This is a genomic window from Vibrio ruber DSM 16370, assembly GCF_900163965.1.
Taxonomy (GTDB): Bacteria; Pseudomonadota; Gammaproteobacteria; order Enterobacterales; family Vibrionaceae; genus Vibrio; species Vibrio ruber.
Genome location: NZ_FULE01000049.1, coordinates 1 through 52,857, shown reverse-complemented (window position 1 = coordinate 52,857; position 52,857 = coordinate 1). Strand labels below are relative to the sequence as shown.

The window sequence follows — 52,857 nt, the reverse complement described above, 5'->3', positions numbered from 1 at the left end:
GCCGACGGGCTTCGGAGACATCCATTCCCGCATATTTTTTGCGCCAGGTGTAAAAAGTCGCATCCGAGATCCCGTGTTTACGGCACAACTCCCTGACGGGAATACCTGCTTCGGCTTCTTTAAGAATGGTAATGATCTGTTGTTCGTTGAATCGCTTCTTCATGTTCATCATCTCCTTGGTTGGATGAACATCACTAAGTATAGACTGGACTAGATTTAGGGGAGCAGGTCACTCCAATATACTTGATGTTCCCATGAAAGCTTACCTAGATCACGTAATAAAACAGCCACAACTCGGCTTGACTCTGAGTCAAAGCCTAGTCCGAATGACTTCACAAAGATCTGATCTTCATCTCTAAGAATAGGATTACCACCCTCATCATATTTACATGAAATTGAGCCGCTGAAATCCCGAAATTCAAAATCAAATCTTGGGTCATTTGAATAGCGCTCTAGCACATCAGTTTCAAAGAACCTAAAAGCTAATTGGGGTTCAGCTGATGCTAGTTGAATAGTATATTTGGCATTACCAAATACTGTTAGATCTCGACTTTCTTTCGCGAGTCTTCTAGTTGGATAAACACAGATAGGATAATCGGTTTGCTCAATTTGCACCTCAAGCATTCCAAATGCTTGAGACTCAACCTTAACACTCTTTGCATGTTCAAGAACTTGAAGTTGGGAATTTGCATTATGATGAGAGAAACCAATGATATGAGGATTGGAACTAGATTGGATTGAAGCAACTTCAGACTTCACCAATTCTTTGACTAGATCAATAGAATGCTCATATTCCAATTCTAAGTCCCGTGAAATTTGCCTAAGTGGAATTCCATTAAAATCATGTGATTCACAGAAGAATGACAGGATCAATTCTTCAACCTTTTTTAGTTCTTCCATTCAACCTCCATACTCCGAACTTCATAGAAATTTAACAGTGTCTTTTCAGCAGACAATGTCTTTATAAAATTTTCATAAAATACAGACGCAATAGAAGTAACATATTGTTCTATAGGTGTATTTATTCCTTCCGCTCATAAATTGCAGAACATGTCTGTATAATCATTATTACTCAACTAGACTCATGGTCTGCCATTAAGAATGGTAGGTCAAGAACTGACTTAAGGACATGGTCAAGAATCACTTGCTAAACGATAAAGGGGCAAAAAAGAGTTATACAGTCCTATTAAATATCAACCGAAAACTCATACCAACCAATCAAACATCTGGGAAATTGAATTCCAAACAGAGCCCTTATCCCCCATAAATCCCAGAAGAATCTTTACATAAACTTTCTGATTTGGCATACACCCGCCAGCTACTTTTAGCAGAGGTACGGGACTCATTCACACACTTCACATATCCGGCCTGATCGACTTTGTAGCCGAGGTAGAAACGAGAGGGAATAGCAACGATGACAGCGGCTAGCGTAATCCACATTATCTTCATCCAAGCACCACGATATGCAGTCGCATACTCCCCTTTATCTTTTCTTGGGTGAAATAGTTGGTGAATACCGACTAATATACCGCCACCGACTAATGGAATAACAGCAGCGATAGCGACAAAATTCGTATATGCTAGAAGACGGATCCTTGCTTCAAGAGGCTGAAATGGAATTAATAGATTTGGTGCCAGTAAAAGGTCTCCGCCTAAAATCAGCACAAAAAATACAAGCCCAGCGATTCTCACTATCATTCATTGACCTCTTTTAATTTTTCTACAATCACATCGGAAACGCCCCACTCATTATCAGCCCAGTCAAGCCCGACACTAACAATAAAGCCGACTCCAGCAAAAATACATCCCACAGCTATTAATGGAGCACTATAAACACTCGCAATAACAGCTGCGACAGTTCCGGCTCCCGTCGCTATCATCCCTTTGGCAATATCCACACCGGACCGGCCGACTAAATCTTCCATGGTTTTCTCATCATGAACAAAAAAGTCAACGGCATTAATTGCAACAGCGAAGATAATATCTACGACCAGCCCCACCCGCAGCATGTTTCTCGCCATATTCTTCGTACCCAGACCGAGTTGAACCACCTGCGGATTATTGGCGCGCCAGCGATTGCCTTTCATCAGGGTTTTTAGATGCTTTTTGTACCCTTTGATAATCACGTAATCCCGTCCGTTGAAGGGTTTTGTGTACACAACCACACCCATGCCTCCCAACCCTTTTGCCAGTCGATAGGCATCATGGGCATTGGCAGCACCATCCCAAACTTTCTTGCCATTGTCCAGCGTATCTTTGCCGTTGTATTCCCGCCACAAATTATTGGCAAACTCTTCCGCCTCTTCGAGCGACAGCACCGCTAGGTCTACCGACTTCTGGGTATATTCCACCTTAATTTCCCGATGGTGAATAAAGTCATAGTTAGGCCAGTACATATTCTCCGGGTCAACCTTTACGGGTTTTCCCGAATCGGCTGAAGCAGTCGCCGGTACATTAGTGCTGTCTCCGGTGATATTCATGCCGCTGTTTTCTTTCACCCTATCCGGCATCTGAGTTTTCACCACCGCATCAGCCGTAGTCAATGTGGCTTGTTTTGAAGAATAAGCAGCCTTATCACCGGCAGCCGCCTTGGCTGACAGGTGCGGCAGAATTACGTTCTCGCTGCTAAATCCACTACCACTCCCGGCACTACCGCCGGAGTTCAGATTCACCCCGGCACCGCTGAGGGAGACGCCTGACGGGTCAACTTTAACGAAGCTGCCACCGGCTTTGAGGGTGATTTCATTCCCGGCTTCGATGATGACCTGCTCACCGGCTTTAATGTGGATTTCTGTACCCGCTTCATTGACCCACACTTTGCCTGCTTTGACATGCAACTCGCCTTCAATCATCAGCGTCTGGCTTTTGGCGATTTTGGTGCGCGCTTCACCGCTGACCGTGTGATGGTCATTGACCTTGATATGGCTGTAACGGTCATTATCGATGGTGGTACTTTGGTTATGTTTGATATGCGTGGTTGCATCGTTTTCAACCAGTGTGTCGGTATCTTTTTGCGCGTGCAGATAGATTTTCTCACTGCCCGACTGGTCTTCAAAACTCAGCTCGTTGTAACCGTTCCCTTGGTGAGTCTCGGTGCGGATCACCGTCTTGGTTTTGTGCTCCGGCAGCGGATACGGGGTGACATTATTGGCATTGTATGTTCGCCCGGTGATAATCGGTTGATCCGGGTCACCATTGAGAAAATGCACCACCACTTCATGCCCGACGCGCGGAATAGCCATCATGCCGTACTGCGCACCGGCCCAACCTTGTGTCACACGCAACCAGCAAGAGCTTTGCTCATTTGAGCTGCCGTAACGATCCCAAGGGAACTGCACTTTCACCCGGCCATGCTCATCACAGTAGATCTCTTCCCCTTCGGGGCCGACCACTGTTCCCATCGTCGGGAACTTGAGGATCGGTTTACTGCGCGGTGTCATCTGCCACACCTGATCACCGAGAATGGCAGCAAACTGGTTGGCATATGTGGTCGCACCGCTGCCTCCGGACTCTTCCAGTGCCTGCGGCTGGCTGCCCTGATGGGCGACCTGAATCAGCAGATAATTGCGATTCATCTCACTGTCGAAGTGCGCCATCAAATCAAACCGCTGACCGGCCTGAAGCTGTGCGTCGTTACTTTTACCGCTGAAGGTATGCGCTTGTCGGCGCAGCGCTTCAAGACGGATCTGCGTAAATGCCTGACCCGTGGTGTCATCTTTAAACCGCCCCGGATGGTCAAAATGTTCATAGTCACCGCGCTGGTAACTCATATCCGAAGCGGTGGCCGAGTGCGTGATATTGTAAGACGGCTTTTTAAAACTGTAATCACTCAGCTGCACATCACTGACTTGTGTCTGTTTGTGCTCGGTCAAAGTTGAGACGTAGGGTTGCTCAAACACCCCACCGGACAAGGCGTTATACGGCACCGGCATGGCAAGACGGCCGAACCCTTCGGGGTTATCAGTGATGACTAAAACATGCTTGTCTTGCTGATGCTCAAAGCGGTACATCAGCCCTTCTTCAGCCGCCAGACGGTGGAAGAATTCTAAATCGGTCTCACGATACTGAACGCAATATTCCCGTTTGGCGCACTCACGCCGCACCGAAAATGCATAATCATTGATATTCATTTCCTGAAACAGCACCGAAAGAATTTCCGGCACGTCCAGTTGCTGGAAGATCCGGCTGTTATGGCGCAGCGACAGTCTTTCCAGTGACGGCACCAAGGTGAGTGAATAAAAGGTATGATGGTGACCGGTATCGCCCCGGCTGAAATTGCGGATAATGCCGTGAACTTTTTGCACGACCTCATGATCGCGCAGCACTTCAAGCAGTGCGGTGCTATCGACCATCTGCTCGAAACTCAGGTCGCTGTTGCGACTGGCAATATCGATGGTATAGCGATAGCCATAAACCGGCTGGCCTTGATCATCGACTGAATCTGAGATGGACTCGATCCCCTGATAGTCACGAACCACCAATGTCTCATCATTGACACCATTGATGGTGAATTTCAATTTAAGTCGAGTCATAAAAGCCTGAATGTGTTGTTTACCGATTCTTGGTTATCAATACATACTTATTGATAATATTATTTTCAAATGAGTCGGCAATTATACTCAAAAGAACTCATAAAGTATGCGCAAATTTGGGTTTCTGTCGGTGAGTGATGATTTTTGGAATGGGGGTAACATGAAGACTCGGTTTTTAAAAATGTTTCACTCAACCAAGAAAACCATTCACGGATGAATGGTTAGGCTTTTCCGGACAGGACGCCCGTAAAAGCTGGTTCTGGCAAGCGATCACCCAAGCCAAATAAAAAAGATCTTCTGGTTACGCTTGCATCTCTGCAAGAGTGACTGGCGCACTGAGTACCGATGTTTCTGAAATCGGGGAAACCAGTTGTGCGTCAAATTTCGGTGCCGGAGGCTGGGCTAATCAAAGTTAAGAATGCACTCAAACCTCTTCTATTCTCTCCCGACAAACCTGCTCTACCACCCCCAGTAACCGCTGCACCTCTGCCACCAAATAATTCAACTCTTCTTCGGTGATTTCGTAGTGGGCTGAATAACGCGCATCAATATACGCCCGTTGCAAACGGCGGAAACTACGACGGTGAAATTTATTGTCCATCGGGAAAATCTCAGCAAAGACCGGATCAATCTGCACGCACAGATTACCAAGTTTCTCGATATTGTGGGATTTCGGTAAGTAGTTAGTACAAGTCAGCAGTGTACAGGCGAAAAGACGCTCCGTTGCCTGATGCAGGTTGAAGGCTGCTTCATTAAGCATCAAGTCATTAAAGGCATGGTGAAACATTCTAATGCTTTCTGTAGCACTTTTTATCCACTGCTCATAATGCTTACGGGCAATCTCCCGTTTTTCTTCCTCAGTCAGATCACCCGGCTCCGCCAGTGGCTTTGGCGTCGCGGCAAATAGCTCAATCCCTTCTTCGCGAATATCTTTAAAGAAATAATGACCCTGTTGTAGTCGATTATTCACTTCGTTTAAATCATGCACAATCAAACCCAATGGTGCCGATTTCACTTTGCGATCAATCTGCTCTTCGGCACGCTGCCAGACCACATAATCTTCAACCAACGCTGCTTTATTGACGATCACCAGAATATCATAATCACTGATATAGCCATTGACCGGATCACTGACCCAATTCCCCTTGGCATGACTGCCAAACAGGATGATTTTCAGAATACGGAATTCACTTTTACTGCCCGCTTTGCCTTGCAGATAATCGTCTAACGTGTCACGCAGAACCATTGAGATTATCGCCAGTTCACGCTGTTTATATTCGGGAAGATGGTCGAGGGTTGTTTTCATAATCGTGGCATGAGACTGATTGTGGATAATGAGGTTAGCATAAAAGAAGGGGCTGACAAAGAACACCACCAACCCTCACTTTGCGCACATTACTGAGAAAAATGCGATTCAATTCAAAGCAATAGTTCTGATTACCCATGTATACAGCAGTGAACGGAGAGCTGGCACCGGACGTTATTATCCGGACTTTCTAAGCTGCCTACGCGGCAGTGAACGTGATGATTCAGCCGAGATGATCGGTTTTATATTTCTAAGCTGCCTACGCGGCAGTGAACGTAGGGTATTACGCACACCGTAGTGACGCTGATTTCTAAGCTGCCTACGCGGCAGTGAACAATAAACTTATCACAAAAAACCTTGTCACAGCAAAAGGTTAGTCGAAAAATCCCTTTTTTACCTTGTTAAAAATGCTTGTTTCTAATTTATTGATTTTAAGTGTGTTTTTTAAGAGTAAAAAATAAAGGGTCTGATGGCATCAAATTTAGGTGCCGGAGGCTGGGAAGGTAAAAATGATAGGCTGCTGGTTTGGGACGCAATCAAGTTCCTCGATTTCAATCACATCTCCGAAGCGCCCCAGGTACTTTTTCAAGGCCGAAAAAGTACCCCAAAAGGCCTCGGGGGTGAGTTCAGCGCACCGAATCAGGGTCGGATTGATTCGCATCCTGCTAAGGCAATCCTGAAAAATCCTCCATGATTTTTCACCCTGAGAGCATCGATCAATTGAGCTTTGTTGATTCAATGTTTCACTTTATTCAAATCAACCACCTACCGAAGAAAACCATTCAAGGATGAATGGTTAGGCTTTTCCGGGCAGGACGCCCGTAAAAGCTGGTTCTGGAACGCGTGTGACTCCGTCAAACAAAAAAAGATTTTCTGGTTCGTCTTTCATCTCTGAAAGATGAACTGGCGCACTGAGTACCGATGTCTCTGAAATCGGAAAAGCGGATTGTGCGTCAAATTTCGGTGCCAAAGGCTGGGAAGGTAAAAATGATAGGCTGCTGGTTTGGTGCGCAATCACGTTCCCCGATTTCAATCACATCTCCGACTGCGCCCCAGGTACTTTTTCATGGCCGAAAAAGTACCCCAAAAGGCCTAGGGGTTGAGTTCAGAGCACCGAATCAGGGTCGGATTGATTCGCATCCTGCTCAGGCAATCCTGAAAAATCGTCCTGATTTTTCACCCTGAGAACATCGATCAATTAAGCTTTATTGATTCGGTGTTTCACGCCATTCAAATCAACCACCAAACGAAGAAAACCATTCACGGATGAATGGTTAGGCTTTTCCGGGCAGGACGCCCGTAAAAGCCGGTTCTGGACAACGTGCGATTCAGCCAAACAAAAAAGATCTTCTGGTCACTCTTGCATCTCTGCAAGAGTGACTGGCGCACTGAGTACCAATGCATCTGAAATCGGAAATCTAATTGTGCGTCATAATTCAGAGCCAAAAACTCAGTGCCAAAATATAGCAAACCAAAAAAACACCCCCGATTACTCAACATTCAACGCACTAATCAAAGACCGACGCGAATGCGTTAGTTGATAAATTAAACGCCCGACTACAAGCATCACCATCACCACAGCAAATACAGGCTGAATCACCCACAACAGCAGATGAACGCGCGGTGTCAGTTCAAAAGCATATTGGATAATCGCGGCAACCATCGCATCAGCGCCAAAGCCTGATACGCTGCCTGCTACAACCGCAATCAGACCAAACTCAGCCAGCACCGTCCACATCAACCGCCGGCGGCTCATTCCTAAAGTTCGGTATAATTTCATTTCTTCCTGTCGCTGCATCAGGCTCAACCGCAGCAGGGTATAAATCAGCAGCAAACCGGCTATCACCCCCACCACAGCCAGAATTGAAATGGCATTGATAATCTGGGAGAGCAACCCCTGAATCTTTTGGGTCATCTCTCGTAAATCAAGCAAGCTCACAGTCGGGTACGCATGAGCCAATTGTGATAACTGATGCGATGCATCGGCTCCGAGGCGAAAACTCACCATCCAAGTCGCAGACAGCGGAGACAGGCGATCCGGCGTAAATATAAAATAAAAATTAGGCTTCATTTCACGCCATTCGACTTGCCGGATCGAGTTCACCTGAGCGGTGACCGATTGGCTGTTGATCATGAAAGTTAATTGATCACCGACTTTTACCCCCAGTTCACGCGCGACACTTTCTTCTATCGAAACCCCATTGCTTGGCTGCCAGTGCCCCGCAACGACCTGATTATAGGTTGGCAACTGCTCGGCCCATGTGAAGTTAACTTCCCGACGTAACACATTACTGGCTTCCCGGCCACCGGCGTACTCAATCGCATCAGAGCCATTAATCTGCGACAGGCGACCGCGAATAATCGGAAAAATCGGTGAGTGAGCAATATCCATCTGCTGTAACTGATGCAGATAATTGTCTTTCTCATGCGTTGCAATATTTAACGCAAAGACATCCGGTGCATTTTCAGGAAAGACACTTGACCAGTCCGACAGTAAGTCCGTTCTGACCAGCCATAAAGCAGCAAACAGCATCAGTGACAAAGACAACGCCCCCAGTTGAATACCTGTTGCCAATGGCGTGCGGTTGACGCGTTTCAGTGCCAGTTTGAATGCCGCATTTAACGGTAGTGCTTGTACACCGCGAAACAGGAGTAACCCTATCCCGGCGAGCAGTGCAGACGAAAAGACAATACCTCCCAGAACCAGCCAGACCATAAACTGATTGCCCCAGTACAATGCAGTACCGACACAGGGAAACAGCCATAATCCCCACAAATAAATATGTTTGTGTTTCGTCTGGGTGTGATTCTGTAGGCTGGCAACCGCCTCGATATCAATCAACCGATACAGCGGAATACCGAGCCCCGGTATCGCAACCAGCAGACAACTGAGCAATGCCATCACAAATGGGGTCATCCCCAATTCAGGTAAGGGGGTTAGCAACAGCCCAATTAACGGTAGCCTTAGTAATCGTTCCAACCCGTAACCCAAGGGTAACCCCAGCAATAAGGCGATGCCTATGAGCATCGACACCTGAACCATCAGCCAATGCCAAACCCACCGTTTCGATGCACCGAGACTTTTCAACATCGCTACCGTCTGGCGACGGGAAGCCACATAATGCTGGCATGTCAGCAACAACGTCATTGTCGCCATCAACACGATAATAATGACAACCAGAGAGAGATACTGCTCTGATTTATTAAAGATATCCTGCGTTCTGGAACGCTGCCCGACATCACGCCATTCCTCACTGGGAGTCAGTTTAACCTGTTGTTTTAACTGTTTAAGAACGTCATCCGGAGCATTGATAAACAGTTGGTATTCAACACGGCTGCCGACTTGCAGTGCACCGGTTTCCGGCACCTGAGACTGATGAATAAAAACGGTCGACATCTGACGAAAAGGGTTGAAACTAAAGCCCGGCTCTTCGGTAATCGTGCCTGAAACCACATGTTCCATATCACCGAGACTAACCCGGTCACCAATCTTGATCCCGAGATCCGACAATAACTGTGGATCCAGCCAAACTTCGTCTGGCGCAACATGATGCCGAGTCGTATGACCGTCAGATAATTGCAGCGTCCCACGTAGCGGAAACGCATCGTCCACTGCTTTGACAAACACCAGCTTCATTCCCTCTCCGCCGAACAACATCGTTGAGAACCGTGTCATCAGAGAGGTAGTCGCCCCCAGCGCCTGTGCTTTTTTGATCAATGATTCGGGAACCGGGTTGGCACTGACAAAAACGGTATCGGCCATTAAGGCATCTTTCCCTTGCTTGACAATCACCTGATCCATGCGTTGCGCAATCGCAGATAACGCAAAGACACTGGCGATAATCAGCACAAACGCCATCACCACCAGCCACAACTGCCCCTGCCGAAGCTCCTGCCAGCACCAGCGTACCAGTGAGCGATTGACCAAAGCTGATGCATTCATGATCCAACCTCCTCGATCTGCCCTTCACTCATATGCAACCGTCGCTGACAGCGTTGTGCCAGCTCTGGGTCATGAGTGACCAATACCAGCGTGGTTCCGAACTCTTCATTGAGCCGGAACAGAAGTTCAATCACCACCGCTGCCGTCTTTTGATCGAGGTTTCCCGTCGGTTCATCAGCAAACAGAATTTTAGGCTGAATCATAAACGCCCGCGCAATGGCGACCCGTTGTTGCTCGCCCCCAGAGAGCTGCGCTGGTGTATGGTGAAGCCGCTCGCCCAGTCCGACAGCGTTTAGCAGTGACGTCGCCCGTGTCCGGTCTTCAGGCTCTCCCCGGAGTAGACAAGGCAATGTCACATTATCCAATGCTGACAAACTGGGAATCAGTAAAAAATTCTGAAAAATAAAGCCAACCGATTCGCTGCGTATGGCAGCCCGCTGCTCATCGTCGAGCGCACTGAGTGACTGCCCAAACAGCGCCACATCACCCGAGGAGGCAATATCCAGTCCGGATAACAGTGCCATCAGGGTCGATTTCCCGGCTCCGGAAGTCCCGACAATGGCAACGCTTTCTGCTGGATAAATATCAAAATGAGCGTCTTTAACAATTGTCAAATTCTGCTGATTCGTAGACACTGTTTTACTCAGATATTTTGCAGAAATCACAGGTGTGTTGGTCATGCGATGGTTATCCTTTCTTCTGGTTTTGACTTTTTCGTTACAGGCTCATTCATTACAGGCTCATAATGCCCGGTTACTGATTGTCGGTGATAGTTTAAGTGCCGGTTACCAAATGTCCGTCGATCAGGCATGGCCGAGTTTACTTGCTCAAGCCTTACAAAAGTACAACCGCTCGGTCACTGTCGTCAACGCCAGTATCTCTGGTGATACAACTGGTAACAGTTTGACTCGTTTACCACAGCTGTTACAGCAACATACACCAGATTATGTGCTGCTCGAACTGGGAGCCAACGACGGGCTCCGCGGTTTCTCACCACAAATTCCGCAACAAAACCTCGCCCGGATGATTGATCTCGTCACCCAATCCGGTGCGCAGGCAATTCTGATGCAGATTCGCATCCCGCCGAACTATGGCAAGCGCTATAGCAACGCTTTCGCTGCTATATATCCGAAACTGGCGCAGGAAAAACAAGTTCCGCTACTGCCGTTTTTTCTGGAACAGGTCATTATCCGCCCGGAGTGGATGAAATCCGATGGACTCCACCCGAATGAAAAAGCCCAACCCTGGATTGCCGAATGGATGGCACAACAGTTGAGCCCTTTAATGGCCTCATCGACTGACTCAGGTATGTCATCATCATGACTAGTTCGGTTTTTACTGCCCTAGCTCAATAAACATCAGTCAATTTTGCGTTAATGTAGCTTATGTGTTAATTGAAAATTCGACACGTTTACATTGTTTTCTGTTCATCATGAGATTTCATCATCACAGGGTAACCGACATGCACATAACCCCGAAGATCAATGGCGTTGTTGCACATAGCGCACATCCTTATGGTTGCGAGCAATCGATTATACAACAAATTCAGTATGCGAAGACCGCAACGCCGATTCAACACGGTCCCAAGCGAGTGCTCATCTTAGGTGCATCTTCCGGGCTGGGGCTTGCCGCCCGTATCGCACTCACATTTGGCGGCGCAGAGGCTGATACCATTGGTGTCTCTCTCGATACACCACCACAGACGAACCACTCCGGTAGTGCCGGGTTCTACAACAATTACTATTTCAAACAGTACGCGCAGCGTGAAGGTCGGACTGCGGTTAATATTCAGGGCGATGTATTTTCCCGCCAAACCAAAGAAGCCGTGATCGAAGCGATTGAGACTTACTTTGAAGGCGAAGTCGATCTCATCATTTACAGTGTCGCCTCCGGTAAACGTCGCAAAACAGAAAATGGTGACAGCTTCTGGTACTCCGCCATCAAACCGATTGGTCAGTCCATACAGAGTGTCCTGCTCGATTTGGGTCAAGACCAATGGCAAAATGTCACCCTTGAACCCGCTTTAGAAGAAGAGATCGACTCGACGCTCAAAGTGATGGGCGGTGAAGACTGGGAAGCATGGATCGATGCACTCATTAATGCAGAATCGATCGCTGATGGTTGTCAGTCCGTTGCGTTTTCTTATATCGGCTCAGCATTAACTCATCCCATCTATCTGGACGGCACACTGGGACGAGCCAAAGTCGATTTACACCAAACCAGTCACTCTCTCAACTTAAAGCTCGCCAATTATGGTGGTAACGCTTATGCGGTGGTTTGTCAGGCTTTAATCACCCGGGCCAGTATCTTTATCCCCGGCCTGAGTCCTTATTTGATTGCTTTGAATCAGGCCATGCAATCTTTAGGCATGAATGAAAACTGTAACACCCAAATGCAACGCCTGTTCACCGAAAAACTGTATGGCTCAGAGAGAGTGCCTGTTGATGGCGAACGATTGATTCGTCTGGATGAACGCGAACTTTCTCCGCAAGTTCAAACCAAAACACAACAGCTAGTGACACAAATCAGTGCCGATAATTTTTCTCAGCTTGAAGCTTATCAGAATTTCAAAACAGCATTTATGCGCTTGAACGGTTTCCACTGGCCGACCATTGATGAGCATGCACCGGTCGATCTCCGCCCTTTTATCAAAGTCGCAACAAAAGAATAACGATGATATCGTGCTCACTCTGATGTTTTTATAGCTTCGGGTATGTGCTCGAAGCTTTTTTTTGCTAGATTATAAATAGAGTGCTGACTTTTATGGAACAGCTGAGCTCAGGAATATCACAACATGCCAAATAACCACCCGAACCATTTGATCATTCCGGAATATATTCTGGATAACTGGCAAAATATTGTGAATCTCGCTGCGGGGATTCTCTCTTCTCCGACGGTGATACTGTTACGCTGTCGTGAAGGTATGAACGAGCGGATATGTCACAATCATCATTCTCCGGGCGCACTCAACCTTGATGAGCTCAGTGCTTGTCCACTCCATCAGATTGTTCTCGATTCAAGGCAGCCGCTTTGGGTTTCCGATATTGAAGAAGAGCCGACACTTTCGACTTATTTACCGGATCCGGTCATGTCCTATGCGGGTCTGCCACTTCATTTCCCCAATCAAATACCTTTTGGGATGTTAGTGATTGTCGATAGCCAGATACACCATTTTCATGAGATTGAATTTCAGCTACTGGAAAATTTTCAGTCCGCGATCGAGTCTCATTTGAAAATACTGACTCAACAATCCGAGATCAATCGACTCAACCACTACATTGAAAATACGCTCTCTCATGATACGGTAGACTACGTCAGTCTGACTCAAACCTTGCATCAGGAAATCGATCGCCGCAAAATCGTCGAACGCCAGTTGCAATATAATAAACGCCACGATCCCAGCACGGGGTTTCTCAACCGCTTCGCACTTGAAGACGAGCTGAAAACTCGTTTGGTAACCTATGCCGCAAGCGAGGAAAAATTTGCCGTCATCCATGTCGGCTTCAGCAATGCCCGCCATCTGCAAACACGTTTTGGTTATCAGGAATGGGAAAACGTACTGAAACACTATCATGCACAGCTCGACTTACAGGAACTCGAAGATGTTGAACTGTTAACGGCCCGGCCCAATTCCACCGATCTGGTACTGATTGTTCAGTCCAGTCATCTCAAACATGATGTAGATATACTTTGTGAGAAATTGGTGTCGATGAGCAAAGCTGTCTTTAATATTCATCATCAGTCGATTCACTTACATGCTTATATTGGCATTGCTATTTCCGGTGAAAACACTACTGTTACCGAGCTGCTTGAGCAAGCTTCCGCAGCGATGATTTCGTGCAAAGATTCCGGCCATTTGTATTACTACCATTCAGAAGCACTCGCTCAATCTCAACTCCGCCTGCATCAGTTAGAAAACTATCTGCTTCATGCGGTCAGAAATGGCGATCTGATGCTCTATTTTCAGCCGAAAGTCTGCCCGACCACCCGGCTTTGGAGCGGTGCAGAGGCTTTATTGCGCTGGCGTCATCCCGTATTGGGAGAAATCTCCAGTGAAACACTGATTCATCTGGCAGAAAAAAATGGTCTGATATTTGAGGTCGGAAACTTTGTGCTGAAAACAGCAATTGAAAAAGCCAGTCAATGGACGCGCTACCTGAGCGATTTTAAAATCGCAGTCAATGTGTCAGCGAAGCAATTACGAGACATTCGCTTTGTCGACCAGGTCAAACAGTTTTTGCAAGCCTATCAACTACCAGCTCATCATCTGGAAATAGAAGTTACGGAAAGCGGTTTGATCACTGATGAGAAAGTGGCCGGCGATATTCTTCAGATCCTTCATGAACTCGGTATCACCCTATCACTCGATGACTTCGGTACCGGCTATGCGTCATTCAGTTACCTGAAAAAATTTCCTTTCGACTGTATTAAAATTGATAAAAGCTTTGTGCACGCATTGGAAGAGAGTGAAGAAGACAAAGAAATTGTACGCTCTATCATCCAAGTCGCTAAAAAACTCAAATTGCAGATCATCATTGAAGGGGTTGAGACAGAAGCGCAAGAGCAATTTATCATCGCGGAAGGTTGTGACTACGGACAAGGATTCTTATACGGACGGCCAGTGCCTGCTGATGTGTTTGAAAATAATCTGGAACAGCAATCCCAATCTCCATTACGGCAGATCAATTAATGCTGTTCATGTTGATCAAAGACAGTTAAGACTCATGAAAGACGGAGCGCACCAGAAAGATGTAGAATAATTGCAAAGGTGACAGCGTCACCCATGTATTACTCTGTCCGCAGCCGTCTGACGTAAGATATGCCATGCTTCACATAAAGTTCGGAATCTTTCTGTATCGCCATTATCGCGGTCCGGATGCCAGCGTAACGCCAGCTTGCGCCATGTCTTACGAATTTCCGTGTCACTGGCATCAACTGGCAATTCAAATAACCGTAACGCTCTGGCTCGATCCATATCGGTCACATTGTCATCCTGACCAATGTATTGCCGGTAACGGGTCCAGAATTCATTCAACAGGCGTTTGACTTCACCTTCACTCGCTTCATAATTGCTCCAGTCGGTATAATACATGCGGAGCGGATCAGCCTGATCAATGAAATACGCCACATGACTGCTCACCAAGCGTAGCTCAATATCCATCGCCTCAACCTGTAGCCAGCGCTCGGGATAAAGCATCTCTTGCAGTTGATAGAGTGCATTCATAATCAAAAAGTTACGTTTAAAAATATCCTTGCCCGGGGATGAATCTAATTCCGGTACATAACCTAACTCATTTAACCGGGCTGAAAGTGTGTGGACTTTCCAGCCCGAGCATTCTCGTTTCAGCACTTCCAAAATAGGCCAAATCAGTGGATTTTCCATCTCTGTATGGAACACTGTTTGTAAGCTCTGATTTCCTGACATTGCTGCACTCCTTGAGAGCATTCTCACTGCCGTCTGTCTGTTGAAGGATATTCGAACAAGATTATCCTGTTCTTCCCTATTTTCCTATATCCGCATCGCATCCGGTCTTCTTTCTGTGACGTTATTGCCAATGCCACGCAACACCGCTGACGTTTACAACTTATCTTAACAGCGAACATGCCCATTTGTTCTATCAAATATGCTATTCAGACCTCGAGTAGCGATAAGTTATTTACCCCCGCTCTTCCGGATGCAGTGTTACGGTTTCAACCCAATGCAGGTAGGCCTGAAACCCATCCATCACCGGGATTTGAATAATTTGTGGGATTTCGTACGAATGGACTTCCCGAATCGCTGACTCAACAGCCTGATAGTGGCGACTCTGAGTTTTCATCAGCAGTAATATCTCTTGGTCGGTACAAATCTCTCCCTCCCAACGATAATGACTGCTAATAGGAAGAGTCTGAATACAAGCGACCAGTTGGGCAGACAATAGACGTGAGACTATCGCCTGACAACCTTCCTGACTGTTAATCGTTGTCAGCACCATACAAAACGGTGTTTCAGTCATCTGACTTATTCCTTGTCCTTTCACCATATCCTGATTATAGCGTAGCATAGCAGCCGGAAACGTTCTCAAGCATCAAACATGATGAGACATCGTTCCCATAAAATAATAGTGTATATCAAGCAAATCGCCACTTATTGGCCGCGGGAATATTGTCCGCAGGAAGAGAAAACACGAGGAAACAAACAGAGCCCGGAGGTCAGGCCATCAGAGAAGATCAAGAGCGCAGGGTAAGCGACGGAGAAAGACCTGCTGCCGATACCAAAAATCAACCTTACTGAACGATCAATAAGGTTGATCTTGATTACTTTTTAGGAGGCTAACGCATTACCACCAAGCTTCAAACATCGCACCGAACGTCAATGTATCTAACTGGCTCGACTGCATATTGCCTGTTTTAGAATCGAAGCCAATAAACTCATTGTCTGCTTTACCGAGCGTGGTATAGAAACGCAACATCGGGCGTGCCGGCAGTTGTGAGCCAATCACAATATTTTGTGAGAATGTTACCTTCCACGAGCTGTTTTTGGCATTAATGTCTTTATAATCGACAACGCTATAGCCTGCTTCTATCCATGTTGAATTAATGCTGTCCCAATTATACGTGGGTCGCACAATCACATTATAGTTTGCCCGGTCTTCATTCCCTGCCACATCCAAGAACTGATATGCTGCCAGATACTCAACCGCGGCCTGATCAGAAATATTGTTCGCACCGTTAAAACTGACTAACCAAGCACGCTGATCTTTGGTCAAATCAAATACGCTGTCTTTGGCATTATCAGCATAGCGGAAAAGGAGATGGTGACCAGACATCGAAAAGTCAGCCGCTAACTGATATGCCCTCGTATTATAATATGATTGTTTTTGTGCTTTTTTCGATGCAAAACCATAGTTGGCATAAAACTCAACCGATGCATCATCAAAAAGGTTAATACCGTGTAGTTTCGACGTCACCGCATATTTGCCGTTATCATCGACCAGATCACTTTGGACTTGACCGACCGCACCAAAGTCAAGTTTGGCACCGCCCAGATTCAGATTATAAAAGCCGGCACCTTGTCCGTCGTGAGTCATCCAAAAATAGTCATTCAGACCCGTTTGCGGACGTTGATGAAAATCTCGTCCCGCCCAGACCTTTAATTCGGGTTGAGAATCAACAAAATTAGTCACACTCGCATATGCTTTTTTGACTTTAACCCCACCGGTACCACTTTGCGCCCAGGATTCTTGGGAATAGTGGTCAAACATCACGACAATATCCCACTGGTCACCGAGATCACTGGTGTAGCCTTTTGATAAACCGAATTCTCCGCCATTATCTTCATTGCCTAACCGACCGGTTGCGTTGCCATTCAATGCCCCTGCGGTTGTAACGCGCTGTTCATCACTATCCTGAAAAGCAGCGCCATAACGTGCATATCCGAAAAATCTAAAATCATCATCAGCAAAAGCTGAATTAGATATCATTGGTAAACCCACTGCAATACATACAGAAATTAATTTCAATGCTCTCATTTTTATGTCCCTATTTATTGGAATTTAAAACAACATAAATTATTTTTTATAGATGTTTTTCTAATATCACCACTGAATAAAAATACGAATGAAGTAATTTAAAAATCCTCCTTAATTAAAATATCTACAGAGCAATACACGGTTCACTTGCTTTATAATCTTTTCTCGGTTTTGTCACGGCCACATTAGCGAATGAAAACGCAAGGTTATTCATTTGATCCCAGACTCCGCCAACAACGAATGCTTTTTTCACAGAACTCAGACTTGAGGTATTAATCATTGAAGCCACTTCTATCTGGCACCGATACCACTTATTGTCCGCAGGTAACAAACTGTTATCTAGCGAGAAAAATGTACCACCATCAAGGACTTGACCATCTATTCTAGTTTGAATACTTCCTGAATCCCCATAACTTGTCACTTTCATATCGACAGTAACCACATCCGTTGAATGTGCAGAGAGATCACGGTTAGAGTCATCATTACCTAAGAACGCCCCACCATTCTTACTAAACGTTAAGGTGACGATATTATTTACACTCTTAATATCAACGTCGAAGCTATTCAGTGGATAAGCCTTACTCAGATCTTGTGCCTGAGTGATATCGCCTGAATAAAATAATGCGGTGTCCCCTGTAACTAAATCAGGAGCATTATTGACAAGACTGGTTGATGCGTTGTCACTACATGTATCCGGATCTAAAACTGGGGTTTTATCGGTTGATGACCGATAGAAAATGTCGGTAATCTCATAATTAAATGCTTCTTTTATATCAAGATGGAATGGATTTTTCACCTGACTCAAATCAACAGCTTTCGCCCCATCAAAGGGTTTCAGGCACTGAACCGGAACGGCCAGCGTTTGCCAGTTACGGTTATCCGCCAACTTACCGGACAGCACAAGGCTGCTTCTGACCGGCCACTCATTATCAATCGATAACGTGATTGCTGATGGTGGGGTGCTTTGCGGCCGAATACTAAACTCAATATAACCCGATTTATATTGGCTCAAATCTATTGCAGATGCCGCCTGCATCATAAATATACTACTGCCGGGCCCTGACACCTGAACATCAACTGTATTGTCGGCTAATCCAGCCTCAATACTGGCCAGACTCGCTTTGCTGGTCGTCACGGCCGCAACGTTCCAGCTATCATTTTCAGATTGAATCCACGGAGTTACATCACTACTCGAATTAGCACCTAATAATACTAAACCACTGTTACTCGCACTATTTTTACTCACATCGATATGGTCAATATTTTTTTCAAAATTACACCCGGCAATAATCATCGGAGTGAGCGATATAATAAGGGATTTTGCTTTTACTGTTTTCATCATTTTCAAACGCTCTAAAATAAGTATGAATTAGATTTATATTAAACCTATTTATCTCGGCCAATATTAAATCGGTTTCTTATTGCGTTGACGTTGTACATTCTGAAATTATCATTTAAATATTAAACTCATTTCTTATATGTTTATTTTTTAATTATCACTTTTACATTACTTTAATTTTTAAAATAATCGAATAGATTATATTTAATATAAACAGACAAACATGAGGCACCAATAAAGGTCCGCTGCGCGGGGGATGCGCTGCGGTAACCTGATCATAAATAAATATGTGTTAATATTTGATCGATTATTCAATAACTGTTAGTAAAATCTGCTATTGAAATAAAATAGCGATCAATCATAACGGTTTACTCTGACATATCTATATTTAGCATAAGCTGGACGACCATCATAACGACTTGGTGGAAAATTAGGGTTGGCACTAATCCAGTTATTCATAAATAGTTGCATATAGCTTGATACACGTTGATTAACACGTCTGACAGTAACCCAAGAATTGTTATAACGGCTAAATACTTCCCATGTTACGCCATTGGCATCAATGGTAAATGCATACTTTTCCATACTCCAAACCGACATACCATACTGCCCTAAATCAATATCAAGTGGAAATTGCCGACCACCAATCCATACATTGGTATGGAGTAAGTTTGTCCCACCCATTAACTCAATATCAACTTCATAATGACTCGAGGTTCCTGATTGACCGGTGTAGGTAAAAAAGGAGCTGATGGTACCGGGGACTGCACCGGCCTGCATTTCAACTTCATACCGACCGCGCCGGTAATACTGCGTTGTTCTCACTTCTGAACAACTCTTATAACTGCCTTCATTCTTCGCATGCAATATCAAAACACCTGATTCTTGCCATACGTTTTTAGCCGCCCATGTACAGTCAAATTCACTGCCGCCATTTCTCCAGCCGTCTGATACAGACCAATTCAAACCACTCCAACCGAGAGCGAAACTGGAAGATACAAATAAAATATTTAATAAAACTACCTGAAAAACCAATCGGAATGTTGTCATCATGTTCAACCTCATGTCCTTGTTGTGACAGATGTATTCTGATGCTTACACATAAAAATGCATAGACACCAAACCTTTTTGCTTCTCGGAACCGTGAATTGACTTTAATGACATTTATAAAATTTTGTCTATAACTAGATTTGAAAACGAGATTTCAAATAACCACAAAAAATAAAAATGAAGGCTTTAGTCACAATTTATTCATCATCCATGAAATGTTTCTTTTCATGTATTCTGATAATCAATCAGTGTAAAAAACAAAAAAACAATAAGCCTCACAATTTAAAAACTAACACTTGCATTATTATTTTAACTGTCGTTTTATCAATAATATCGAATATCTCGATTCTAAATACTATCTAACCCAATTTATCAGGGAAGGCAATCATACAGAGAAATTCTATTTATTTTTTTAACAATGAATATCTCTCTGTATTCTTTAAAAATAAAGAGGTTAAAATGAATCAAAAGCGGTTAACTATCGTGACTATTATTAGTTGCGGTGTTATTGGATTGAGTGGTTGCTCGGTGAAGTCCGCTTCATCTGATAATCACCCCGGTGTCCATGCAGAAAACTTACTCACCAATGGCCATTTTTCACAAGGAACCGACGGGTGGTGGGCCGCTGGCGCAACGCTGAAATCAAGCGATCAGATGGGGTGTATTACCTTCGATAAAAAAGGTGCCAATCCTTGGGATGTTATTTTAGGCCAATCCGGTCTCGCGCTGAAGAAGGGAGAAGTTTACCAAATTCAATTTCAGGCGAAGGCATATCAACCGATCAGGGTAAAAACGTTGGTTCAGCATGATGGCGCGCCCTACACCAGCTACTTCCTCAAAGACACAGCATTGAATCAGGAGCTGAAGTCATTCCATTATTCATTCAAACCTTCAGCCAATGATGATAAGGTGCAGCTTCAGTTCCAAATGGGGACCGAAAATCCGACCACCGTTTGCGTCAAAGATATTTCACTATCCGGTCCGAAATATACCAAGAAAGCCAATCTCTCGAAAGTTCAGGTCAACCAAGTCGGCTACTTCGTCAATGGCCCGAAACGTGCTGTGATTGCCACGCCCAAAACATCACCTTTAACATGGCAACTGTTCGACGCCAATAATCATCAGATTGCTCAAGGAAAAACAATCCCCTTCGGTCTCAATAAAGCGTCCGGTGAAAATGTGCAAATTATCGATTTTAGTGATGTTCGCCAACCGGTCAGTAAAGCAGTGCTTGACGTTGATGGTCAACGTAGTCATCCCTTTGCGATTGACAACTCGATTTACCGGAAAATGAAATACGATGCACTATCTTTCTTCTACCAACAACGCAGTGGCATTGATATTTTACCCGAGTACGTCCAGCGCAAAGATCTGGCTCGTCCGGCCGGACATCTCCCGGAGATTGTCACTTGTTTCAATCAAACCGATGCCAAAGGCAACGACTGGCCGGGGTGTGATTTTTCTTTAGATGTCACCGGTGGATGGTATGACGCAGGCGATCAAGGCAAATACGTGGTAAACGGGGGAATCTCGGTCTGGACGTTAATGAACTACTACGAACGAGAAAAACTTGCACACCCGAAACAAACCAGTGCGTTTGCTGACGGCCAAGTAAAGATCCCGGAGAATCACAACAAATATAATGACTTGTTGGATGAATCCAGATGGATGATGAGTTTTATGATGGCGATGCAAGCCCCTGAAAACTCAAAAGTCTGGGTACCGGTCGGTGACCAGTCCAAACAACTGAAGCATCTGAAACTGACCCAAATTGATGCCGGTGGCATGGTGTTCCACAAAGTTGCGGATGATGCATGGACCGGTATGCCCCTGCCACCGCACAAAGATCCGAGAAAACGTTTCTTAAGCTATCCGACGACAGCAGCAACACTTAACCTCGCAGCAACGGCAGCACAATGTGCACGAGTTTGGAAAGACTCGGATCCGGCTTTTGCTAAACAGTGCCTGGTTGCAGCAGAAAGAGCATGGAAAGCCGCCAACTTACATAAAAATGTGTTTGCTTATGACAACTTTGTCGGCTCCGGCCCATATGATGACACTCAGTTAGATGATGAGTTTTACTGGGCGGCCGCAGAACTATTTACCACAACCGGTAAAAAAGAGTATCGGAATGCCATTCAGGCTTCACCTTACTACCTGACCACCCCTAAAGGTGATGCCAATGCAACCGGTGATCTCTATTGGAAAGGAATGAGCGCAGCGGGAACCTTAACATTAGCACTGGTTCCGAATCAGTTGTCTCAGGCAGACAAAGCCAAAGCACGGGCGAATGTGATCCATACTGCCGATATGTATCTGCACGCTATCGCTAAAGAAGGTTATCATATTCCTTATCGTGCCACTGAGTACACTTGGGGGTCGAACTCGAACTTCATGAATCGAAGTCTCTTCTTAGGTATCGCGTATGACTTTACCCATGATCCGAAATATGCAGATGCCGTCATTGATGCAATGGACTATATTTTAGGCCGTAATCCGCTTGATCAGTCTTATGTGTCCGGTTATGGCAGCCGTCCTCTGATGAATCCGCATCATCGTTTCTGGGCGCATTCAATCGATCAGAACTCACCACTCGTTCCACCGGGTGTAATGTCCGGAGGCCCGAACTCCATCAACTTCAGTGATCCGGTTGCATCGTCAATGAAAGGAAAATGTATCGGACAAACATGCTGGAAAGATGACATCGGTGCGTGGACGCTCAATGAAGTCACCGTAAACTGGAATGCACCGTTCTTCTGGACAGCGAGTTTCCTCGATGACGTACGCGCAACGCATGAATGAAGGGACAGGACTGATTCATCATTAGTCCGATGATACGTAAAAGGCCGGAAATATTATCTATTTCCGGCCTTATTGTTTACAGATATGATATCCCCCTGGTTTAAGGGATGTTTACCGTGAGTTATTGATAACGGGATTTAGTAGACTCACGGGTAATTAAGCTGATCGGTGGCAGTCTGACCACTTCTGTTTCGCCACTGAGTAGTTTTAAAATGCACCGCGCACTAATCGCCCCCAACTCATCTAACGGTTGCCGCAAAGTCGTGAGTGACGGCGTAAAGTAAGGTGAAGTGGGCAGATCATCAAACCCGATCACAGAAACATCGTCCGGCACTTTAAACCCATAGTCATTCAGTGCTCTGATAGCGCCATAAGCCGTTAAGTCATTCGCGGCAAAAACGGCTGAGAAATACGCTTTGGATTCAATCAGCTCGACCATTTTCTCATAGCCGGTTTTGATGCTGAAATCACCCTCTGAAACCAGTTTCTCTTTGAACCCAATACCGGCCTCATCGAGTGCTTTTTTATACCCTTCAAACCGTGAAATCGCATCATCATGATCGGCCAAGCCTTTGATATGGGCAATATTCACATGACCGAGCTGAATTAAATGCAGTGTGGCTAAATAGCCTCCGAGCGTATTATCCAGAGAGATCGACTTAATCTTTTCACCTTCAATATTGTATCCGACGGCAACCACAGGCATTTTTTCTGAGCACTTTTGGATCAATTTTTTATCAACATTACCAGAGATGATGATAATCGCATCAACATTACTTTTCAGCAGATAGTCTAAAGAATGCGAAATCAGCGTCGCCTGCCAGCTATTGACGGAAATCAGGAGTGAATACCCATGCTCTGCCAATACCTTTTCCATATCGATGAGTAGACTGCTGGTGTATGGACTATCGGGGTTTTGTACCAGCACACCAATCGTCATCGAGCGGGTTTTTTCAAGCCGATCAACATGAATATGAGGCTTATATCCTAATGCCCGAATCGCTTCCTCTATTTTGGCTGTCTTGTCATTGGATACATAAGATGTTCGGTTAAAGTACCGGGAAACGGTACTGGGGGATACATTCGCAAGCTTCGCTACTTCATAAGCAGTAGGTGCCATGTTCTTATTAGTTTTATCCATAATCAACCTATTTAATAATATTAATCTACTCACACTCAACACTTTTAGCATAAGTCATATACCCAAGTCACCTTAAGGTGTACAAGGTCAGCATCGATTCAATTGGTTTTCATTCAAGGGATATTCCGGCCGGAATATCCCTTAAGATCACTGAGGATGTAAATAAGTGAAGAACAAGGATTTTGTCTCATCGCCCCTTGTTATGAGACAGGATTAACGATAAATATAAGAAAAAATCATCCCCGGCCTGAAATAACGACCCGCGGTATATTTCATACTCTGTCTGATCAGCCACGTATAAAGTGTTTCAACCTGCGTCTCATCCAGCCCCTGTCCTGTACACTCACGGGTGAATTGTGCTTTCATCGCCCGCAGGGTCGGACTGACACGCCCGTCATCAAGCATTGCACCAACCGATTTCAAAGCCTGAAAACACTGAGTTGCTTCGGTCTCATTCAGCGCTAGTAACGTTTGTAAATCACTGGCTCTGACCCGGGCAGACCCATTAAACCCTTCCGGTGCTGCAAACGGAATTTTAGCCGAGTGATACAAGGTGTTATAAACCGTCTTGAGCAGTGTTTCAGCCTGTTCGTATTTCCCGGCCAGTTTTAATGCACTCGCAACGCTAAACTGGACGCCCCCCCAGACATCCTGAGCTTGAAACGCATCGTGTGGGGCACCGTCTGCAAGGGTCATATTGGCAACTCCCAAGTGCGGGCTATTTTTCAGATAATTGGTTGCGTAAATAAAATCGAGTGTCCGGTTGACTCGTTCTGCGCTGAACAGTCCATCCATACCAATCAGTTTCAAATAAGTATCGGCAATCAACGCATCACCGAAGCTATTATCTGAATCCATCGCCATGACTTGATATTCTTGAGTAAATGCCAGCGGAGCAACGGTTAAAAGCTGCTGTTTCTTTTGCAAACGTTGTTCGAAGCGAGACTGTTCTCTGTGTTGATCGACTTGGTTGAGATAGTCATTCAAAATCCGGGCATCAACGACACGGTCGCCCGACAGGGTCAGACCCAACTGTTGCAAGGGCTGGTAGTCATGACCCGTCAGGTGTTTGACCTGAATCGGGGTTGCAGAGAAGTGATAATAACCTTGTTGTTCATCCCACAAACTCTGTTCTAACGTTTCAAGGGCGGCGTCCGCGCGCTGTTGATATTCGCTTGCGCGTTGTGATTCCCCCATCATGAGTGCTAATTGAGCGGCAACCTGAAGCCCTGCAACCCATAAACTCGCACAATAAATGGCAACACCATGTGACGAAAGGTTATCAAATGTATCATCGGTACCATGGACGAATGGCAGCGTGTCACCGGCTTCGATCAGAGAAGACAAATAATTAATACTTTCTTGCACCGCAGGCCAGCAAGCCTCAACGATTGCATGATTACCGGTCTCCTGATAGTGGCGATAGACCATTAAAATAAATTTCGGCGCCAGATCTTTCCATTCTTTGACATTATGCCAGCTATAAGCATCCGGCTGGATATCAAAAGGGCTGCCTAAATCATGGATGACAGCACCATAAACAGCACGGACGCCCAGATATTTCTCATCACTCACATCAGCAAAAGGCCGTTCGGCATATTCCCAATAACGCCGGGGAGTCTCATCTTCGGACAAGATAGCCTGTGCGAATGCTTCCATGACTTTGCCATCTAAGCGTGGCAACAGATAAAGAATCGCAAAAGATCCATAAAAATAGACATCCAACGAATTAAAAAACGGATAATCTACACATTCTTTGACGAGAAACCGGTCATGACAGTCCCAAACCGTTGACTCTGCAAGAAATGACAAGGTATTCATCGCCATGGTAGAAAAACTGACAGCGGTTTCCCGCGTTTTCATCTGTTGGGCAACTGTGTCATAAAGTGCAATTTGCTGGCGAATAATGCGCTCTTCAATCAACTCAAGCTGGGAAAGCATTTCCGTTGCCATACATGTGGCTCTGTCACGTGCCGGAAAAAACCGGCTGTATGCCTTTTCGGAATGCCAGTCATCAAGCCAAATTTTACTGTGATCCATCACTTGTAAAAATCTCAAATCCAGCGACTCTCCGGGCTGTAATTCGACCTGAACAACCACCAGAGAAGACAACGGCTCACGCCCCGTATAAGTACCACAATCAAAATAAGTATTGGTGCGCCCGATATTCAAGGCCGCCAGCAACGCTTCATCCAACTGTGAATCATACAAAGTCGGCTTCACGGTAATCGTCACTTTCCCGGATTCGATATCTGACTGACTGGCAACAGCACCATATAAAACTTCACCTTCAATATCACCATGGTATGGCGACTCACTGGTTAAACTCACGCCGATAAACTGTCGCTGTTCATCGCTGATTTTTGCGGTGTGATGTCGCTGTTGAATCGGATTGCGCACCAGTGAACAGGATGAATCCTGCACTCCTTGACGGCTTTTCTGATAAGTGGCACCAATCAGGTTATCAAACGGCTGTGCTAAGGTGATTAACTTGGTGACGCCACTCCGGTTTTCTAAATGAAAGTGATTCCAGTGCAATGGCAGAGAACACAGTTTTTCATCCCCTTTGATGATCGGTGACACCACTTTACGCCGCACTTTAACATCATCAAAACGGGTATATTCATACTGTGCAATCGGATATAACGCTTGATAATGGATCTCTTCAGGTTGTATCACATCAAGATCAGCGCTTCGCTGAGACGCCAAAGAGCACACTTCAGCCGAGTGATTGACTAATAATCCGTTAAAAAACTCAATGGCGACCCAGAGTTGCGTTTCCAGCGCCTGAGGTGCCTGATCAATCAAGCGTTGTGTTTTCTCGGTAAATTCCACCTGCCAGCGTTCAAACCGTTCCTGATTCTCAAGGTAAAAATTTAAACCGCACAGACCCTGTTTAATTCTTGCCAACGTGTGCTGTTCATCATCAATTTCAAGCTCAACACCGGCAAAAGTAACAGGATAAAATGTCAGGAATCGGGCTAAATCATCAAGATGACTAATACTGAGATTATCTATGTCGGGGTTATCCATAACAGAGATATAAAAATCATTAAAATTGATCTGTTCTTGTGAACAATCAATATAAATTCCCGGGATAAAACTGAAATTAGGCGTCTCGCCTCTTGGTGTGAGGGTAAATGTCGAACCAATACCTCCGACAGCCATACCGGTATTTTCTGGTGTGGTCGAAACCGGTGTATACCACGGCTGAAGAAACTCAACCGCTTCACCTTGACTACAGAGTTCACTCGCAAGCCCATAATAACTTGTATAGGGTATTTTGTTATTCATCATTCATATCCATCGTAATTGAATGTTCCACACGATTGAAAAATAGTGATTATGTGTTTTGAGATGAAAGGGCACTCCAATGTGCCCTTTATTTATCATTCGCTTAATATCATTGACCTAAAGTAATCTCGATATGATGTTCACCATCGGTAAATACCGGTGCTTTATTTCCCTGGATCACAACCCCATCGACGCGCATCTCTGTGACGCCCCGGTTGACATGATGCGGATTGGCAACATGAATCCGGTAAGTCGCTCCCCGGAATTTCCGCTGTACGGAAAATTCAGGCCAGTCACGCGGAATACAAGGATCAATACGTAACCCGTCAACTTCAGGCCGCACACCTAAAATCCACTGCGTGCCTGCCACATATGTCCACGATGACGTACCGGACAACCATGCATTACGGCCTAAACCAAATTGCGGGTGCTCATCTCCCAAAATATTTTGCGGATAACAGTAGGGCTCAGACTCAAACACCTCGATCTGATCATTCTTAGAAGCCGGATTAATTTGTCGGTAATACTGATAAGCGCGATCACCATTGCCGACTTTGGTTTCAGCAATCATCATCCATGGGTTCGCGTGCAAGAAGATCCCGCCATTCTCTTTCGCTCCGGGCGGGTAGGTAGAAACCCCGCCCAGTTCAGGCGAAAATCCGTTATATCCGGGAGTGGAAAGCTTAATGCCGTTTGCGGTATTGAGTTTGGTATGAACAGAATCCAAAGCTTGCATGGCGCGCTCAGGCGTGGCAAACCCGGAGATCACCGGCCAGCTTTGTCCATTGGTATAAATTTGCCCCTGAGCATTGGTATGTGAACCAATCGGTGCCCCCTTTTCATCAAAGTAACGGACAAACCATTCCCCGTCCCAGCCATACTGATTGACGGTATGCTGCATCTGTTCGTACTGGCTTTGGTAACGCTGTGCGAGCGAATCCTCACCACGGAGTTGACACAAATCGAGCATATCCAATAATGCTTTACCGTACATATTGGCGACCATCAGCGACTCGGCACCCGTCGGTAAGTTCACTGTGTCATTCCAGTCCGCGAATCCCAGCAACGGTAAGCCATGCTGCCCGGTATGCGTTGCCGTAAAATCAATCGCCCGGCATAAATGATCCCAAACCGTCCCTGACTCAACCGGATTACCCTGTTTATCTTTTTGATAATAAGGAATCACTTGGTTGAGAAAATCTGCATTACCGGTTTCTTTGATGTATTGAGTGACCGCATAGATGATCCACAGGTGGTCATCGCCGTAGTAATCAGGGCGATCTTCTTCTTCACGCGAGTCACCGGCATTGGCTTCCATTGTCGAAGGGAAGAACTGATGCATCGCGGACCCATCGGTATTCTGCACTGACAGCAAACGTTCGATAAATTCGCGTGCTTCTTCAGGCATGTGGCTGATCACACCGAGAATATCCTGCGATGAATCGCGGAACCCGATCCCACGCGCACCATAGCCGAGCTGATACAGTGATAAATAACGCGACCAGTTTTTGGTGGTATGACACTGACGCGGGTTGTGCACATTCAGCATTGAGTTCATTGCTGCATCAGGTGTAGTCACTTGAATCGCTGATAAATAGTCATCCCAGAACTCGCCCAGCGCGGTGAAAGCCTGATCAACCACTTGATGATCGCGATATTTCTCTAACATCGGTTGTGCCGCATCGAGACTCGCCATCTGAGTCAACTGCACCACCGTCCGCTCGGTTTGCTGAGGTTTCAGCCAGCCTAAACGTAAGTTCAGCGCACCGATATTATCGCCGCGCAAACACTCACTGTTGGTCAGTTCTGCATCATTGAGTGCTGCCGGTGCCGCCCAACTGCCATACCCGAGGTTACCAAGGAACTTCTGGCGATCCCCGTCAAATGAAGTCGCTGGCCGATCAGCGGTCAGTAAGTTCACAGCATAATCACGCTTCATAAAGGCATACTGTTCCAAAACGGTATGTCCCAAATCTTGATGATGTGCTTGCAAAATCATGGTCTGAGGCACCCAGTCGGCATTCACCAATTGCTTCAATGCATCAAAATGGGTGAATTCAACCACGGGTATCACATCAACATGCAAATCCTCACCGGAAATATTGGTCACTTTAATATCTTGCAGTAAAACAGGGTCCTGCTTCGGTACAAAGAAAGTGCTCTCACAGCGCACACCATAAGCTTCGGCAATAATGGTGGTGTAAGAAAGTCCGGTATGATTTTCAAATTTATCTAACGGCTTTAAAGTCGGTGTATAAAACGGAGAAAAAATCGTTACTTCCCCGTTTTGATTACGAACCTTCAAATAGAGTGTCGAACCTTTAAAGTCGGCATTGGGCATCTGGGCAATATATTTGGTGATACGATTGAGTGCGGGATCGCCCTTACACAGTAAAATACCGCCGTTACTATCGACTAAACCACCAAAGTTTAAAGTTCCCACATAATTACACCATTTGATTGGTGTACAGGGTGTTGTGGCAACATATTCTTTATTTTTATCGTCAAAATATCCGAATTTCATCATGACTATCCCTAGCCTCCTTTATTCATAAAGGAAGCATTCGATTTAAATATATTGTGATGTTAAAGCTAATTTATATTGAAAATAGCGACATTAACTGGCTAAAGAGTTTTCACTTAATGCATCAAATAAATGAATTGAATCCAGATCTAAATATAATTTCAATTCGTCGGTATTCACTTCTGCCGCCTGAGTTTCTACAGTCAGTGGCTGACCGGCAATTTCAGTTTTCAGCAAAATACTGGCACCCAGTAATTCTTTATCTTTAATTTTTACTGAGAATGGAAAAACACGCTCATGATCGATATGTTGCGCCCGTAAATGAATATCCGTCGGACGAACCCCCAAATGTAAGGCCAAATTCTTTGAGGCTAATGCTTTAAATCGTTCAGGTAACGGAATCAGATTTTCGCCCAATTGAATATAAAACGCTTGATCCTGACTGATGAGCTTCGCTTCCAGCATATTCATCGACGGGCTGCCGATAAACTGGGCAACAAACTTATTCGCCGGCCGTTGGAAGACATCCGTTGGCGTCCCGACCTGCGCAACATAGCCATCTTTGAGAATCACAATCCGATCCGCGAGCGTCATGGCTTCAATTTGGTCATGGGTGACGTAAATCGTGGTGGTTTTCAATTCGCGGTGTAGCTGTTTAATTTCTTCACGCATCACCCCCCGTAGCTTCGCATCGAGGTTCGAGAGCGGCTCATCGAATAAAAAGACCTTAGGGGTACGAACCATCGCGCGACCCATTGCGACCCGCTGACGCTGACCGCCCGACAACTCTTTCGGTTTGCGATCCAGTAGCGGCTCCAGCTCTAACATCTTTGCCGCTTTACGCACTTCTGTATCGATATCTTTTTTAGCCATGCCTTTGAGTTTCAATGCAAATGCGATATTTTCGTAAACCGTCATGTGGGGATAGAGTGCATAGCTTTGAAATACCATGGCTAAATCGCGGTCTTTCGCATCCACTTTATTAATCAACTTATCGCCGACATAAATGTCACCGGAAGTAATACTTTCAAGCCCGGCCAACATCCGTAATGTGGTTGATTTGCCACAACCTGACGGCCCGAGGAACACCACAAACTCACCATCATTGACCGTGAAATCAAAGTGCTTCACGACATCAACCTCACCGAAGGATTTCTTGATGTTTTTGAATTCAACTTTAGCCATTACTTATTCTCCTCAGCTCGCTCTAACAACATATTTTTATAAGCAATAGCGCTTTGTTTCAGTGTTCTTTCCTGCGTTTGATAATCAACATAAACCAAACCAAACCGCTGCCGGTAGCCAAATGCCCATTCAAAATTATCCATTAAACTCCAGGCAAAATAGCCATCGATCCGCACCCCGGATTTAATTGCCTGATCAATGGCTTCAAGATGGGTTTGGAAATAACGCACGCGTTGTTCATCATTGACTTGTCCATCAACACAGGTGTCATTCGTCGCAGCACCATTTTCGGTCACATAAATCGGCGGTATATTGTCATAACGCTCATGTAAACGAATCAGTAAATCCGTCAGACCCTGCGGATAGATTTCCCAGCCGATATACGTATGTTCATTGTCCGGTTGCGGCACGGTTTTAATCTCGCCATTCTCACCATAACGCACCACATTGCGGGTATAATAGTTAATCCCAATGTAATCGACCGGCGCGGAAATAATCTCCAGATCCCCGTCGAGAATCATCGGCATATGTATTGCCTGACTCTCCGTAATTAATGCGGGATATTCCCCTTTGAGAACCGGATCAATAAACCATTGATAATTTTCAGCATCGGAGTAATTGGCAGCACCGATATCTTCGTCTGCCAAGGGGTAAGCCGGCGACGCGCTGAATACCACCCCATGTTTGGCATTCGGGGCATTTTTACGCAGTATCGGCATGGCTAAGCCATGGGCTAACATCAGGTGATGAGAGGCTAAAAAGCCTTCACGTTCCCCGACGATACCGGGAGCATGAATCCCCCAGCGATACCCAAGAAAAGCAGCCACAAACGGTTCATTCAATGTGGTATACACCTCGATCTTATCGCCGAAATAACGGCTGACGATATCGGCATATTCAGCAAACTTATACGCAGTTTCACGATTGAGCCAACCGCCTTTATCTTCGAGATATTGGGGCAGATCCCAATGATAGAGAGTGACATATACCGTCATTCCCCGGGCATGACACGCATCGATGATCTGCTCATAAAACGCTAACCCTTGCGGATTCACGATGCCATCTTCAGGTAGAATACGGGGCCATGCAATCGACAAGCGATAAGCATCGACGCCTAAATCACTCACCATTTCAATATCTTGTTGCCAGAGATGGTAATGATCACAAGCCACATCACCATTGTCACCATTGTCTACCTTGCCCGGAATCTTACAGAACGTATCCCAGATTGAAGGTGTCCGTCCGCCTTCTGCGACACCGCCTTCAATCTGATAAGAAGATGTTGCCACACCAAAAACAAAGTCTTTATGACGTAATTGAGAGTCTTGAGGAAGTTCGTATTTATTCATGCTCATAACCTTTAAAATCCTAACCTTTTACTGCACCGGACGTGAGCCCGCTGATCATCTGTTTAGATGCAAACAAATAAGTCACGACAAGGGGCAGTATTGAAATTGTTGTACCCAGCATCACCGCACCCCATGGGGTATTCGGAATCCCCTGCACACTGCGAAGCGCTTGGGTGATGACGTAATTTTCAGGCGTTGTCAGTACCACCAAAGGCTGCATAAACATGTTCCAGAAGAAGACAAACTGGACAATAGCTAAAGTCGCCAAAGCGGGTTTCATCAAGGGCAACACAACACTCCAGTACGTGCGTAGCTGACCGGCACCATCAAGCTTCGCGGCTTCTAATAACTCTTTCGGCACGGAAGCAACAATATGTTGACGCATCAGAAAGATCCCAAACGGTGTGGTCGTAAACGGCAGCCATACCGCGATGTGGTTATCTAACAGGCCAAGAAACTTAATAATCATGAAATAAGGGATCAGACTCAGCACCGGGGGAATCATCATGGAGCCGACCAACATACCGAATATCAGTTTCTTACCTTTAAATTGAAACACGCCGAATGCATAACCACCCATGCTACAAAACAGCAGTGAAATGGCAGTCCCCAGAAAGGCAACATAGATCGAATTAAACATCGCCTGCCAAAATGGCATGATTTCTTGCAGCTTGGCATAGTTGAACGCCAGACTATCGCCAATCGCAAAACTGATCCCCGAACCAAAAATTTCAGTCCGGTCACGGGTTGATAACAGCGCTGACCAGACAAACGGAAATACCGTCACAATCGCAGAAATAATTAAAACAAATGCCAATACAATCATAAGTGACTTGGTCATCACCGCGATGGTTCTGTCACTCGGTTTTAAAGCACTCAGGCCCGAAGGTTTTGTCTCTAATGAGTTCGTCAACATTTTATTGTTCCCCCAGTCCTTTCTTGCCGAAGAAGAAAAATTGAATCAAAGTACATGTTGCAATCAGCGCAAACAGCAGCCATGAAATTGCCGACGCGGTGCCCATTTCTAACCATTCCCAACCCACTTTGTAGAGATACATTGAAATCGTTAAACCAGACTGGCCGGTCCCGCCGGTACCACGGGTCAAAACAAATGGTTCTTCGAAAAGCTGCAAGTTACCGATAATGGTCATCGTGACGGCAAAGAAAATAAAAGGACGAATCATCGGCAGGGAGATACTCCAGAAACGACGTAGCGCATTGGCACCATCCATGCGGGCGGCTTCTAAAATATCCTTCGGAATCGTCATCAGACCCGTGGTATATAAAACAATGTTGAAACCGGTATATTTCCAGAACACCATAATTGCGATCGACGGTTTGACCATCGTGGCATCATCCAGCCAACGAATCGGCTGAAATTGTTCCACCCATGCAAATGCCCAACCGAATAAAGAGCTGTCAGCAAGTGAAGTCAGCGTCTGATTGATAATGCCTGAATTGGGTGAATACATATTAAAGAAGATCAGTGAGGCTGCGACAGTAGAAGTGATATAAGGCAGAAAATAAGCAGACGTTAACCAATGGCGTAATCGGTCTGCCATTGAGACTAAAATATAAGCAACCGGAATCGCGACTAAATGTTGCGCCACACCAGAAGTAATTGCGAGCCAAAATGTGTTTTTAAGTGAACGCCACAGCCATGGGTCAGTCAGGGCAACTGAATAGTTTTCAAACCCGACAAACTTCATCGCTTCTAAACCTTCGACCGGGTTCCATGCGTGAAATGAAAGATAGACCGAAAAAACGAGTGGAAAGACGCCAAACACAGAAAAAATACATAAAAACGGGAATAAAAAACCATAGGGTGTAAGCGCTTTCAAATATTTATTTAAAAAACGCTCCTCCGATGGGTATCTATTTTCATCTCTTGACGAATGCTTCATAATTACAACCTCTTTACAAGGAAGTCATGATGACTTCCTTGTATACATACTGATTCATTAATTAAAGATTACGAGTCCGACGCTTAATTAAGCGCTCCGCTTCTTTAAGTGCAGTTTTAATATCTTTACCTTCATCAAGCACTTCCATCAGCGCATTTTCAAAGATAATCGAACGAGCGATATGATCCCCTTTTGACGGCTGAACCGGTTTGATATTTCGAGCCACTTCAGCAAATAGCAACCGCGCTTGTTGACCACCAAGGAAATCAATTTTTTCTTTAAACATGTCATCGTCATACGTGGTGACATTGGCAGGGAATGCAGCAATCGTAGCAAAGTGTTTCAACTGAATTTCACGGTTGGTCGTCATGTATTTAATCAGTTCCCATGCTTCATCCTGATGCTTGGATTGCTTAGGAATGGATAGGAATGATCCGCCCCAACTGCCGTAAATTCCATCCGGTAAATGTGAAACGGCCCATTTTCCTGACGTTTCCGGGGCGATCCAGTTCTGTAAATGTCCGAGCAACCAAGCTCCTGATAATTGCGTCGCAAAAGTACCTTTACGGAACCCTTCATACCATTCATTTGACCAAGCCAGAATTCGGCCGTCTAACCCTTTATCACGAATTTCTTTAGCCACTTGAAACGCATGAACAAACCGTTCAGACGTGACAACCGGTTTACCATTCTTATCGAAATAGATGCCTTCACCTTCAGGGACGGTGGTGAAAATGATGGTCTGGGCGACATCAGAAGCGGACGGAATTAACTGGACACCCATTTTTTTGAGTTTTTCACCGGCAGCAATGTATGAGTCCCAGCTTTTGATCACATCATCAACTTTCAGCCCGGCTTTTTTGAAGATATCGGTGCGGTAGTACATGACCCCGGGGCCTAAATCCACCGGCATACCATAGATATCACCATCACTCCCTTTACCTTGCGACCATGCATAAGGCGCAAAACGATCGGCGTACTGATCGGCACCATATTTTTTAGACAGGTCAACCAAACCACCTGAAGCGACAAACGGACCGATCTTCTCGACATCAACAACAATGACGTCACCGGCACCAGAACCTGTCGCAAGGTTCGTTGTTAGTTTGGTATGGTGGTCACCGTGGTTATTCATCAGATAATCAACGTGAATCCCTGTCTTTTTTTCAAAATCGGGCAGTATCACTTTCAGGCTACTGTCAAAATCGGGAAATCCATCAAAGCGAATATTCTTATCCGCATCCGCAGAAAAAGAAGGCGCAGACACGATTCCCATCAGAACAGCCGAGGTGAGTGTTAAGGCTTTTATTTTCATCATTTATCCTTAAATAACTTATAGGGTATTTATAACGTTCTTGACCGAATCTCTAATCACTAGAGAAGGTACAAGTTTAAGATTCACATCAGATTTATTTTTATTAAGTTTATGAATCGCGAGTTTTACTGCTTCTTTGCTCATTTTCTCAATCGGAAAATCAATAGTTGTTAATCCCGGTGTGAGATAACGAGCAAAAAGAATATTATCAAATCCAACTAACGAAATATCATCCGGCACAGAAAGCCCCACTGACTTCAACACTTCTCGCGCGCCAAATGCCATATGATCATTGGCTGCAAATACAGCAGAAAACGGACATCCGCGATTGAGTAGTTTTTTCATGGCGCTCATGCCGGTTTCTTCAGTAAATCCGGCTTCAGAAACGAGCATCTCGTTATATTCCAGACCGGCATTTTCCAGTGCCTTTCGATATCCCTGCAAACGTCCTCTTGCATCAGATTTATTCAATGGCCCGGTAATACAGGCAATATGTTTATGTCCCATTTTGATCAAATATTGAGTGGCTAATAAACCGCCGGCTTCATTATCGATATCAATACAACTGGTCAACATTTCAGGTACGACACGATTAATTAAAATAATGGGAATTCCTCGCTCTTCGAGCATGATTAAATAATCATCATCGAGTTGTTGTGTATGAAGAATAAGCGCGTCAACCCGACGACCTAAAAGAAATTCCACCGCTTCTTTCTGGCTTTGCTCAGTATTTGAACCCGCAGTAATCACCGCATGATAACCTAATTGACGCAGCTGCCCTTCAATACTCTGTAATATCCCTGAATAAAATGGACCACCCAATTCAGGAACCACAATACCAACACTTTCTGTACGGCTGGAAGCCAACGCCTGAGCAATCGAATTCGGGCGATAACCCAATTCTTTAATAGCACTTTCGACTTTTAATTGCTTTTCCCGACTGACCCGGGTTGAACCGTTGATTACTCTGGAAACAGTCGCTTGTGATACACCTGCACGTTCTGATACATGTTTGATAGTGACCAAATGAACCTCTGTCTGAAATCGCTTACAACTCGAGTATTCAAGATTATTGGCCGCTTAATCGTGACGTTAATCACGCTAAACCTGAATTTTATTTAACGATTAGGAAAAAATTGAAAGGCTTTGCAGTTTTCTAATAAGTCATGAAATCATTTCACATCTCAAACATCGTTATCATTCATAACATAAAGTTCCCACACTTATTTTAGTGCTTTTATTTTATTCACTTCGAATATTAATTAAATTGCTTATCATAATTTAAATGAAGAAGTGAGTTTAGATTGATGTTCTGCCATCTGTTCTAATGTTTTACTCTGCTTTGCTAAATTTTCGGAGCGAACCATATTTTGGTGAGACAAGGTTTGAATCTTATGAATATTATCCTTGACCTGAATTGCCGCACACTGGTGTTGCTCCGTCGAAGCCGATATTTTATGACTCTTTTCTTCAATTTTATTCAGATTGATGTGAACCTGAGTTAAAGAGGAATTGACATCTTGCGTTTGAACAATACAGTTTTCCATATCATCGACACACTCTGATATTTGTTTTACCGCTAAAACAGAGCTTTGTTGTAGTTGTTCAATTTTTGCCTGTATTTCCTGGGTGCTTGCCGTTGTTTTTTCAGCCAGTCCCCTGACCTCGTCCGCCACGACAGAGAAACCACGACCTTGTTCGCCCGCTCTTGCTGCCTCAATCGCGGCATTTAAGGCGAGAAGGTTCGTTTGTGAAGAGATATTAGAAATAATGTCCAGAATCGACTCAATACCGGCACAATAACTCTCTAATTGATATATCGTTTGGGTTGAATCTCTCAGGCGCTGAGACAAATGGTTCAATTGCTCAACATTTTTTTGCATTAATACTTGTCCTGCGTCTGAATCATTCACCGCAACGGTTGCGATAGATAACGTCTCGCTGACCGACTCCGATATGTCTCTCACCGTGTATTCAATTTCTTCCATGGCTGAGGCCGTCAATGCAGTTTGTGAATTTTGCTCTGCAATAGCAAGGCTGAGTGCCTCACTGGTCTGTTGATTATCGAGAGAAGCATGATTCAGTTGCTTCGCTGTCGAGCGGATTTGATGAATGATATGGGATAAATCATCGATGACCATATTCACCGTCTTAGACAACATCCCGAACTCATTGTTGGTTTGATCGTTGACTCGTGAGCTCAGATCTTTTTCCGCAACGTGGCCAAGAACGTGTTGCAAGCGTCGGCTCGGTCTGCGAATCATGGCCGCGATCACAATACCGATTGAGAGCGCAATTACCACTGACACAATCGACAATATCACGACGGTAATAACCGATTCTTTGGCTTGAGCCGTGGATTCAATATACCGCTGTTCTGCCATTTGAGTCGCATACGCTGAAAAGTCATCAATATGTTTCAATTGTGCGTCAATATCCACCTTAACCGTCTCCTGTTGCATAGCCAGTTGCTCATAGAGTTCTACCATCGCAATATGCTTTGAGACAGCCCCGTCAGCGGAGAAGGCTTGCTGGCCAAGTAGCTTCAATGGTGTTTCGCTTTGGCGGAAAAATGATGGTGATGCAGCCTGAAACGTTGCAATCGCATCATCCAAACGTGTTTTGCGTATTTTAAAGCGCCGCTCTAATGCGCGGGTTTCAATTACATCTTGTAAAGAAAACGCGTCATTGACTTCACTCACTAACAGTCCAATCTGAGTGAGCAACGCTTCAACCGACTGACGCGCATCAGGCTGGCTTGCTGCAGCCAGATTTGCTAATAAATTATTATTAATTTGCATAATGAGTGACTGGAGCAATGCTCGTTGTTTGACATTTTCATCTTTCATTTGCAAATACTTCTGATACCCACTCAGTATTATATTAATATCTTGAAATGTTTTAACGGCTGTCGATTCTATTTTCTCAATAAACCCCCGAATATGATGCTCAGGATCATCTCGTTTTTTAAACCATGCTAGTTTGGTCTGGAAATCTTGCATCGATTGATGAATTGACTGACTTAAAGGCTCCAAATCTTCCGGATATAGGGTGGATAAATATGACATCATACTCCGGTCAATATTCAAATAGTTGATGGTCAGTTCACCTGAACGTAATATGAACGGTGTTGATTGTTTCAACATGAATTCCATATTGGCAGAGACTTTATGATTACTATTTAATAATGCACCGGCTGAAATTAACATCGTTAAAATAATAGTAAAAAACCCCAGATAAACTCTAGACACAATTAAATTAAGATTCATATTAAAGCTCTTCAATATCACATGGGTAAAAAAAAGGCACAAGTGTGCCTTAAAAATTAATTAGAATAAAACAGTTGTGAAAAAAACTCGTTGCGTTGATTTATGACAAATCATCAGAACATTCAAAATACTAACTAATGAAACAACTGAAAACATCGCTAGAATTCACATAAATCTATAAAATCCAACTCAATCCGTACAAATCACTTACTATTCATATACTTGTGTAAAATTAAAAATTAATATCGTACAAATTAAATTGATAAGAATCACAAAAAATCGGTGTTATATTTGGCATTAAATATCTAACATCTGAAATGTTTTCACAATTTTGAATTGTTTTCATAAAAATAATGGTGACTTCGATATGTTTCGGTCTGAACGAAAAAAACAGAGATAAAAAAAGGCCAACCTATTAAAGGCTGACCTTTTTTTCTTAAATATCAATTCATTTAAATATCAATTAATCAAGCAGAGCAACAGATTCGCGTACAATTACCAACTCTTCGTTAGTCGGAATAACCATCGCTACCGCATTGTGTAGTTCAGAGCGGGCAATAACGCCTGAATTGCCAAACCGTGCAGCTTCATTGCCGGCTTCATCTTCCACGAACCCGAACACGCGCAAATAATTCAGAATTTCACGACGAATCGGTAGTGAGTTTTCACCAATCCCGCCGGTAAATATAATCGCATCAACGCGCTGAAGCGGAATCATGTACGAAGCAATATATTTTGCAACTCGATAGGTAAACACTTCAAATGCGAGTTTGGCATCTTCATTGCCTTGTTCCATGGCTTCTAACACACCACGGGCATCGGAAGTCAGACCGGATAAGCCCAGAAAACCTGACTTTTTATACAAAGTGTCGAAGACTTGTTCTTGTGTCCAGCCTTTCTTTAATAAAAATTCAATAATGCCCGGGTCAATGTCACCGGAGCGCGTCCCCATCATCAATCCGGCCTGAGGGGTGAATCCCATCGACGTATCAACACTTTGACCATCCCGAATTGCACAGACAGATGCACCATTGCCCAAATGGACAGAGATTACATTGGTGTCATTGACATCTTTATCCAGCATTTTTGCCGCTTCACGGCTGACATAATAGTGGCTGGTGCCATGAAAACCATAACGACGAATCGCATACTCATCGTAAAGCTCAGTCGGAATTGCATCCCGGTAGGCTTTTTTCGGCATGGTTTGGTGAAATGCGGTATCAAACACAACAAACTGAGGTAGCGAAGGAAATGCTTTGACTGCTGCGCGAATCCCTTTGACATGGGCTAGATTGTGTAACGGTGCAAGTTCTGCCAGTTGCTCAATTTCGGTAATAACCTGTTCATTGATACGAACCGTCGAAGTAAACTTCTCTCCCCCGTGGACAACCCGGTGCCCGATGGCAATGATGTTGTCATTCAGCCCGAGGGACTCAATCAGTTTGACAATCCGATCAACCGCATGTTGGTGATGATTATCAGGATAATCGATCGTTTCCTCTGTTTTCTCACCCTGATATTTCCAACTGATAACAGCCTCGGATAATCCGAAACATTCACCTAACCCACTGACAATAGCATCACCGCTTTGAGAGTCGATCACCGCGAATTTAAGGGATGAACTACCTGAATTAACGACCAACACATACGAGTTCGACATAAGGCTTTATCCTGTATTCAAATCAATATTGAAGCAAATGCTTCTCCTAACAATCAACGTACCCATTATTCAATATTTTTTGAATGTTTCAACTTTATTTTAGTCCATGTTGATTCTTAAGCGATTTTTTTATGATCGAGAACAAGGAATAATTTATTTTCAAATAAAAAATATATGAGTTACTCAGTAAGCACGTCTATTTCTTTAACTCGACACTGCAAACTTGAGCAGTCTCATTCACTTGACTGTATTTTAAGATCTGATACGCAAAATCAAGCGGTGTCTCATAAGCCGAACTGGTCTTGGCAATGACTAAATCAGAAACTAAAACCCCCGCTTCCGTCTGCGTCAGAACCCCGGCTGCAACAGGCTCACCCTGCTCAAAACCAAGATATAGCTCACAAGGTGGCGCATAAATAATTTGGGTAAAGAATTCGATAATGGCTTCTTTTTCTGTCGGGGTCTGGTATTGCCCGGCCTGAAGCTGAGCAAACATCACCGTTAAACGATGAAAATCAACGCGATAGACATCCTGTGGTATCAACTCAGCAACGGCCTGTAATGCGACATCCTGATATGTGCATTGCTGAACCGATGCCAGATATAGATCACGCCCAATCAAACTTTGGGGCGTTGGATACGCAACATCTACTTGAGCCGATAACCACTGGTTTTTTATTTGTGCGATATTCATAAAGCCCTATCATTTCAATATCGGGGAATCACCCATCTTACTCGAATCTATCCCGAAAAGGGGATAAAAGTGCTGCTTGGGTTCATATCACTGCCGAAATTCCCGGTGAATCAGTCATCACTTAGCGATAACGTTCATAGACAATGTCACGGTAATGCCTTCATCAGACTCAGTTTATTTGGGAATCCTCAAATATCTTGCTATGATGGGACACTCATTTGACGGCTGGAAACCATACATGAGACTCAAGAATATATTCATCGCATCACTGCTTTCTCTGGGACTCACTGCCTGTGATAACAATGAAGTGGGTGATGTCAGTTTAGGCCTGTTTACCACCCAAGATATCAAAATCAATCAGCTCATCGACCCCATCGTTACCGGTGTTACCTGCCACATTGCCAGCATTGAAGCTGATCTTAGTTTATCCGATCCATCAGACTCATCGATTGCCTGTCGGCAAACGGGGGAGATAACTCCTGAAATGATCGCAAAAATTGACAAGTCAGATTCGGGGGAAGTGATTTTCAAAAAATCCAAAAGTATTTTCTTTAAGTCCATGAAAATGCGCAGAATATATGACCCAAAGACACAAACGCTGATCTATGTTTCTTACTCAACTAAAGAGACTTCCGGCAGCTTCAAACACAGTATATCAACCGTGCCACTGTGGGGAACACAAGCCTATCAAAAGCAGCCAGAACCGAATCATTGAAGCAATACTCTAACACGACCAACTTAAGCAAATCAGACTGATGAGCATATTGGCGTCAAGGAGCCTTCGATTACATGCAAAAAGACTTGGGGGAAGGGGTGTCACAAGTTCAGCCGCCCAACAACGAATATAACACGCGCCTCATCCATATTTTTGATGTGTTCAATGAGGGAATATTTCACATGGATGCCAAAGGCCATCTGACATTTTATAACCCGAATTTCTATGTTCAGTTTGGTATTCAGTCACCCACAATTCATATCTCCGCATGGTATGCGCTTGTTCATCCTGACGATCAGGCATTACTGATCAACCGAGTCGACTATCATATCGAGGCTTTTGAACAACGAATGATCACACCGTATCGGGTAAGAAAAACCGACGGTGACTATTTATGGATCGAAGGAAGTGCGATCTGTTTGACCGAAAACGGTGAAACTTACATCGTCGGCAGTCACCGGGATATTTCTGATAAAAAAATGATGGAAACCTATCTCAAAGAAGCCGCTTTCTATGATGACAGCTCCGGTTTGTTTAATCTGCGAAAACTACTTTTAGATCTGGATTTACTCGTTCAATCAACAAAGAACAACTTTTCGGTCATTTATATTCAGATTCATGAATTACAATCCTATCTGATCGAATATGGTTCTGCCCTACTCAAAAACGTCATCAGCAATGTCAAAGCAGCGGCCAATGTCTTCCCCCATGAAAACGCAACACTTTACCGGGTGAGTTTGGATACATACGCGGTACTGTTCAGAGATTCGGTTGCGCATACATCTCTCAGAATGATGTGTACTCAATTTATTCTCCGTTATCAGGCCTGCATGGCACAACAAAATACACTCTTTGCCAATGGCATGAGTCTCGGAATTTATCCGGATTGTGACCACCAGCTTGAAAGTGAAGAAATCTTGAGTATTGCCTTTAGAACATGTGCATTTGCCAATGAACAAAGTCAGTCTCAGATCGAAGTGTATGAGGGGAATACGCAAAAAAAAGTGGATCGCTATTTTTACATCGAAAGCGGCTTAAAAGATGCTTTAAGAAATAAAAGCCTCTCGGTCAAGTTTCAGCCCATTGTTGATACTACGACGGGAAAAGTCTCCAGTTTCGAAGCTTTAGTCAGATGGCATTCCAAAGATTACGGTCACATTTATCCCGATGAGTTCATCCCCGTGGCTGAAAATAAAGGCCTCATCGTTGAGCTGGGGTACCAAGTATTTGAGAAAGCGTGCCGATTCATCTCTCATTACAATAGAACAAATCAAGCCTCAGCCCGGGTGAACGTCAATGTCTCAGTGCTACAATTACTGAACAGTAACTTTCCCGATGAAATGTTACGCATTACCTTAGAATCAGGCCTCAATCCGGCTTCGATTATTCTTGAATTGACTGAAACCGTGATTCTTGATGAACATAAATATGCGCTTCAGCAGATTAACCGACTCAATGAGCTTGGTTTTTTATTGTCTCTGGATGATTTCGGTGCCGGTTTCAGTTCTATTCACAGCTTTTTCGATCTCCCCTTTGATCAAATCAAAATAGACCGATACTTCTCGATGAAGACCATGCAAAATCATAACTCTTACCAATTTCTGGCATTTTTAATCGAGTTATGTAGGAAAGAGCATATCAGTGTGGTCATAGAAGGGATTGAAAACAGCGACATGTTACGCCAGTTCCATAAGATGGGCGCTTCTCACTTGCAGGGCTACTGGTTTGCAAAACCATTATCACTTGCAGCAGCCATGCATTATAACCCATCAAATATGATGGGTGTGTCCGTCGCACCGAATTGTGGCTGAAGCCCTTTCCTTCCATCGATATCCCAAAATACCGAATAATACCCCCAATAAGTACCATCCTATCGAGCCACCACCGGAGCTACTACGCAATATATTCGTCTGATAATACGCCAGACGTTTTGCATCCGTTGCAATATAGTTTGGGGCAAGGGTGCCATCCAGCACCTGATCAATCCATGTATCATAGTTAGTTAACTCAGTAAACACACCCGTAATTGAGCCAGAGCCACACACCGTCGGCCCGAAACTGGTAATGCCAACTTGACGCAGCGTCCCACTGTCATTCCAGTAGATCGGCCCGCCTGAGTCGCCGGCACAAATCCCATTATTCATCGTAGGTGCTGAACCGCCGGAAAAACAGATTTGAGAATCATGCAGCCCGGAGGTTACTGAAGCACAGGTTGACTGGTCAACATAATCCATTGACGTTTTCAACAATTTATAGGTGATAGTATTGGTGGTGGTATTGCCATGACCAATAGCGGTAAAACTCTCGCTATTACTCCGATAGGACTCATTCGTTGGACGATTGATCGTGCCGCCAGTATTTAACGGTGATGTCAGTTTAATAATCGCAATATCGTCTTTCCATAGGTCACTTTCCGAATCACTGAATGAACTGAAATAATAAAATTCAGCCGGTCTGACCGGGATAATATTGTAAATCCAGTCCGTTTCATCACTAGTCTGCCCGACCGTCATAAACAACATGGACTCTTCATTAATACTGTCTCCGCTGAAAATACAGTGTGCGGCCGTCAATACATACTGATTGGTCAGCATGGTGCCACCACAGAAACTATGCCCGCCATACATCCGATCATACTCCGTGCGGTCATAAAACAGGCTGACAAAGTCAGGATGGGTGACCACCGATGTTTCCGTGCCGTTGACAATATAAGGGGAAACATCACTCGAAAAGACAGGTGAAGACAATAAACAGCAACAGCATAGTGCTATGCGAATCCACTTTGAAAACATTAGAATATTTCGTCATTAATAAAAGTATGACTTATCATAGCCGCACGAAAAAAAAAGGAAAATACTTTCTGTATTTCCCTTTTCAATTTGATGCAATGCTATTATTTTCCGCGATAATAACGTTGAGGGACAAACGGCATTTTGGTTATCGTCATCGGTAGCATCTTACCGCGCACATCGGCATAAATCTCCGTATCGAGAGTTGCATACTCACTGGCGATATATCCCATCGAAACCGGCTGCCCTGCGGTTGGCCCTGATGTACCGCTGGTCACAATGCCGATCTGTCGGCCTTGCTGATCAAATAATTCCGTTCCTTCCCGAACCGGTGCTTTGGTCTGTCCGACCAGCCCGACGCGCTTACGCTGTGCAGATTGCTGTTCAATCTGTTCCAGAATCACTGCCGCCCCGGGAAATCCTCCGGCTCTGGCACCGCCTGCCCGACGCACCGGACTGATTGCCCAGAGTAAACTGGCTTCCACAGGGGTTGTCGTCTCATCCAAATCATGACCATAGAGGCACAAACCACATTCCAACCGCAGAGAGTCACGCGCCCCAAGACCAATCAAGGCAACCTCATCGAATGTGAGGAGATGATGAGCCAGCCGCTCGACCTGATCGGCCGGGACAGAGATTTCATAACCATCTTCCCCCGTATAACCACTGCGACTCACAATACATTCGATATCCAGCAACGACACGCGCCGTACATCCATAAAATACATCTCGGCCACTTCCGGTGCCAGTTGTGATAAGACGCTGGCCGCCTTCGGGCCTTGCAAAGCCAGTAGAGCCCGCTCATCCAGCTCTTCCAAAACCAGATGTGCAGGTAAATGCTGTTTTAGATATGCAATATCTTGTTGCTTGCAGGCCGCATTGATGACGACAAACAGGCAATCGCCTAAATTGGCAATCATCAAGTCATCTAAAATTCCACCATTTTCATTGGTCAAGAAGCCATAACGCTGTTTGCCAACCGGCAGATCAACCACATCGACAGGCACCAGTGATTCCAGTGCCAGTGCCGCGCCCTCTCCTTTCAAGCAGATTTGTCCCATATGAGAAACGTCAAATAAGCCGGCGGCTTCACGAGTATGCAAATGCTCTTTCTTGACCCCTAAAGGATACTGAACCGGCATTTCATAGCCGGCAAACGGTACCATCTTGGCGCCAAATTCCTGATGCAATGCATACAGTGGTGTTCTTAACAACGGCTGATTCTCTTGTTCAGATGACATGTGGCTCTCCCTTTTCATACATCCGGTTGCCCGACAAAGTAGGCTTTAATATTGTATGTTGTGCATGTTTCCTATAATAAACTTTTTGAAACACACACAGATTGATCATTTCGCAGTAACCCATAAAATCAGTGCATCAGAATCACTGACCGACGTTAATACATGGCCCATGTTGGCATCATAGTAAACACTGTCACCGACATGTAGCGTGATCGGTTCATAAAACTCGGTATACAGCATCACTGAACCCTCAAGTACCAACAGAAACTCTTCTCCATCGTGCCGAACCCAATCACCGTATTCTTCAAATTCTCTTGCCCGAACCCGGGTTTTAAACGGGGTCATTTTTTTACCGGATAACTGAGTCGCCAGTAATTCATGTTCATACGTGGATGTCGGATGAGGCTTTCCCTGCTGTGCCAGAGTGATATCTCTGCGCCCTGTCGCCACCATTTTCTTTGGTGGCTCAAATAGTTGTGGCATCCCGATATCCAAGCCATGCGCTAATTTCTGCATCGCCTGAAACGTCGGTGAAATTTGCTCATTCTCAATTTTACTCAGAGTAGACCTCGCCAATCCGGTCTTTTGGCTTGCTTCTTCTAACGTCAGGCCGAGTTCAAGACGAATATCCTTAATACGCTGCCCTAATCGAAGCGGGTCGATGTTATTTTCCTGAGATTCCTGCGTTAAAACCAAGGCAGGATTATCATCCAGCGTACTTTTTCCCATGGTGTCTCCTCTAGTAAATATCAATAACAATTCCCACCGGAATCTTGTCATCTCAATCAATTTAGTGGCCTTCAGATGTGACAGTATTTCAACTCACACCATGGCCGCGGTTTCCGGTGAATATCACTGAGACGGCATCTCATGATTACTTTTTTACATACTAGCAAGAAAATTAATTTCCTATAAGAAATTTTTATTGATTACGATTCTCTCAACAGGTAATGTTAGCGACATATCATCCGGATTTTTACAGAAATGACTTAGTAACATCATCTAAATTGGCTACGCTATGGGAAGAGTCGGACACCCGATGATTCCGGATGGATGACAGCGAAAGCAGATTTTGGCTTTCATGATGTTTTGCAGTCATTCTCTGATTTTTGATCCCCCCTCAGGAATACAATCTGAATCCGGTGACACTCTGATCACTAGTTATAATCGATTTTTGGAGATAAATGCATGGATAACACGCTGAAGTTTACTGACAGCCACGAATGGGTTCTCAATCACGGTGACGGGACCGTTACCGTTGGCATTTCAGAACACGCACAAGAAATGTTAGGTGATGTCGTATATGTTGAACTCCCTGATGTTGACAGTGACGTGGATGCCGGTGACAACTTTTCATTGGTCGAATCCGTCAAGGCGGCATCTGATATCTATTCCCCGGTCAGCGGCATCATCATTGAAGTAAACGAAGATCTCGGTGATCGTCCCGAACTGATTAACGAAGAACCGTATGAAGGAGGATGGATTGCCAAAATCCGCATGACGGATCCCGCAGAACTGGATGATCTGAAAGACGAAGCAGAATACCTCAATACATTGGAAGACTGATCAACCAAAGCTGCTTACATCTCTTGTGCGCAGCTTTTTTATATCCTGAGTTCAGCTTGTATCAACTGATACCTTTTTGTGGTCACGGTAAGGAATTATGACTCAACTACTGCGCAACCTCTCTTCTCAAACAGAATTCGCAACACGTCACAACGGCCCGCGCCAACGGGAACAAGCAATGATGCTGAAGACCATTGGTGCACAAAGCCTGACAGCGCTCATCAGTGAAACCGTCCCGGCCGGCATTCGTCTGGAATCTCCCCTTTCGCTCCCTGAAGCGATGAGTGAATCCGAGATGCTCGCGGCATTGAAACGCATCGCAGGCAAAAACCAAATTGCCCGCAGTTTTATCGGTCAGGGTTACTATGACACATTCACACCCAGTGTCATTCAACGCAATGTTTTGGAAAACCCCGGCTGGTATACGGCATACACCCCTTACCAACCTGAGATTTCGCAAGGTCGTTTAGAGTCACTGCTGAATTTCCAGCAGATGGTGATTGACTTAACCGGTATGGATATCGCCAATGCCTCACTTTTGGATGAAGCAACCGCCGCAGCGGAAGCAATGGCCTTATGTAAAAGAGCCGGCAAAAGTAAAAGCCAACGCTTTTTCATCGCGGATCATGTTCATCCGCAAACTATCGCAGTGGTCAAAAATCGCGCTGAATTCATGAATTTTGAAGTGGTGGTGTTGCCGGTCAGCGAGCTGCCTCAGCAAGATGTCTTCGGCGCCTTACTGCAATATCCGACCACCACCGGTGAAGTCACTGATTTAACCCCGGTGATCGAGGCTGCCCATCAGAATAAAACTTTGGTTGCAGTTGCTACCGATTTACTTGCCAGCACATTAGTTAAACCGGCCGGAGAAATGGGTGCCGATATTGTGATTGGCTCTTCCCAACGCTTTGGCGTACCAATGGGCTATGGCGGCCCACATGCTGCCTTTATGGCAACCCGCGATCAATACAAACGCACCATGCCGGGCAGAATCATCGGTGTCTCGGTGGACGCCAAAGGCCAGCCCGCACTGCGTATGGCGATGCAAACCCGGGAGCAACATATCCGGCGCGAGAAGGCGACTTCGAATATCTGTACCGCGCAGGCACTACTGGCGAACATGGCGGTTTTCTATGCCATCTACCATGGTCCGGAAGGACTCAAAACCATCGCCCGGCGAACCCACCATCTGACCGCAATCATGGCGGCCGGACTCACGTTACAGGGTTACAAACTGCGTCATCAGACGTTCTTTGACACCCTGACAATTGAGACCAGTGACCAGACCGATGCGCTGTATCAAAAAGCACAGCAAGCCGGGCTTAATCTGCGTCGCTATGAGCAAGCCCTTGGCATCAGTTTCGATGAAACCAAGACGCCGGATGATCTTCAGACCCTGTTTACGGTATTCAACATCCAAGCCGATCCGGAAAAGATTGCCACTGAGATTGAGCATAATGAATACGCGGCGATTCCTGAATCCTGCCGCAGAGCATCCGCTTATCTGACTCACCCGGTCTTCCATCGTTATCACAGTGAAACGCTGATGATGCGTTATCTGAAAACGCTGGAGAATAAAGACTTCTCGCTGACCCACGGCATGATTCCACTGGGCAGTTGCACCATGAAACTCAATGCTGCCTCTGAGATGATTCCGGTGACATGGCCTGAATTCGGCCAAATCCATCCGTTTGCCCCAAAAAGTCAGGTTGCCGGATATACTGAGCTGGCCGAAGATTTAAAAACCAAACTATGCACGATTACCGGTTATGATGCGTTCTCACTGCAACCGAACTCCGGTGCATCCGGTGAATATGCCGGGCTGATTGCGATTCAGCGCTATCATCAGAGCCGCGGTGAAAATAACCGCCATATTTGTTTGATTCCAAGCTCAGCGCACGGCACCAATCCTGCCTCAGCCGCAATGGTGTCACTGGATGTTGTCGTCGTCGCTTGTGACTCGAACGGGAATATTGATCTTGCCGACCTCAAAGCCAAGATCGAAAAATATCAGCAAGAAATCTCCTGCATCATGATTACTTACCCGTCCACCCACGGCGTGTACGAAACGCATGTCCGGCAGGTATGTGAACTGATCCACGCGATTGGCGCACAGGTTTATCTGGACGGCGCGAATATGAACGCACAGGTCGGACTGACCACCCCCGGCTTTATCGGCTCGGATGTCTCCCACCTGAACTTGCATAAAACGTTCTGTATTCCGCACGGCGGCGGTGGCCCGGGCGTCGGCCCTATCGGAGTGAAATCTCATCTGGCGCCATTTTTACCCGGCCACATTGAGTCCGGCGTCGAAGGCAACGACCATGCAGTCGCGGCCGCAGATTTAGGCAGTGCCTCGATTCTGCCGATATCCTGGGCTTATATTACGATGATGGGCACCGCCGGATTAACCGAAGCGACTCAACTGGCGATTCTGAATGCCAACTACGTGATGGAGCGGCTCCGCGCCCATTATCCGATTCTCTACCGAGGCGATAACGGCCGCGTTGCGCACGAATGTATTATCGATATTCGGCCAATTAAAGAGGCGTCCGGCATTTCCGAAGAAGATATCGCCAAGCGGCTGATGGACTATGGCTTCCACGCGCCGACGATGTCCTTCCCGGTGGCCGGTACATTGATGATCGAACCGACAGAATCGGAAGATCTGGCTGAGTTAGATCGCTTCTGCGACGCGATGATCGCCATTCGTGAAGAGATCGACCAAGTCGTTGCCGGTGTGTGGCCGCTTACGGATAATCCGCTGGTGAACGCACCGCACACACAAGCTGATCTGGCCGCCGACGACTGGCAACATCCATACAGCCGTGCACTCGCCTGCTTCCCGACCCCACATACTCAGTCAGCAAAATACTGGCCGACCGTCAATCGGGTCGATAATGTTTATGGCGACAGAAACCTGATCTGTAGCTGCCCGCCAGTCAGTGATTATGAGGGTTAGGTGATTACGGATAACTGAGTTGAGAACTCACTTGAATGGCAAAAGGCGAACGGTTTGGTTCGCCTTTTTGTTATGCTGTAAAACATTTTTGGACAAAACTGAGTTACGAGCCAAAGTGCGCTCTGACTGTTCGGATTAACTCAGGTATTGCAACCATACGCTCAGTAGACACGAAGGTAGCCCCAAGGAGCTGAAAGGGTTGTTGCGTAAATAAGAGCGAGTAATGAACATGGTAGCTTTATCTAAGTGTTTGATTTTGTGTACCGCAAAGCTTTTTGGAATGAACTTTGTCGACGAAAACCCTTGATTATGCAAAAATGCACAAAAAATTTTTAAATGAAAATTTGTGTAAAATGGCAAACGAAAATACTGGACTTCATTCTGCAAAGCGAAATAAAAAAGATGAGTTTTATACGCAGTTAACCGACATTGAAAGAGAGCTGCGTCATTATCGTAATCAGTTTCAAGGTAAAACGGTTTACTGTAATTGCGACGACCCATATATCAGTGCATTCTTTGAATATTTCGCCAAAAACTTCGAGTACCTTGGGCTAAAGAAGCTTATTACTACATGCTACAAAAGCCAGAGAGTTGATTTATTTAGCCAAGGAGACTCTGAAGCAGCCATAAAGCTGGAATATACTGGAGGGGCAAAAGATAACCTTCCCACCCCCGACGACATAGGTGTTACTCAACTTCAAGGTGACGGCGACTTTAGAAGTGAAGAATGTATTAAAATATTAGAAGAAGCAGACATTGTTGTTACGAACCCTCCGTTTTCTTTGTTTGGAGAGTATGTATCGCAATTAGCAGCCTACAACAAGAAATTCATAATCATCGGACATCAAAACGCTATCACCTACAAAGATGTGTTCCCATTAATCAGGGATAACAGGATGTGGCTTGGTTATGGTTTCAAACGAAATATGGCTCACTTTGTAGCGCCTCACTATGAAGACACAGCTTCGGATAATGACCATAAAGAAGGTATGATTCGAGTTTCGGGTGTGGTCTGGTATACCAGCCTCGATCACAATAAACGACACGAAGAGATGATTTTAGTGAAAAGGTACTCTGGCAATGAATTAGAGTACCCTTACTACGATAACTTTAATGCTATTGAAGTGTCTAGAACGCAAAACATACCAATGGATTATGAAGGGGCTATGGGAGTTCCAATTACATTTCTAACAAAATATAACCCCGAACAATTTGATATTCTAGGTTGCAGCTATTCTTACGGTGAACCGATTGGCTATCATAAAGAGGGGTGTGGTTACGGCGCTAGTGTAGATGGAAAGCAAATTTACAAAAGGCTTTTCATTCGCAATAAAAATCCAATTAAGTAAGAGATTTAAATGGAAATTGAATTAGAAAAAATTTCGATTAAGCAATTGGTTGCTAATTATCAGGACAACGAAGAGGCTGGGGTTATAGGATTTGATGGGTTATTGAACATTCGTCCTCCTTACCAACGTGAATTCGTTTACAGTGATAAACAAAGAGAGGCGGTAATCAATACCGTAATTCGAGGTTTTCCTCTGAATATGATGTACTGGGCGGTTACTGAAAATGGCTTTGAAATAATCGATGGGCAGCAGCGTACTGTATCTATTTGTCAGTTTATAGACGGGGTATATTCGTACAATAATAGATATTTTCATAATCTTCAGAAGGATGAACAGGATGCGATTCTTGATTATGAGTTAACAGTTTATAAATGTAGCGGTACGGATAGTGAAAAACTTGATTGGTTCAGAACAATCAACATTGCTGGCGAGAAACTAACAGAACAAGAACTACGCAACGCGGTTTATTCAGGTTCATGGACTTCTGATGTAAAACGGTACTTCTCCAAAACTCAGTGTGCTGCTTATCAGCTTGCGGATAAATATATGTCAGGCTCTCCTATTCGCCAAGACTACCTTGAAACTGCAATTTCTTGGGTAAATGAAGGTGATATTGATGGATATATGGCTAAGCATCAACATGACCCTAATGCTACACCTCTATGGCTTTATTTTCAGACCGTAATCAACTGGGTTACAGCAACCTTCCCTAAGTATCGAAAAGAGATGAAAGGAATTGCTTGGGGTGTTCTTTATAATAGACATAAAACCGATAGTCTTGACCCTAGAACCTTAGAAGCTGAAATAATTCAACTTATGAGTGATGATGAGGTTACGAAAAAGAAAGGTATTTATGAGTATTTGCTGACGCGAGATGAAAAGCATTTAAGTATAAGAGCTTTCACCGATAGTCAAAAACGAACGCTTTATGAGCGCCAAAAAGGAGTATGCCCCGCTTGTACTGAGCACTTTGAACTAAAACAGATGGAAGCGGATCATATAACTCCTTGGTCGCAAGGCGGAAAAACAGATTTAAAGAATGGGCAAATGCTGTGTAGAGACTGTAACAGGCGTAAGTCCAATAAGTAATAAATGCGGGATGGTAACTAACTATTATTCATCTTTAGTTGAATTGAATCAAATCAAACAATTCTTCACTTTCCATCTAATCCATTGCAGCCCTAGTGACCTGCTCCCCTAAATCTAGTCCAGTCTATACTTAGTGATGTTCATCCAACCAAGGAGATGATGAACATGAAGAAGCGATTCAACGAACAACAGATCATTACCATTCTTAAAGAAGCCGAAGCAGGTATTCCCGTCAGGGAGTTGTGCCGTAAACACGGGATCTCGGATGCGACTTTTTACACCTGGCGCAAAAAATATGCGGGAATGGATGTCTCCGAAGCCCGTCGGC

Annotated in this window: 38 protein-coding genes; 11 read left to right on the top strand and 27 right to left on the bottom strand. The window is 44.9% G+C overall.

Features of this window, described 5'->3' with window-relative positions; genetic code table 11:
- The 7 genes from VR7878_RS17305 to VR7878_RS17265 form a co-directional block, all read right to left on the bottom strand.
- The coding region (locus VR7878_RS17305) for a transposase (RefSeq protein WP_139344031.1) at positions 1-163 on the bottom strand (163 nt) is incomplete at its 3' end.
- Positions 164-216: 53 nt separating this feature from the next.
- Entirely contained in the window at positions 217-900 is a 684-nt protein-coding gene (locus VR7878_RS17300; protein WP_077337287.1) for a hypothetical protein, read from the bottom strand.
- A gap of 354 nt (positions 901-1,254) precedes the next feature.
- Positions 1,255-1,698: a DUF1240 domain-containing protein gene (locus VR7878_RS17295; RefSeq protein ID WP_077337286.1), complete on the bottom strand. Its 444-nt coding sequence runs from the start codon at positions 1,696-1,698 to the stop codon at positions 1,255-1,257.
- Positions 1,695-4,532: a type VI secretion system Vgr family protein gene (locus VR7878_RS17290; protein WP_077337285.1), complete on the bottom strand. Its 2,838-nt coding sequence runs from the start codon at positions 4,530-4,532 to the stop codon at positions 1,695-1,697. Before VR7878_RS17290 ends, VR7878_RS17295 begins: the two co-directional genes overlap by 4 nt.
- A 424-nt stretch (positions 4,533-4,956) precedes the next feature.
- A complete protein-coding gene (locus VR7878_RS17285; RefSeq protein ID WP_139344137.1) occupies positions 4,957-5,838 on the bottom strand; it encodes a HEPN domain-containing protein in 882 nt (293 codons plus the stop codon).
- Between the two features lie 1,489 nt (positions 5,839-7,327).
- Positions 7,328-9,781 (bottom strand): ABC transporter permease, encoded by a 2,454-nt coding sequence (locus tag VR7878_RS17270; RefSeq protein WP_077337281.1) that lies wholly within the window; start codon positions 9,779-9,781, stop codon positions 7,328-7,330.
- Positions 9,778-10,461: an ABC transporter ATP-binding protein gene (locus tag VR7878_RS17265; RefSeq protein ID WP_077337280.1), complete on the bottom strand. Its 684-nt coding sequence runs from the start codon at positions 10,459-10,461 to the stop codon at positions 9,778-9,780. Before VR7878_RS17265 ends, VR7878_RS17270 begins: the two co-directional genes overlap by 4 nt.
- Between VR7878_RS17265 and tesA the strand changes: the two genes are divergently transcribed.
- From tesA to VR7878_RS17250, 3 genes are all read left to right on the top strand, one after another.
- Positions 10,460-11,104 carry a multifunctional acyl-CoA thioesterase I/protease I/lysophospholipase L1 gene (tesA, locus tag VR7878_RS17260; RefSeq protein WP_077337279.1) on the top strand — a complete coding sequence of 215 codons (645 nt, stop codon included), beginning with the start codon at positions 10,460-10,462 and terminating at the stop codon, positions 11,102-11,104. The genes VR7878_RS17265 and tesA overlap by 2 nt on opposite strands.
- Positions 11,105-11,243: 139 nt before the next feature.
- Positions 11,244-12,452, top strand: a complete 1,209-nt coding sequence (fabV, locus tag VR7878_RS17255) for an enoyl-ACP reductase FabV (protein ID WP_077337278.1) — start codon at positions 11,244-11,246, stop codon at positions 12,450-12,452.
- Positions 12,453-12,575: 123 nt separating this feature from the next.
- Entirely contained in the window at positions 12,576-14,471 is a 1,896-nt protein-coding gene (locus tag VR7878_RS17250; protein WP_077337277.1) for a sensor domain-containing phosphodiesterase, read from the top strand.
- 87 nt (positions 14,472-14,558) lie between these two features.
- On the opposite strand, the gene VR7878_RS17245 is transcribed toward VR7878_RS17250, so the two are convergent.
- The 5 genes from VR7878_RS17245 to VR7878_RS17225 all read right to left on the bottom strand — a co-directional run bounded on the left by VR7878_RS17245 (position 14,559) and on the right by VR7878_RS17225 (position 19,684).
- Positions 14,559-15,206: a DNA-J related domain-containing protein gene (locus VR7878_RS17245; protein ID WP_077337276.1), complete on the bottom strand. Its 648-nt coding sequence runs from the start codon at positions 15,204-15,206 to the stop codon at positions 14,559-14,561.
- A gap of 232 nt (positions 15,207-15,438) precedes the next feature.
- Positions 15,439-15,777, bottom strand: a complete 339-nt coding sequence (cutA, locus tag VR7878_RS17240; RefSeq protein WP_077337275.1) for a divalent-cation tolerance protein CutA — start codon at positions 15,775-15,777, stop codon at positions 15,439-15,441.
- A 324-nt stretch (positions 15,778-16,101) separates the two neighbouring features.
- Positions 16,102-17,244, bottom strand: coding sequence for a carbohydrate porin (locus tag VR7878_RS17235; protein WP_370737099.1), 1,143 nt, complete (start codon positions 17,242-17,244; stop codon positions 16,102-16,104).
- A 172-nt stretch (positions 17,245-17,416) separates the two neighbouring features.
- Positions 17,417-18,634, bottom strand: a complete 1,218-nt coding sequence (locus VR7878_RS17230; protein WP_139344135.1) for a putative glycoside hydrolase — start codon at positions 18,632-18,634, stop codon at positions 17,417-17,419.
- Positions 18,635-18,985: 351 nt separating this feature from the next.
- The gene (locus VR7878_RS17225) at positions 18,986-19,684 is read right to left on the bottom strand and encodes a family 16 glycosylhydrolase (protein WP_159440499.1); all 699 of its coding nucleotides are present in this window, start codon (positions 19,682-19,684) and stop codon (positions 18,986-18,988) included.
- Between the two features lie 456 nt (positions 19,685-20,140).
- Between VR7878_RS17225 and VR7878_RS17220 the strand changes: the two genes are divergently transcribed.
- Positions 20,141-22,483 carry a glycoside hydrolase family 9 protein gene (locus VR7878_RS17220; RefSeq protein WP_077337271.1) on the top strand — a complete coding sequence of 781 codons (2,343 nt, stop codon included), beginning with the start codon at positions 20,141-20,143 and terminating at the stop codon, positions 22,481-22,483.
- 121 nt (positions 22,484-22,604) lie between these two features.
- On the opposite strand, the gene VR7878_RS17215 is transcribed toward VR7878_RS17220, so the two are convergent.
- The 12 genes from VR7878_RS17215 to VR7878_RS17160 form a co-directional block, all read right to left on the bottom strand.
- Positions 22,605-23,624: a LacI family DNA-binding transcriptional regulator gene (locus VR7878_RS17215; protein WP_077337270.1), complete on the bottom strand. Its 1,020-nt coding sequence runs from the start codon at positions 23,622-23,624 to the stop codon at positions 22,605-22,607.
- 213 nt (positions 23,625-23,837) lie between these two features.
- Complete coding sequence (locus VR7878_RS17210) at positions 23,838-26,918, bottom strand: GH116 family glycosyl hydrolase (protein WP_077337269.1); 3,081 nt, start codon at positions 26,916-26,918, stop codon at positions 23,838-23,840.
- A 109-nt stretch (positions 26,919-27,027) separates the two neighbouring features.
- Entirely contained in the window at positions 27,028-29,445 is a 2,418-nt protein-coding gene (locus VR7878_RS17205; RefSeq protein ID WP_077337268.1) for a glycoside hydrolase family 94 protein, read from the bottom strand.
- Between the two features lie 90 nt (positions 29,446-29,535).
- A complete protein-coding gene (locus tag VR7878_RS17200) occupies positions 29,536-30,627 on the bottom strand; it encodes an ABC transporter ATP-binding protein (RefSeq protein ID WP_077337267.1) in 1,092 nt (363 codons plus the stop codon).
- Entirely contained in the window at positions 30,627-31,976 is a 1,350-nt protein-coding gene (locus VR7878_RS17195; RefSeq protein ID WP_077337290.1) for a GH1 family beta-glucosidase, read from the bottom strand. The genes VR7878_RS17200 and VR7878_RS17195 overlap by 1 nt, the downstream gene beginning before the upstream one ends.
- 19 nt (positions 31,977-31,995) lie before the next feature.
- Positions 31,996-32,892, bottom strand: a complete 897-nt coding sequence (locus VR7878_RS17190) for a carbohydrate ABC transporter permease (RefSeq protein WP_077337266.1) — start codon at positions 32,890-32,892, stop codon at positions 31,996-31,998.
- A gap of 1 nt (position 32,893) precedes the next feature.
- Positions 32,894-33,880 (bottom strand): carbohydrate ABC transporter permease, encoded by a 987-nt coding sequence (locus VR7878_RS17185; protein ID WP_077337265.1) that lies wholly within the window; start codon positions 33,878-33,880, stop codon positions 32,894-32,896.
- A 61-nt stretch (positions 33,881-33,941) separates the two neighbouring features.
- Entirely contained in the window at positions 33,942-35,195 is a 1,254-nt protein-coding gene (locus VR7878_RS17180; RefSeq protein ID WP_077337264.1) for an ABC transporter substrate-binding protein, read from the bottom strand.
- An 18-nt stretch (positions 35,196-35,213) separates the two neighbouring features.
- Positions 35,214-36,221, bottom strand: a complete 1,008-nt coding sequence (locus tag VR7878_RS17175) for a LacI family DNA-binding transcriptional regulator (protein WP_077337263.1) — start codon at positions 36,219-36,221, stop codon at positions 35,214-35,216.
- 248 nt (positions 36,222-36,469) lie between these two features.
- Entirely contained in the window at positions 36,470-38,464 is a 1,995-nt protein-coding gene (locus VR7878_RS17170) for a methyl-accepting chemotaxis protein (protein WP_077337262.1), read from the bottom strand.
- Between the two features lie 463 nt (positions 38,465-38,927).
- Positions 38,928-40,124, bottom strand: coding sequence for an acetate/propionate family kinase (locus tag VR7878_RS17165; RefSeq protein ID WP_077337261.1), 1,197 nt, complete (start codon positions 40,122-40,124; stop codon positions 38,928-38,930).
- A gap of 196 nt (positions 40,125-40,320) precedes the next feature.
- Entirely contained in the window at positions 40,321-40,818 is a 498-nt protein-coding gene (locus tag VR7878_RS17160; protein WP_077337260.1) for a hypothetical protein, read from the bottom strand.
- A 238-nt stretch (positions 40,819-41,056) separates the two neighbouring features.
- Here VR7878_RS17160 and VR7878_RS17155 point away from each other — a divergent pair, with 238 nt between their 5' ends.
- Together VR7878_RS17155 and VR7878_RS17150 are read left to right on the top strand one after the other, a co-directional pair.
- Positions 41,057-41,533: a CreA family protein gene (locus VR7878_RS17155; RefSeq protein ID WP_139344134.1), complete on the top strand. Its 477-nt coding sequence runs from the start codon at positions 41,057-41,059 to the stop codon at positions 41,531-41,533.
- Positions 41,534-41,607: 74 nt separating this feature from the next.
- A complete protein-coding gene (locus VR7878_RS17150) occupies positions 41,608-43,344 on the top strand; it encodes a GGDEF domain-containing phosphodiesterase (RefSeq protein ID WP_077337259.1) in 1,737 nt (578 codons plus the stop codon).
- Here VR7878_RS17150 and VR7878_RS17145 read toward each other — a convergent pair.
- The 3 genes from VR7878_RS17145 to VR7878_RS17135 form a co-directional block, all read right to left on the bottom strand.
- Complete coding sequence (locus VR7878_RS17145) at positions 43,303-44,325, bottom strand: S1 family peptidase (RefSeq protein ID WP_077337258.1); 1,023 nt, start codon at positions 44,323-44,325, stop codon at positions 43,303-43,305. The genes VR7878_RS17150 and VR7878_RS17145 overlap by 42 nt on opposite strands.
- A 101-nt stretch (positions 44,326-44,426) precedes the next feature.
- On the bottom strand, positions 44,427-45,563 hold the full coding sequence (gene gcvT / locus VR7878_RS17140; protein ID WP_077337257.1) for a glycine cleavage system aminomethyltransferase GcvT: 1,137 nt from the start codon (positions 45,561-45,563) through the stop codon (positions 44,427-44,429).
- 105 nt (positions 45,564-45,668) lie between these two features.
- The gene (locus tag VR7878_RS17135; RefSeq protein WP_077337256.1) at positions 45,669-46,292 is read right to left on the bottom strand and encodes a helix-turn-helix domain-containing protein; all 624 of its coding nucleotides are present in this window, start codon (positions 46,290-46,292) and stop codon (positions 45,669-45,671) included.
- A gap of 459 nt (positions 46,293-46,751) precedes the next feature.
- Here VR7878_RS17135 and gcvH point away from each other — a divergent pair, with 459 nt between their 5' ends.
- The 5 genes from gcvH to VR7878_RS17110 all read left to right on the top strand — a co-directional run.
- Complete coding sequence (gcvH, locus tag VR7878_RS17130) at positions 46,752-47,129, top strand: glycine cleavage system protein GcvH (protein ID WP_077337255.1); 378 nt, start codon at positions 46,752-46,754, stop codon at positions 47,127-47,129.
- 97 nt (positions 47,130-47,226) lie between these two features.
- Positions 47,227-50,091 (top strand): aminomethyl-transferring glycine dehydrogenase, encoded by a 2,865-nt coding sequence (gcvP, locus tag VR7878_RS17125; RefSeq protein ID WP_077337254.1) that lies wholly within the window; start codon positions 47,227-47,229, stop codon positions 50,089-50,091.
- A 287-nt stretch (positions 50,092-50,378) separates the two neighbouring features.
- Positions 50,379-51,440 carry an adenine-specific methyltransferase EcoRI family protein gene (locus tag VR7878_RS17120; protein ID WP_235862906.1) on the top strand — a complete coding sequence of 354 codons (1,062 nt, stop codon included), beginning with the start codon at positions 50,379-50,381 and terminating at the stop codon, positions 51,438-51,440.
- A gap of 9 nt (positions 51,441-51,449) precedes the next feature.
- Positions 51,450-52,529, top strand: a complete 1,080-nt coding sequence (locus VR7878_RS17115) for a GmrSD restriction endonuclease domain-containing protein (protein WP_077337253.1) — start codon at positions 51,450-51,452, stop codon at positions 52,527-52,529.
- Positions 52,530-52,694: 165 nt separating this feature from the next.
- Positions 52,695-52,857: transposase (locus VR7878_RS17110; protein WP_139344031.1), on the top strand; the 163-nt coding region annotated here is incomplete at its 3' end.

Bases quoted from the DNA above. Each gene is read 5' to 3' on its own strand.
- gcvH (WP_077337255.1), top strand. From the start codon at position 46,752: ATGGATAACACGCTGAAGTTTACTGACAGCCACGAATGGGTTCTCAAT.
- VR7878_RS17195 (WP_077337290.1), bottom strand. From the start codon at position 31,976: ATGAATAAATACGAACTTCCTCAAGACTCTCAATTACGTCATAAAGAC.
- VR7878_RS17190 (WP_077337266.1), bottom strand. From the start codon at position 32,892: ATGTTGACGAACTCATTAGAGACAAAACCTTCGGGCCTGAGTGCTTTA.
- gcvT (WP_077337257.1), bottom strand. From the start codon at position 45,563: ATGTCATCTGAACAAGAGAATCAGCCGTTGTTAAGAACACCACTGTAT.
- fabV (WP_077337278.1), top strand. From the start codon at position 11,244: ATGCACATAACCCCGAAGATCAATGGCGTTGTTGCACATAGCGCACAT.
- VR7878_RS17205 (WP_077337268.1), bottom strand. From the start codon at position 29,445: ATGATGAAATTCGGATATTTTGACGATAAAAATAAAGAATATGTTGCC.
- VR7878_RS17285 (WP_139344137.1), bottom strand. From the start codon at position 5,838: ATGAAAACAACCCTCGACCATCTTCCCGAATATAAACAGCGTGAACTG.
- cutA (WP_077337275.1), bottom strand. From the start codon at position 15,777: ATGACTGAAACACCGTTTTGTATGGTGCTGACAACGATTAACAGTCAG.
- VR7878_RS17170 (WP_077337262.1), bottom strand. From the start codon at position 38,464: ATGAATCTTAATTTAATTGTGTCTAGAGTTTATCTGGGGTTTTTTACT.
- VR7878_RS17185 (WP_077337265.1), bottom strand. From the start codon at position 33,880: ATGAAGCATTCGTCAAGAGATGAAAATAGATACCCATCGGAGGAGCGT.
- VR7878_RS17250 (WP_077337277.1), top strand. From the start codon at position 12,576: ATGCCAAATAACCACCCGAACCATTTGATCATTCCGGAATATATTCTG.
- VR7878_RS17220 (WP_077337271.1), top strand. From the start codon at position 20,141: ATGAATCAAAAGCGGTTAACTATCGTGACTATTATTAGTTGCGGTGTT.
- VR7878_RS17135 (WP_077337256.1), bottom strand. From the start codon at position 46,292: ATGGGAAAAAGTACGCTGGATGATAATCCTGCCTTGGTTTTAACGCAG.
- VR7878_RS17115 (WP_077337253.1), top strand. From the start codon at position 51,450: ATGGAAATTGAATTAGAAAAAATTTCGATTAAGCAATTGGTTGCTAAT.
- VR7878_RS17270 (WP_077337281.1), bottom strand. From the start codon at position 9,781: ATGAATGCATCAGCTTTGGTCAATCGCTCACTGGTACGCTGGTGCTGG.
- VR7878_RS17235 (WP_370737099.1), bottom strand. From the start codon at position 17,244: ATGATATCTAATTCAGCTTTTGCTGATGATGATTTTAGATTTTTCGGA.
- VR7878_RS17290 (WP_077337285.1), bottom strand. From the start codon at position 4,532: ATGACTCGACTTAAATTGAAATTCACCATCAATGGTGTCAATGATGAG.
- gcvP (WP_077337254.1), top strand. From the start codon at position 47,227: ATGACTCAACTACTGCGCAACCTCTCTTCTCAAACAGAATTCGCAACA.
- tesA (WP_077337279.1), top strand. From the start codon at position 10,460: ATGCGATGGTTATCCTTTCTTCTGGTTTTGACTTTTTCGTTACAGGCT.
- VR7878_RS17295 (WP_077337286.1), bottom strand. From the start codon at position 1,698: ATGATAGTGAGAATCGCTGGGCTTGTATTTTTTGTGCTGATTTTAGGC.
- VR7878_RS17225 (WP_159440499.1), bottom strand. From the start codon at position 19,684: ATGATGACAACATTCCGATTGGTTTTTCAGGTAGTTTTATTAAATATT.
- VR7878_RS17200 (WP_077337267.1), bottom strand. From the start codon at position 30,627: ATGGCTAAAGTTGAATTCAAAAACATCAAGAAATCCTTCGGTGAGGTT.
- VR7878_RS17180 (WP_077337264.1), bottom strand. From the start codon at position 35,195: ATGAAAATAAAAGCCTTAACACTCACCTCGGCTGTTCTGATGGGAATC.
- VR7878_RS17215 (WP_077337270.1), bottom strand. From the start codon at position 23,624: ATGGATAAAACTAATAAGAACATGGCACCTACTGCTTATGAAGTAGCG.
- VR7878_RS17145 (WP_077337258.1), bottom strand. From the start codon at position 44,325: ATGTTTTCAAAGTGGATTCGCATAGCACTATGCTGTTGCTGTTTATTG.
- VR7878_RS17265 (WP_077337280.1), bottom strand. From the start codon at position 10,461: ATGACCAACACACCTGTGATTTCTGCAAAATATCTGAGTAAAACAGTG.
- VR7878_RS17300 (WP_077337287.1), bottom strand. From the start codon at position 900: ATGGAAGAACTAAAAAAGGTTGAAGAATTGATCCTGTCATTCTTCTGT.
- VR7878_RS17245 (WP_077337276.1), bottom strand. From the start codon at position 15,206: ATGTCAGGAAATCAGAGCTTACAAACAGTGTTCCATACAGAGATGGAA.
- VR7878_RS17160 (WP_077337260.1), bottom strand. From the start codon at position 40,818: ATGAATATCGCACAAATAAAAAACCAGTGGTTATCGGCTCAAGTAGAT.
- VR7878_RS17230 (WP_139344135.1), bottom strand. From the start codon at position 18,634: ATGATGAAAACAGTAAAAGCAAAATCCCTTATTATATCGCTCACTCCG.
- VR7878_RS17165 (WP_077337261.1), bottom strand. From the start codon at position 40,124: ATGTCGAACTCGTATGTGTTGGTCGTTAATTCAGGTAGTTCATCCCTT.
- VR7878_RS17155 (WP_139344134.1), top strand. From the start codon at position 41,057: ATGAGACTCAAGAATATATTCATCGCATCACTGCTTTCTCTGGGACTC.
- VR7878_RS17150 (WP_077337259.1), top strand. From the start codon at position 41,608: ATGCAAAAAGACTTGGGGGAAGGGGTGTCACAAGTTCAGCCGCCCAAC.
- VR7878_RS17210 (WP_077337269.1), bottom strand. From the start codon at position 26,918: ATGAATAACAAAATACCCTATACAAGTTATTATGGGCTTGCGAGTGAA.